Annotated in this window: 52 protein-coding genes and 2 pseudogenes (1 of these 54 cut by a window edge); 22 read left to right on the top strand and 32 right to left on the bottom strand. The window is 70.4% G+C overall.

Features of this window, described 5'->3' with window-relative positions; all coding sequences use genetic code 11:
• The 12 genes and pseudogenes from ACWD68_RS29470 to ACWD68_RS29525 all read right to left on the bottom strand — a co-directional run.
• Nucleotides 1-317, bottom strand: a pseudogene (locus ACWD68_RS29470) (glucose-6-phosphate isomerase); the annotation flags it as partial.
• Nucleotides 318-1,133: 816 nt separating this feature from the next.
• Nucleotides 1,134-1,469: an RNA polymerase-binding protein RbpA gene (locus ACWD68_RS29475; protein WP_003957010.1), complete on the bottom strand. Its 336-nt coding sequence runs from the start codon at nt 1,467-1,469 to the stop codon at nt 1,134-1,136.
• A 237-nt stretch (nt 1,470-1,706) separates the two neighbouring features.
• Entirely contained in the window at nt 1,707-1,943 is a 237-nt protein-coding gene (secG, locus tag ACWD68_RS29480) for a preprotein translocase subunit SecG (RefSeq protein ID WP_261703385.1), read from the bottom strand.
• A gap of 98 nt (nt 1,944-2,041) precedes the next feature.
• Entirely contained in the window at nt 2,042-2,818 is a 777-nt protein-coding gene (gene tpiA / locus ACWD68_RS29485; RefSeq protein WP_451809497.1) for a triose-phosphate isomerase, read from the bottom strand.
• A 5-nt stretch (nt 2,819-2,823) separates the two neighbouring features.
• Nucleotides 2,824-4,035 (bottom strand): phosphoglycerate kinase, encoded by a 1,212-nt coding sequence (locus ACWD68_RS29490; RefSeq protein WP_451809498.1) that lies wholly within the window; start codon nt 4,033-4,035, stop codon nt 2,824-2,826.
• Between the two features lie 128 nt (nt 4,036-4,163).
• Complete coding sequence (gap, locus tag ACWD68_RS29495) at nt 4,164-5,174, bottom strand: type I glyceraldehyde-3-phosphate dehydrogenase (protein ID WP_451809499.1); 1,011 nt, start codon at nt 5,172-5,174, stop codon at nt 4,164-4,166.
• A gap of 191 nt (nt 5,175-5,365) precedes the next feature.
• A complete protein-coding gene (locus ACWD68_RS29500) occupies nt 5,366-8,323 on the bottom strand; it encodes a M14 family zinc carboxypeptidase (protein ID WP_451809500.1) in 2,958 nt (985 codons plus the stop codon).
• 191 nt (nt 8,324-8,514) lie between these two features.
• Nucleotides 8,515-9,504, bottom strand: a complete 990-nt coding sequence (gene whiA, locus ACWD68_RS29505) for a DNA-binding protein WhiA (protein WP_451809501.1) — start codon at nt 9,502-9,504, stop codon at nt 8,515-8,517.
• Entirely contained in the window at nt 9,495-10,565 is a 1,071-nt protein-coding gene (locus ACWD68_RS29510) for a gluconeogenesis factor YvcK family protein (RefSeq protein WP_451809502.1), read from the bottom strand. Before ACWD68_RS29510 ends, whiA begins: the two co-directional genes overlap by 10 nt.
• Nucleotides 10,562-11,581, bottom strand: coding sequence for an RNase adapter RapZ (rapZ, locus tag ACWD68_RS29515; protein ID WP_451809503.1), 1,020 nt, complete (start codon nt 11,579-11,581; stop codon nt 10,562-10,564). Before rapZ ends, ACWD68_RS29510 begins: the two co-directional genes overlap by 4 nt.
• Nucleotides 11,578-13,737 carry an excinuclease ABC subunit UvrC gene (gene uvrC / locus ACWD68_RS29520; protein ID WP_451809504.1) on the bottom strand — a complete coding sequence of 720 codons (2,160 nt, stop codon included), beginning with the start codon at nt 13,735-13,737 and terminating at the stop codon, nt 11,578-11,580. The genes rapZ and uvrC overlap by 4 nt, the downstream gene beginning before the upstream one ends.
• Before the next feature lie 80 nt (nt 13,738-13,817).
• The gene (locus ACWD68_RS29525) at nt 13,818-14,189 is read right to left on the bottom strand and encodes a hypothetical protein (RefSeq protein WP_451809505.1); all 372 of its coding nucleotides are present in this window, start codon (nt 14,187-14,189) and stop codon (nt 13,818-13,820) included.
• Between the two features lie 235 nt (nt 14,190-14,424).
• On the opposite strand from ACWD68_RS29525, the gene ACWD68_RS29530 reads away from it, so the two are divergent.
• Nucleotides 14,425-15,372 (top strand): hypothetical protein, encoded by a 948-nt coding sequence (locus ACWD68_RS29530; protein ID WP_451809506.1) that lies wholly within the window; start codon nt 14,425-14,427, stop codon nt 15,370-15,372.
• A 40-nt stretch (nt 15,373-15,412) separates the two neighbouring features.
• Here ACWD68_RS29530 and ACWD68_RS29535 read toward each other — a convergent pair whose 3' ends face one another.
• Nucleotides 15,413-15,838, bottom strand: a complete 426-nt coding sequence (locus ACWD68_RS29535; RefSeq protein ID WP_451809507.1) for a Rieske (2Fe-2S) protein — start codon at nt 15,836-15,838, stop codon at nt 15,413-15,415.
• Nucleotides 15,839-16,105: 267 nt separating this feature from the next.
• Between ACWD68_RS29535 and ACWD68_RS29540 the strand changes: the two genes are divergently transcribed.
• A complete protein-coding gene (locus tag ACWD68_RS29540) occupies nt 16,106-17,173 on the top strand; it encodes a LacI family DNA-binding transcriptional regulator (protein ID WP_451809508.1) in 1,068 nt (355 codons plus the stop codon).
• Complete coding sequence (locus ACWD68_RS29545; protein ID WP_451809509.1) at nt 17,170-18,081, top strand: carbohydrate kinase family protein; 912 nt, start codon at nt 17,170-17,172, stop codon at nt 18,079-18,081. Before ACWD68_RS29540 ends, ACWD68_RS29545 begins: the two co-directional genes overlap by 4 nt.
• Nucleotides 18,082-18,291: 210 nt before the next feature.
• Here ACWD68_RS29545 and uvrA read toward each other — a convergent pair whose 3' ends face one another.
• On the bottom strand, nt 18,292-21,345 hold the full coding sequence (gene uvrA, locus ACWD68_RS29550; RefSeq protein ID WP_451809510.1) for an excinuclease ABC subunit UvrA: 3,054 nt from the start codon (nt 21,343-21,345) through the stop codon (nt 18,292-18,294).
• 224 nt (nt 21,346-21,569) lie between these two features.
• Between uvrA and ACWD68_RS29555 the strand changes: the two genes are divergently transcribed.
• The 5 genes from ACWD68_RS29555 to ACWD68_RS29575 all read left to right on the top strand — a co-directional run bounded on the left by ACWD68_RS29555 (nt 21,570) and on the right by ACWD68_RS29575 (nt 25,850).
• Nucleotides 21,570-22,259: a maleylpyruvate isomerase family mycothiol-dependent enzyme gene (locus tag ACWD68_RS29555; protein ID WP_451809511.1), complete on the top strand. Its 690-nt coding sequence runs from the start codon at nt 21,570-21,572 to the stop codon at nt 22,257-22,259.
• A gap of 9 nt (nt 22,260-22,268) precedes the next feature.
• On the top strand, nt 22,269-22,925 hold the full coding sequence (locus ACWD68_RS29560; RefSeq protein ID WP_451809512.1) for an MBL fold metallo-hydrolase: 657 nt from the start codon (nt 22,269-22,271) through the stop codon (nt 22,923-22,925).
• A gap of 353 nt (nt 22,926-23,278) precedes the next feature.
• Nucleotides 23,279-24,163, top strand: a complete 885-nt coding sequence (locus ACWD68_RS29565; RefSeq protein ID WP_451809513.1) for an ABC transporter substrate-binding protein — start codon at nt 23,279-23,281, stop codon at nt 24,161-24,163.
• Nucleotides 24,160-25,086: an amino acid ABC transporter permease gene (locus tag ACWD68_RS29570; protein WP_451809514.1), complete on the top strand. Its 927-nt coding sequence runs from the start codon at nt 24,160-24,162 to the stop codon at nt 25,084-25,086. Before ACWD68_RS29565 ends, ACWD68_RS29570 begins: the two co-directional genes overlap by 4 nt.
• Nucleotides 25,083-25,850, top strand: a complete 768-nt coding sequence (locus ACWD68_RS29575) for an amino acid ABC transporter ATP-binding protein (RefSeq protein ID WP_451809515.1) — start codon at nt 25,083-25,085, stop codon at nt 25,848-25,850. Before ACWD68_RS29570 ends, ACWD68_RS29575 begins: the two co-directional genes overlap by 4 nt.
• 69 nt (nt 25,851-25,919) lie before the next feature.
• Here the strand turns inward: ACWD68_RS29575 and aroQ are convergent, their stop codons facing one another.
• The gene (aroQ, locus tag ACWD68_RS29580; RefSeq protein ID WP_451809516.1) at nt 25,920-26,393 is read right to left on the bottom strand and encodes a type II 3-dehydroquinate dehydratase; all 474 of its coding nucleotides are present in this window, start codon (nt 26,391-26,393) and stop codon (nt 25,920-25,922) included.
• 101 nt (nt 26,394-26,494) lie between these two features.
• Here aroQ and ACWD68_RS29585 point away from each other — a divergent pair, with 101 nt between their 5' ends.
• Together ACWD68_RS29585 and ACWD68_RS29590 are read left to right on the top strand one after the other, a co-directional pair.
• Entirely contained in the window at nt 26,495-27,541 is a 1,047-nt protein-coding gene (locus tag ACWD68_RS29585) for a S66 family peptidase (protein ID WP_451809517.1), read from the top strand.
• 60 nt (nt 27,542-27,601) lie between these two features.
• Entirely contained in the window at nt 27,602-28,903 is a 1,302-nt protein-coding gene (locus tag ACWD68_RS29590; RefSeq protein WP_451809518.1) for an MFS transporter, read from the top strand.
• 7 nt (nt 28,904-28,910) lie between these two features.
• Here the strand turns inward: ACWD68_RS29590 and ACWD68_RS29595 are convergent, their stop codons facing one another.
• The 6 genes from ACWD68_RS29595 to ACWD68_RS29620 form a co-directional block, all read right to left on the bottom strand.
• On the bottom strand, nt 28,911-30,011 hold the full coding sequence (locus ACWD68_RS29595) for a calcium:proton antiporter (RefSeq protein WP_451809519.1): 1,101 nt from the start codon (nt 30,009-30,011) through the stop codon (nt 28,911-28,913).
• Nucleotides 30,012-30,293: 282 nt separating this feature from the next.
• On the bottom strand, nt 30,294-31,283 hold the full coding sequence (locus tag ACWD68_RS29600; protein WP_451809520.1) for a TerC/Alx family metal homeostasis membrane protein: 990 nt from the start codon (nt 31,281-31,283) through the stop codon (nt 30,294-30,296).
• Nucleotides 31,284-31,609: 326 nt separating this feature from the next.
• Nucleotides 31,610-33,640, bottom strand: a complete 2,031-nt coding sequence (locus ACWD68_RS29605) for a TerD family protein (RefSeq protein WP_451809521.1) — start codon at nt 33,638-33,640, stop codon at nt 31,610-31,612.
• A gap of 43 nt (nt 33,641-33,683) precedes the next feature.
• Nucleotides 33,684-34,262: a TerD family protein gene (locus ACWD68_RS29610; RefSeq protein ID WP_451809522.1), complete on the bottom strand. Its 579-nt coding sequence runs from the start codon at nt 34,260-34,262 to the stop codon at nt 33,684-33,686.
• Nucleotides 34,263-34,422: 160 nt separating this feature from the next.
• Nucleotides 34,423-36,555, bottom strand: coding sequence for an excinuclease ABC subunit UvrB (gene uvrB / locus ACWD68_RS29615; RefSeq protein ID WP_451809523.1), 2,133 nt, complete (start codon nt 36,553-36,555; stop codon nt 34,423-34,425).
• Nucleotides 36,556-36,595: 40 nt separating this feature from the next.
• A complete protein-coding gene (locus ACWD68_RS29620; protein ID WP_451809524.1) occupies nt 36,596-37,471 on the bottom strand; it encodes an MHYT domain-containing protein in 876 nt (291 codons plus the stop codon).
• Between the two features lie 279 nt (nt 37,472-37,750).
• Here ACWD68_RS29620 and ACWD68_RS29625 point away from each other — a divergent pair, with 279 nt between their 5' ends.
• Both ACWD68_RS29625 and ACWD68_RS29630 read left to right on the top strand, forming a co-directional pair.
• Nucleotides 37,751-38,620, top strand: a complete 870-nt coding sequence (locus tag ACWD68_RS29625; RefSeq protein ID WP_451809525.1) for a glycerophosphodiester phosphodiesterase — start codon at nt 37,751-37,753, stop codon at nt 38,618-38,620.
• Nucleotides 38,621-38,698: 78 nt separating this feature from the next.
• Entirely contained in the window at nt 38,699-39,253 is a 555-nt protein-coding gene (locus ACWD68_RS29630; RefSeq protein WP_451809526.1) for a methylated-DNA--[protein]-cysteine S-methyltransferase, read from the top strand.
• A gap of 28 nt (nt 39,254-39,281) precedes the next feature.
• Here ACWD68_RS29630 and ACWD68_RS29635 read toward each other — a convergent pair whose 3' ends face one another.
• Entirely contained in the window at nt 39,282-39,644 is a 363-nt protein-coding gene (locus tag ACWD68_RS29635; protein ID WP_266757515.1) for a cupin domain-containing protein, read from the bottom strand.
• A gap of 409 nt (nt 39,645-40,053) precedes the next feature.
• Here ACWD68_RS29635 and ACWD68_RS29640 point away from each other — a divergent pair, with 409 nt between their 5' ends.
• Nucleotides 40,054-40,299 carry a hypothetical protein gene (locus ACWD68_RS29640; RefSeq protein WP_451809527.1) on the top strand — a complete coding sequence of 82 codons (246 nt, stop codon included), beginning with the start codon at nt 40,054-40,056 and terminating at the stop codon, nt 40,297-40,299.
• A gap of 77 nt (nt 40,300-40,376) precedes the next feature.
• Here ACWD68_RS29640 and ACWD68_RS29645 read toward each other — a convergent pair.
• Nucleotides 40,377-40,522, bottom strand: a pseudogene (locus ACWD68_RS29645) (VOC family protein); the annotation flags it as partial.
• Between the two features lie 108 nt (nt 40,523-40,630).
• Here ACWD68_RS29645 and ACWD68_RS29650 point away from each other — a divergent pair.
• Both ACWD68_RS29650 and ACWD68_RS29655 read left to right on the top strand, forming a co-directional pair.
• Nucleotides 40,631-41,536 (top strand): pseudouridine-5'-phosphate glycosidase, encoded by a 906-nt coding sequence (locus ACWD68_RS29650; RefSeq protein ID WP_451809528.1) that lies wholly within the window; start codon nt 40,631-40,633, stop codon nt 41,534-41,536.
• 32 nt (nt 41,537-41,568) lie between these two features.
• A complete protein-coding gene (locus ACWD68_RS29655) occupies nt 41,569-42,546 on the top strand; it encodes a carbohydrate kinase family protein (RefSeq protein WP_451809555.1) in 978 nt (325 codons plus the stop codon).
• A 58-nt stretch (nt 42,547-42,604) separates the two neighbouring features.
• On the opposite strand, the gene ACWD68_RS29660 is transcribed toward ACWD68_RS29655, so the two are convergent.
• A complete protein-coding gene (locus ACWD68_RS29660; protein WP_451809529.1) occupies nt 42,605-43,399 on the bottom strand; it encodes a methyltransferase domain-containing protein in 795 nt (264 codons plus the stop codon).
• A gap of 259 nt (nt 43,400-43,658) precedes the next feature.
• On the opposite strand from ACWD68_RS29660, the gene corA reads away from it, so the two are divergent.
• Nucleotides 43,659-44,786, top strand: a complete 1,128-nt coding sequence (corA, locus tag ACWD68_RS29665; protein ID WP_451809530.1) for a magnesium/cobalt transporter CorA — start codon at nt 43,659-43,661, stop codon at nt 44,784-44,786.
• 207 nt (nt 44,787-44,993) lie between these two features.
• Here the strand turns inward: corA and ACWD68_RS29670 are convergent, their stop codons facing one another.
• Both ACWD68_RS29670 and ACWD68_RS29675 read right to left on the bottom strand, forming a co-directional pair.
• Nucleotides 44,994-45,431: a CBS domain-containing protein gene (locus ACWD68_RS29670; protein ID WP_451809531.1), complete on the bottom strand. Its 438-nt coding sequence runs from the start codon at nt 45,429-45,431 to the stop codon at nt 44,994-44,996.
• Nucleotides 45,432-45,563: 132 nt separating this feature from the next.
• Nucleotides 45,564-46,205 (bottom strand): uridine kinase, encoded by a 642-nt coding sequence (locus tag ACWD68_RS29675; protein WP_451809532.1) that lies wholly within the window; start codon nt 46,203-46,205, stop codon nt 45,564-45,566.
• Between the two features lie 141 nt (nt 46,206-46,346).
• On the opposite strand from ACWD68_RS29675, the gene ACWD68_RS29680 reads away from it, so the two are divergent.
• The 3 genes from ACWD68_RS29680 (at nt 46,347) to ACWD68_RS29690 (ending at nt 49,630) form a co-directional block, all read left to right on the top strand.
• The gene (locus ACWD68_RS29680) at nt 46,347-47,042 is read left to right on the top strand and encodes a DUF2293 domain-containing protein (protein ID WP_451809533.1); all 696 of its coding nucleotides are present in this window, start codon (nt 46,347-46,349) and stop codon (nt 47,040-47,042) included.
• 411 nt (nt 47,043-47,453) lie between these two features.
• The gene (locus tag ACWD68_RS29685) at nt 47,454-47,933 is read left to right on the top strand and encodes an anthrone oxygenase family protein (protein ID WP_451809534.1); all 480 of its coding nucleotides are present in this window, start codon (nt 47,454-47,456) and stop codon (nt 47,931-47,933) included.
• 203 nt (nt 47,934-48,136) lie between these two features.
• Nucleotides 48,137-49,630: a glutamate synthase subunit beta gene (locus ACWD68_RS29690; protein ID WP_451809535.1), complete on the top strand. Its 1,494-nt coding sequence runs from the start codon at nt 48,137-48,139 to the stop codon at nt 49,628-49,630.
• Between the two features lie 97 nt (nt 49,631-49,727).
• Here ACWD68_RS29690 and ACWD68_RS29695 read toward each other — a convergent pair whose 3' ends face one another.
• Nucleotides 49,728-50,294 carry a carboxymuconolactone decarboxylase family protein gene (locus ACWD68_RS29695; RefSeq protein ID WP_451809536.1) on the bottom strand — a complete coding sequence of 189 codons (567 nt, stop codon included), beginning with the start codon at nt 50,292-50,294 and terminating at the stop codon, nt 49,728-49,730.
• Nucleotides 50,295-50,341: 47 nt separating this feature from the next.
• Between ACWD68_RS29695 and pdxR the strand changes: the two genes are divergently transcribed.
• A complete protein-coding gene (gene pdxR / locus ACWD68_RS29700; protein WP_451809537.1) occupies nt 50,342-51,811 on the top strand; it encodes a MocR-like pyridoxine biosynthesis transcription factor PdxR in 1,470 nt (489 codons plus the stop codon).
• A 176-nt stretch (nt 51,812-51,987) separates the two neighbouring features.
• Here the strand turns inward: pdxR and ACWD68_RS29705 are convergent, their stop codons facing one another.
• The 3 genes from ACWD68_RS29705 to ACWD68_RS29715 all read right to left on the bottom strand — a co-directional run bounded on the left by ACWD68_RS29705 (nt 51,988) and on the right by ACWD68_RS29715 (nt 54,016).
• Nucleotides 51,988-52,791: an SAM-dependent methyltransferase gene (locus ACWD68_RS29705; RefSeq protein ID WP_451809538.1), complete on the bottom strand. Its 804-nt coding sequence runs from the start codon at nt 52,789-52,791 to the stop codon at nt 51,988-51,990.
• 85 nt (nt 52,792-52,876) lie between these two features.
• A complete protein-coding gene (locus ACWD68_RS29710) occupies nt 52,877-53,155 on the bottom strand; it encodes a DUF397 domain-containing protein (RefSeq protein WP_351131837.1) in 279 nt (92 codons plus the stop codon).
• Nucleotides 53,156-54,016, bottom strand: coding sequence for a helix-turn-helix domain-containing protein (locus ACWD68_RS29715; RefSeq protein WP_451809539.1), 861 nt, complete (start codon nt 54,014-54,016; stop codon nt 53,156-53,158).
• Nucleotides 54,017-54,204: 188 nt separating this feature from the next.
• Here ACWD68_RS29715 and ACWD68_RS29720 point away from each other — a divergent pair, with 188 nt between their 5' ends.
• Together ACWD68_RS29720 and ACWD68_RS29725 are read left to right on the top strand one after the other, a co-directional pair.
• The gene (locus tag ACWD68_RS29720; RefSeq protein ID WP_451809540.1) at nt 54,205-55,014 is read left to right on the top strand and encodes an ATP-binding protein; all 810 of its coding nucleotides are present in this window, start codon (nt 54,205-54,207) and stop codon (nt 55,012-55,014) included.
• A 59-nt stretch (nt 55,015-55,073) separates the two neighbouring features.
• Nucleotides 55,074-55,457, top strand: a complete 384-nt coding sequence (locus ACWD68_RS29725; protein ID WP_451809556.1) for a hypothetical protein — start codon at nt 55,074-55,076, stop codon at nt 55,455-55,457.
• A gap of 206 nt (nt 55,458-55,663) precedes the next feature.
• Here the strand turns inward: ACWD68_RS29725 and ACWD68_RS29730 are convergent, their stop codons facing one another.
• Nucleotides 55,664-55,837, bottom strand: coding sequence for a hypothetical protein (locus tag ACWD68_RS29730; RefSeq protein WP_261703432.1), 174 nt, complete (start codon nt 55,835-55,837; stop codon nt 55,664-55,666).
• 173 nt (nt 55,838-56,010) lie between these two features.
• Nucleotides 56,011-56,530 carry the 3' portion of a DUF899 domain-containing protein gene (locus tag ACWD68_RS29735; protein ID WP_451809541.1) on the bottom strand. Its footprint extends 167 nt past the window's final position, so only the last 520 of its 687 coding nucleotides appear in the window; its start codon lies off the right edge, out of view; the stop codon is at nt 56,011-56,013.

Below are 56,530 nucleotides of genomic sequence, written 5' to 3' on the forward strand. Positions count from 1 at the left end.
GGCGCCCGCAGCGCCGTGTGCAGCACCGCACGGTCCTCGGTCACGTTGATCTTCTCGCCCCGGAACATCGCGTCCCGCAACCCGAACACATCGGTCGCCGCGGCCAGCTCGCGCAGCAGCCGCAGCGTCTCGTCGGTGACCAGGTGCTTGGAGTAGTCGACGTGCAGATCGCCGACCTGGAGCGTGTACCCGGAGCCGCGCCCGGGATCGGCCGCGAACAGGTCGCGCAGATGGGTGTCCGCGAGCTCCTCGCGGTGCTCGGCCAGAGCGGTCCACTCGGGCGTGTGGTTGAGCCGGGTACGGCTTTCTGCGTTCATCTCGGACTTCCGCCTTCTTTCCTGCCTGTGCTGCTGCGTACCTTGCCCCGCTGCCGGTCCCAACCTAATTGATCAGGGCTGGACGTGAGCTGTCGTAGCGCCGTCCCCCGGCTCAACAACAGATACGTCCCGCTGGACCGCAGGTATCAGCACGAAGACGGCGAGGGCGAAGGGCAGGGCCGCGAACGGTGCCGGTCCGTGCAGCCCGCAGGCCGCCGGACCGTGCCGCCCAGCAGGGCACCGAGCGGGGCGCCCCCGGTCGAGGCCGTACGGAACGCCGGGCTGACGCGCCCCACCATGGATTCCGGGCTGCGCTGCTGCATCAGCGTGACCCGGTCGAGGTTCCTCACCCTGTTCATCGGGCCGAGCAGCAGCACGGCCGCGGCCGGCGCACCGAGGTGGCGGACGGTTCCCCCGACGATCAACGAGGACGTGGCGCGTCACCTGCGGGACCAGGGTGGCGATGGGCGCGCCCATGCCGATGCCGCACAGCAGCGTGGCCGTGCACCTCGCCCGCGGCTCCCGGTCGCTCCACAGGGCGCGCAGCCCTCCCCCACTTCCGTGCGGAGGGGTGCTCCCGCCCGGACGCGGCACACGCTCCGGCCCCGGCGCGCAGGAAGGACCACCAGCGCGGCGGCCGGCAGACAGGAGCCCGGGTCGGCCGCGAACGGCGCGGCGCAAAGCCCGGGCGCGGCGCTGGCATCCGGGCGCGGCGGCTCCGGCGACGCGGCGTTGCCCCGTTCGCGAAGCGGCCGCTCAAGCGCCGTGAAACTGCTCCGGCCAGGCACCTGTGGATGCCCGGCCGGTTCTCAACTTCTAGATTTCGCCCCGCAGTTTGGCGAGCGCCTCGGCGAGGATCGCCTCACCGTCCGCGTCGCTGCGCCGCTCCCGCACGTACGCGAGGTGCGTCTTGTAGGGCTCGGTGCGCGGCGGGTCCGGCGGGTTGTCCCGGTCCTGTCCGGCGGGGAAGCCGCAGCGCGGGCAGTCCCAGGTGTCGGGGACCTGCGCGTCGCTGGCGAAGCTGGGCTGCGTCTCGTGCCCGTTGGAGCACCAGAAGGAGATGCGCAGCCGCGGCGCGGACTCGCCGCGCTCGGCCTCACCCATCGGCCCCGCCCCGACCCGGCTTCCTCGGATCGCGTTGCCACTTGCCACGGTCGTAACTCCCTGCGTGATGGTGCCGCGAAGCGAGTCGGCGTGACGCTTCGCTGCGAGCCGCCTCAGTCTACGTAAGGCCCAACGCGCGTCCAGTGATTGGAGTTACATCCCCACCCCTAGACGCAAGCCCCATGATAGGCCGCGCCTGAGGGCGCGTACCGGACATGGGGCCTTACGTGCGGAATGTGCTTGCGTAATGTGCAGTTGTGCTGCCGTACCGATGCAGGGCGGTGATCAGTTGTTGATCTTCATCAAAACGCCGAGCACGACGATGCACGCGAACCAGAGCAGACCGATCATCAGGGTGATGCGGTCGAGGTTGCGCTCGGCGACCGAGGAGCCGCCGACGGAGGACTGCATGCCGCCACCGAACATGTCGGACAGGCCGCCGCCCTTTCCCTTGTGCATCAGCACCAGCAGCATCAGCAGCAGGCTGAAGACGATCAGGGCGATCGAGAACCCCAAAACCACGGCTGGACCAACTTCCTCGGAACTTGATGGACGACGGGGGCCCGGCGCAACGGCACCAGACCCCCGCAAGGGTACGACGAATCGCCGCTACCGCATACTTACTGGTCGCGGAACCGGACGATCTTGACGAACTCGTCGGCGTCGAGCGACGCGCCACCGACCAGAGCGCCGTCGATGTCGGGCTTCGCCATGATCTCGGCGACGTTTCCGGACTTCACCGAGCCGCCGTACTGGATGCGGACCTGGTCGGCCAGCTCCTGGGAGTACAGCTCGGCCAGCTTGGCGCGGATCGCGGCGCAGACCTCCTGCGCGTCGTCGGAGCCGCAGACCTTGCCGGTGCCGATGGCCCAGACGGGCTCGTACGCGATCACGACGGTCTCGGCCTGCTCGGCCGGGATGTCCTTGAGACCACCCTCGACCTGCGTGAGCGTGTGCGCGACGTGGTTGCCCACCTCGCGGACGTCCAGTTCCTCGCCGACGCACAGGATCGGGGTCAGACCGTGCTTGTAGGCGGCCTTGACCTTGGCATTCACGATCTCGTCGGTCTCGTTGTGGTACTGGCGGCGCTCGGAGTGGCCGACGGCCACGAACGTGCACTTCAGCTTGGCCAGCATCGAGCCGGAGATCTCGCCGGTGTAGGCACCGGAGTCCTGCGCCGAGAGGTCCTGGGCACCGTACTTGATCTTGAGCTTGTCGCCGTCGACCAGGGTCTGCACGGAGCGCAGGTCGGTGAAGGGCGGCAGGACGGCGACCTCGCAGGCCTCGTAATCCTTGTCCGCCAGGGCGAAGGCGAGTTTCTGGACGTGCGCGATGGCCTCGAGGTGGTTGAGGTTCATCTTCCAGTTGCCCGCCATCAGCGGCGTGCGCGTGCTCATCTAGGTCAGTCCTCCAGTGCGGCGAGGCCGGGGAGCGTCTTGCCCTCGAGGTATTCGAGGGAGGCGCCACCACCGGTCGAGATGTGGCCGAATGCCGTCTCGTCGAAGCCCAGGATGCGCACGGCGGCGGCGGAGTCGCCACCACCGACGACCGTGAAGGCCTCGGAGTCGAGAAGGGCCTGGGCGACCGCCTTGGTGCCCTCGGCATAGTCGGGGTGTTCGAAGACGCCCATCGGACCGTTCCAGAAAACGGTGGCGGCGTCGGCGAGCTTCGAGGCATACAGCTTGCGGGTCTCGGGACCGATGTCCAGACCCATCCGGTCGGCCGGGATCGCGTCCGCGGCGACAGTCGTGGAGTTTCCCGGGGCCTTGGTCTTCAGGTCCGGGAACTCGGCGGCGACCACCAGATCGACGGGGAGGAGCAGCTCGACGCCGTCCTTCTCCGCGCGCTCGATGTACTCCTTGACCGCCGGGAGCTGGTCCTCCTGCAGCAGGGAGGCGCCGACCTCGTAGCCCTTGGCCTTGAGGAAGGTGAACACCATGCCGCCGCCGATGAGCAGCTTGTCGGCCTTGCCGAGCAGCTGGTCGATGACGGCGAGCTTGTCGGAGACCTTGGAGCCGCCGAGCGCGACGGCGTAGGGCCGCCGGACGTCCTCGGTGAGCTTCTTCAGGACGCCGACCTCGGTGGCGATGAGGTAGCCGGCGTAGTGCGGCAGACGGGCCGGGAGGTCGTACACCGAGGCGTGCTTGCGGTGCACGGCTCCGAAGCCGTCGCCCACGTAGACATCGGCCAGGGCCGCGAGGCGGTCGGCGAACTCGCCGCGCTCGGCGTCGTCCTTGGACGTCTCGCCGGCGTTGAAGCGGAGGTTCTCGATGACCGCGACCTGACCGGGCTCCAGGCCGTTCACCGCGTCGTGGGCGGCGGGGCCGACCGTGTCCTGCGCGAACGCGACCGGCGCGCCGAGCAGTTCACCGAGACGCTCGGCGGGCTGGAGCAGGGAGAAGGCCGGGTCCGGGGCGCCCTTGGGGCGGCCCAGGTGCGAGGCGACGATCACCTTGGCGCCCGCCTCGGCCAGGGCCTTGACGGTGGGCAGGACGGCGCGGATGCGGCCGTCGTCGGTGATGAGGCCGTCGGCCAGCGGGACGTTGAGGTCGGCGCGGACGAAGACCCGCTTGCCGTCCACGCCTTCGGCGAGAAGCTCGTCGATCGTCTTCATAAAGGGACTCCTAGGGAAGGCTCTTCAGATCCGAGAGGGCTGATCGATCACTACGTAGCACAGGGCCCGGACAGCGCGGCGTCGCGCTGCCCGAGCCCTGGCTCACATCGAGGTGCCTGCTCTGGGAATTAGAGCTGGCCGCCGACGAAGACCGTGAGGTCGACGAGGCGGTTGGAGTAGCCCCACTCGTTGTCGTACCAGCCGAGGATCTTCACCGTGTTGCCCTCCTGGACCATGGTCAGGGAGGAGTCGAAGGTGCAGGAGGCCGGGTCGCCGACGATGTCCGAGGAGACGATCGGGTCCTCGGTGTACGTCAGGAAGCCCTTGAGGTCGCCGTCCTCGGAGGCCTTCTTGAACGCGGCGTTGACCTCGTCCTTGGTGACCTCGCGCTGCAGCGTCACGACCAGGTCGGTGGCCGAACCGGTCGGGACCGGGACGCGCATAGCGATGCCGTCCAGCTTGCCCTTGAGCTGCGGGAGGACCAGGGCGGTGGCCTTCGCGGCACCGGTCGTGGTCGGGATGATGTTCTCGGCGGCGGCACGGGCGCGGCGCAGGTCCGAGTGCGGGAAGTCCAGGATGCGCTGGTCGTTCGTGTACGCGTGAACCGTCGTCATCAGGCCCTTGACGATGCCGAAGTTCTCGTCGAGAACCTTGGCCATCGGCGCCACACAGTTGGTGGTGCAGGAGGCGTTGGAGATGATGTTGTGGTTCGCCGGGTCGTACTTGTCCTGGTTGACGCCCATCACGATCGTGATGTCCTCGTCCTTGGCCGGAGCCGAGATGAGGACCTTCTTGGCGCCGCCGGCGATGTGCTTCTCGGCGTCGGCCTTCTTCGTGAAGATGCCGGTCGACTCGATGACGATGTCGACGCCCAGCTCGCCCCACGGGATGTCCGCGGGGTTGCGCTCGGACAGGACCTTGATGGTGTGACCGTCGACGGTGATCGTGTCGGCGGTGTGCGTCACCTCGGCCTTGAGGCGGCCCAGGATGGTGTCGTACTTCAGCAGGTGGGCGGTGGTCGCGGTGTCACCCAGGTCGTTGACAGCCACGATCTCGATGTCAGCACCCTGCTCCAGCAGCGCGCGGAAGTAGTTACGACCGATGCGGCCAAAGCCGTTGATGCCTACGCGGATCGTCACGAACCGATCTCCTCGTTAGGTACGCCGACTCAGATGTCGGCGAGTTGTATGGGATGTCCCCGACCGCCTCCGACCCTACCTCCCTGGAGGCCCCGGAGTGACATCGAGTAGGGCCATACACGGCAGGGCGATCCGTACCCGCCAGTAGGGGTACGGATCACCCGTGCTGTTCATGCGATTGTCACTGCCAGTCAGCTGTCCAGCGCCGAGAGCGCCTTCCCGATGAGGGCCGCGCGGTCGGCTGCCGCGGTGACGTGTTCCAGGCCGAAGCCCAGCAGTACGGAGTCGTCGGTGGTGACCGCTCCGTACGTCTTGAAGAGCTCTCCCGTGCGTGCCCAGTTCCGCAGAACGGCCGGGCTGCCCGCGGGAGGAGCGGCGACGCTCCAGGCCCCGAGCGACGACTCGAAGCCCTCCGTCTCGGTTGCGGTGCCGCCGACGACGAGGGAGGCGTTGTCGACGAGGAGGCCGTGGCCGCCCGCGCTCGGGTCACTGATGTAGCTGAACGAGAGCTCGATCGACTTGCCGGCGTACGCGCTCAGGTCGAACTCGACCTGCTGCCACCCGCTGGAGGCCCCGGTGAGGCTGTTCCACGAGCCGCTGGTGCCGGTGCCGGTGCAACCGGCCGCGCCCACGGTCAGGTAGTGCTTGATCCACGGGTGCTCCCGGGCGAGGAACCCGGCCTCGCACTCGGTGGGAACGGTGGCCGAGGTGGCACCGCCCGCCTCGGGAAGCGTGGTCCAGTCGTCGGCGCCGGTCGTGTGGACCTCGACGACCGCGTGGTCGTAGCCGGGCTCGGTGTCCCACAGGATCTGGGACCGGAGCGTCGGCTTGTCGGCCGCGCCGACCCCGGTGAGGTCGACGGTGCGGGTGAGTCGCTTGTAGGCGTCGTCGGTGTGCACCGCGGCGGCCATGTACGAGCCCGCGTACGGCCCGTACGGGTTGACGGTCCCGGTGAACTGGCCCCCTCCCGCACTGGAGGCGAACTGCGGGTACTGCGCGGTGGCCAGCGAGTCCGAGGTGACGCCGTAGGTGCCTGCCGCGTTCAGCGGGTTGCCGGGCGCGGCGCCGAGCGCTCCCGTGGCGCCGCCGAGCTTCCCCGAGCCGGTGAAGCCGCTGGCGCCGGGCGTGGACGTACGGGAGTAGGCGCCCAGGTAGTACTGACTGAAGTCGTTCGAGAGGGTGCCGCCCCCGAGGTCGACGCTGCCGCCGGCCAGCTCGCCCGCCTCGACCAGCTTGCCGCCCTCGTTGAGGAAGGCCCGCAGCTGGAGCTGGGTGGCGTTGCCCGGCCGCAGGGCGCCCGTGTAGTGGACGACGGTCCCGAAGTGGCCGAGGACGGCGAGCGCGTCCGGGGCGCCCTGGGTGGCGACGTCCCAGACGAGGGCCTTCTTGCCATTGGCCTTCAGCGCGTCGACGTACGTCTGCGCCTGTGTGGCGGCCGCGCCCTCCTCGGCGACCACGAGCACGCCGGCCCGCGGCCGTTCGGCCACGGTGTAGGTGAAGTGCGGTCCGCTGGTGGGCTTTCCGCTCCTGGTCTCGCCGGTGAACCAGACCTCGACCTTGTCGCCGGGGTCGCCGTCCTTGACCTTGGCGCGGTACTCGTCGAAGTAGAGGTTGTCCGCGCCGCCGTAGGTCTCGCCGCCCCGCCAGGGCCTGAGCGCCCTGTCGCGCGTACGGCCGCCGTTGACGCGGTACTTGAGCTCCTTGTCGCGTACGGACCTGCGGACGACGACGGAGACCTCCTGGTCGGCTCCGCGGGAGTACGAGGTGGAGAAGGTGGCGGGGGTGAAGTCGGGGGCGTCGATGCCGACCGAGGAGGACGGCTGGTCGGGGTGGGCCGCGGTCTCCGCGACGGAGAGCGCGAACGGGACGTTCTTCTCGAACTCCTGCTTGATCAGCTTCTCGTCGTCCGGGAAGGTGAAGACGGAGGCGCAGTCCGCCGCGTTCCAGGCGTCGTTCGGGTCGAGATCCGACACGGTCTGGCAGGTCGACATCTCAGGGGTGAACATCGCCGTGCCATTGACGTTGCCCGCGTGGCCGTCCGCCTCGCCGTTGGTGGTGTAGAGCTCCGAGGAGACCTGGGGGTGGTAGCCCGGGACCGCCGAGTTCTCGGGGGTTCCGGCGAGCGCCTTGTAGAGCACGTCGTCCGGGGTCGGCGTCGCCACCTGCCAGCCCACTCCGTAGAGCAGCAGTTCCGCGGCGGAGTGGTAGTTGATGCCGTACGTGAAGCCGACGCGCTTCTCGAAGGCGTCCAGGGCCTTGGTCTCCGGCTCGGAGGCCGGACCCGTGCCGCGGTAGGTCTCACTCGTGGGGTTCGGTGACGAACCCTCGTCGTCGTAGCCCCACTTGTAGGCGAAGTTCCGGTTGAGGTCGACGCCGTCACCGGTGGAGATGACGCCGTCGCCGTTGACGTCCCGCAGGTTCTTGCGCCACTGACGGGTGTCCTCGCCCTGGAACGTGTAGTCGTAGCCGTCGGGGTTGGCGGACAGGACGAACCACAGCTCGGTGGAGTCGACGATCTTCTTGACGCGCTTGTCGGTCGCGTAGTTGTCCAGGTAGTAGTGCATCAGCCGCCGCGTCATCTCGGGCGTGATCCACTCGCGCGCGTGCTGGTTGGACATGTACAGCACCGACGGCTTGGAGCCGTCCTTGGTCTTCTTCGCGCCCTTGGTCAGTTTGAGCGCGAGGATGTCCTGGCCGTTCACGGTCTTGCCGATGGAGACGACCTTGGTCAGGCCGGGGTTGGCCTGACCCGTCCTGATGATCTCCTCCTGGAGGTTGCCCTTCCCGCTGTACGGGCGGAACACCCCCTGGGCGGCGTCCGCGACCCGGTTCTCCGCCCTGGCGGAGAGCGTGTGCTCGGTGAGGTCGACGCCCTGCTTCTCCAGCTTCCGGGCCTGCTTGTCCGTGACGTAGACCTCGACGGTGCTCCTGCCGTTCTTCCAGGTCGCGTCGCCGAGTTCGTGACCGTCCTGGCCGGCCGCGAGCAGCAGGGGTACCTGCTGCTTCGTGACCTCTGCGCGGAACACCTTCACGGCGTTCGCGTCGGGCTTGGGTGAACTGTCGTTCTGCGCCTGGGCGATCGGCGCCATGGCCGCACCGCCCAGCAGGAGCGCGCCGGTAGCGAGGATCGCGCTCGCTCTTCGTCTCATGAGCCCCCCTTGCACTGGTCCGCCACAGCAGCGAACAGATGCCAGGCTCATGACACTTCATGGTCAAGTCAAGGGTGCCTCACCGATGGACCGACGCCGGTGCCGACCACCCAAGTGGGCGTCGGCACCGGCATATTGAGCTTCCGTCAGGTCGCCCCGCACGTCACGCACGTCGTACCGCGGGGTCCGGGTCAGCCCGCGAGGTTGTCCGCCATCTCGTCGGACAGGTTCGACTCCGTCCCGGGGATGCCGAGGTCCTGCGCCCGCTTGTCGGCCATCGCCAGCAGCCGGCGGATACGGCCCGCGACGGCGTCCTTGGTCAGCGGCGGGTCGGCGAGGGCGCCGAGCTCCTCCAGGGAGGCCTGCTTGTGCTCCATGCGCAGCCGTCCGGCGGCGGCCAGATGCTCCGGCACCTCGTCGGCGAGGATCTCCAGGGCGCGCTGGACACGGGCCCCGGCGGCGACGGCGGCGCGCGCCGAGCGGCGCAGGTTGGCGTCGTCGAAGTTGGCGAGCCGGTTCGCCGTGGCGCGGACCTCGCGGCGCATCCGCCGCTCCTCCCAGGCCAGCACCGACTCGTGCGCGCCGAGACGGGTCAGCAGGGCGCCGATCGCGTCCCCGTCGCGCACGACCACGCGGTCCACCCCGCGCACCTCGCGGGCCTTCGCCGCGATCGACAGCCGGCGGGCGGCGCCGACCAGCGCGAGCGCGGCCTCCGGTCCCGGGCAGGTCACCTCCAGGGACGAGGAGCGGCCGGGCTCGGTGAGCGAGCCGTGGGCCAGGAACGCCCCGCGCCAGGCCGCCTCGGCGTCGCAGGTGGCCCCCGAGACCACCTGCGGCGGCAGCCCGCGGATCGGGCGGCCCCGGCCGTCCACGAGCCCGGTCTGGCGGGCCAGCTGGTCACCGCCCGCGACGACCCGCACGACGTAGCGCGAACCCCGGCGCAGTCCGCCGGGCGCCATCACGATCAGTTCGGAGCTGTGGCCGAAGATCTCCAGAATGTCCCGCTTGAGTCGGCGCGCCGCCATCGCGGTGTCCAGCTCCGCCTCGATCACGATGCGGCCGCTCACCAGGTGAAGGCCGCCCGCGAACCGCAGAATGGCGGAGACCTCCGCCTTCCTGCAGCACGTCCGGGTGACGGGGAGCCGGGAAATCTCATCCTTCACCGCTGCCGTCATCGCCATGGGCCGATCCTTCCATGCATCCGAAAAATACGGTCGTACGCGGCGGCCAACAGCTCCGGGTCGTGCCGCGGAGATCCGTCGGTCCGGGCCACCGGCGCCAGCTCGACCGCGGCGCCGAACCGTTTGGCGGCGTCGACGAGAGAGTCGCGGTCGGGCACGGCGGCCACGTCGGCCAGCACCACGTCCAGGGCGAGTTTAGGGGCGTGTCGTCCCAAAACCTCCAAATGACGCTGCGGGGAGAAGCCTTCGGTTTCTCCGGGCTGCGGGGCGAGGTTAAGGGAGAGTACCCGGCGCGCCTTCGTCTGGATGAGGGCGTCCAGGAGTTCGGGCACCAGGAGATGCGGGATCACCGAGGAGAACCAGGAGCCGGGGCCGAGGACCACCCAGTCCGCGTCGAGGACCGCGGCCACGGCCTCGGGCACGGCCGGCGGATCGCGCGGTACGACGTGCACGGACTGCACCTCGCCGGTGGTGAGCGCCACGTTCGCCTGGCCCCGGATCGTGTCGACCTCGTCGGGCCGGTCCGGGTCGTGCCCCTTGACCAGGGCCTGGAGCTCCAGGGGCACGGCGGACATGGGCAGCACCCGGCCGTGCGCGCCCAGCAGCTTGCCGACCAGGTCCAGGGCCTGGACGTGGTCGCCGAGCTGCTCCCACAGAGCCACGATCAGCAGATTGCCGACCGCGTGTTCGTGCAGGTCGCCCTTGGACTGGAAGCGGTGCTGGATGACACGGGCCCAGGTCTGGCCCCAGTCGTCGTCGCCGCACAGCGCCGCCAGCGCCTTGCGCAGATCACCGGGCGGGAGAACGCCCAGCTCGTCGCGCAGGCGCCCGCTGGAGCCGCCGTCGTCGGCCACGGTGACGACGGCGGTGAGGTCACCGGTGATCCGGCGCAGCGCGGCGAGCGAGGCGGACAGCCCCATGCCGCCGCCGAGGGCGACGACCTTGGGCTGGGCGCCACGGCGGCGCGGCTTGGCACCGCGCGCCGCGACCGGCCGGCCGGCGCGTTCCCCGGGGGTCTCCCGGCGCAGCCTGTTCAGCCGCAGGGTGGTACGTCCGGTCACTCGCGCCCCATGTCCCGATGCACCTTCACGGTCTCCACGCCCTGGGAGGCGAGACGGGCGGCGAGCTTCTCGGCGGTCGCCACCGAGCGGTGCTTGCCGCCGGTGCAGCCGACCGCGATGGTCACATAGCGCTTGCCCTCGCGCCGGTATCCGGCGGCGATGAGCTGGAGCAGCTCGGCGTAGCGGTCGAGGAACTCCTTGGCGCCGGGCTGGTTGAAGACGTAGGCCGAGACCTCCTCGTTCAGGCCGGTGAAGGGGCGCAGCTCGGGGACCCAGTGCGGGTTGGGCAGGAAGCGCATGTCCACGACCAGGTCGGCGTCGACCGGGAGGCCGTACTTGAAGCCGAAGGACATGACGGTGGCCCGCAGCTCGGGCTCCTCCTCGCCCGCGAACTGGGCGTCCATCTTGGCACGCAGCTCGTGCACGTTCAGGCTGGAGGTGTCGATGACCAGGTCCGCGTCACCGCGCAGCTCGCGCAGCAGCTCGCGCTCGGCGGCGATGCCGTCCACGATGCGGCCGTCGCCCTGGAGGGGGTGCGGCCGGCGCACGGACTCGAAGCGGCGCACCAGGGCGTCGTCGGAGGACTCCAGGAAGACGATCCGCCGGGTGACGTGCTTGGCCTCCAGATCGGCGAGGGACTCGCGGAGGTTGTCGAAGAACCGGCGGCCGCGTACGTCGACGACGACCGCGATCCGTGCCACATTGCCCTGCGAGCGGGCGCCCAGCTCCACCATGGTGGGGATCAGGGCGGGTGGCAGGTTGTCGACGACGAACCAGCCGAGGTCCTCCAGACACTTGGCGGCCGTGGACCGGCCGGCTCCGGACATACCGGAGATGATCACCAGCTCGGGAATGACCGCGTCCGGGACTCCGGTTCCCGCGGTCTCGACGCCCGTTCCCACTTGTGCTCCGTCTTCCCGTGGTGCTTCCTGCTCCGCGTGATCTTCGCTTGCTCCGTTGTGTTCTTCCTGGCCCTGCGCTGGGTGTTCCGCTTCACGCGCGTCGTTCTCGGTCATGTCTCCTGCCCCCGTCGCTCGTCCGAGGCGCCCGCGGTCACGGGCTCCTCCGCGGGGCCCGCCGTCGTTTCGGGCGCCACGTCTTCGTCGTCTTCCATGATCTCTCCAGTCGCCGTGTTCACGGCGGGTGCGGCCGGAGCCGCCTGGGCGAGGGCCACGGCGATGGTCTCCGCCGTCTTTCGGCCTATGCCGGGAACCTCGCAGATCTGGTCGATCGTCGCGGACCGCAGCCTCTTCACCGAACCGAAGTGTTTGATCAGTGCCTGTTTGCGCGACTCGCCGAGGCCCGGCACATCGTCCAGGGGGCCCGACCTGAAGCGCTTGGCCCGCTTGGCGCGCTGGTAGGTGATCGCGAAGCGGTGGGCCTCGTCCCGGACCCGCTGGAGCAGGTACAGGCCCTCGCTGGTGCGCGGCAGGACCACCGGGTCGTCCTCGCCCGGCAGCCACACCTCCTCCAGGCGCTTGGCGAGCCCGCACACGGCGATGTCGTCGATGCCGAGTTCGTCGAGAGCCTTCTGGGCGGCGGCGACCTGCGGCCGGCCGCCGTCGACGACGACGAGCTGAGGGGGGTAGGCGAAGCGCTTGGGGCGGCCGTCGTCCTCGGGGAAGGCACTCACGGAGAGGGGGTCCTCGGAGAGCGTGGTCCCGGAGACCGGCGTCGGGGAGACAGGGGTCCCGGAGACCGGGGCTCCCGGGGCCCCGGGAGCGAGGGTCTCCCGAGAGGCGTCCTCGCCGTCCGTCCACTCCCCCGTCTTCTCCTTCTCGACGAGGTAGCGCTTGAAGCGGCGGGTGATCACCTCGTGCATGGAGCGGACGTCGTCCTGGCCCGCGAAGCCCTTGATCTGGAAGCGCCGGTACTCGCTCTTGCGCTGGAGCCCGTCCTCGAAGACGACCATCGACGCCACGACGTCGTCGCCCTGGAGGTGCGAGATGTCGTAGCACTCGATCCGCAGCGGCGCGCTGTCCAGGTCGAGCGCCTCGGCGATCTCCTCCAGGGCACGCGAGCGGGTGGTCAGGTCGGAGGCGCGCCTGGTCTTGTGCAGTGCGAGCGACTGGAGCGCGTTGCGCTGCACGGTCTCCATGAGCGCCTTCTTGTCGCCGCGCTGCGGGATGCGGAGCGACACGTTCGATCCGCGGCGCGTGGTCAGCCACTCCTGAACGGGCTCCACCGGCTCGGGCAGCGCCGGGACGAGTACTTCCTTGGGGACGGAGTCGCCCGTCTCCTCGCCGTAGAGCTGCTGGAGCGCGTGTTCGACGAGGTCGCCGGTGGTGACCGCCTCGACCTTGTCCGTGACCCAGCCCCGCTGACCCCGCACCCGTCCGCCGCGTACGTGGAAGATCTGCACCGCGGCTTCCAGCTCGTCCTCGGCGACGGCGATGAGGTCGGCGTCGGTCGCGTCGGCGAGCACGACCGCACTCTTCTCCATGGCCTTCTTCAGTGCCTCGATGTCGTCGCGCAGCCGGGCCGCGCGCTCGTACTCCATCTCCTCGGCGGCGTCCGTCATCTGCTGTTCCTGACGGCGGATGTACGTCCCCGTACGGCCCGCCATGAAGTCGCAGAACTCCTCGGCCAGCTCGCGGTGCTCCTCGGGCGTGACCCGTCCGACGCAGGGCGCGGAGCACTTGCCGATGTAACCGAGGAGGCAGGGCCGGCCGGTGCGGGAGGCGTTCTTGAAGACGCCCGCGGAGCAGGTGCGGACCGGGAAGACGCGCAGCAGCAGGTCGACGGTGTCGCGGATGGCCCACGCGTGCCCGTAGGGACCGAAGTAGCGCACGCCCTTCTTCTTGTGGCCGCGCATCACCTGCACCCGCGGGAACTCCTCGTTCATCGTCACCGCGAGGTAGGGATAGCTCTTGTCGTCGCGGTACTTGACGTTGAACCGGGGGTCGTACTCCTTGATCCAGGAGTACTCCAGCTGAAGGGCCTCGACCTCGGTGGACACGACCGTCCACTCCACCGACGCGGCCGTGGTGACCATGGTGCGGGTGCGCGGGTGGAGATTCGCCAGGTCCTGGAAGTAGCTCGCCAGGCGCTGGCGCAGGCTCTTCGCCTTTCCGACGTAGATCACCCGGCGGTGCTCGTCGCGGAATTTGTACACCCCGGGAGAGTCCGGGATCTGTCCCGGCTTGGGGCGGTAGCTGGAGGGGTCGGCCATGTCACACACCCTACTGGCGCAGGCCGACAGCGCGGTCGGCTGCCGGCCCGCCTGTGGACGGAGGCAGAGCCCTCGCGGTGTCAGCCGCGGCGTCGGCGCAGAGCCCGCGAGACGCTCAGGACGAGCGCGACGAGGGCTCCCGCGCCGGCCAGCGCGGACGCGGCCACGACGAAGGGGTCGGTACGGTCGGCACCGTCGGTACGGGTCCCTTTCCGCCCGGCTCCCTTGTCCTCGCCCGGGCCCCGGCCGTCCCCGTGGGCTCCGCGCCCGTTCCGCGGTGCGCCGTGTCCGGCCGCCACGCCGAGCCGCGGGGACACGGTGCCCTGGAGCCCGTCCGCGCGCACCGGCGCACTGGGGTGGCCGTCCGCGCGCCCGGCGGCCGCGTCCGCCGGGGCGGCGCCCAGGGCGGCCAGAACCGCGGCGAGAGCGACAAGTCGTCGTCCATGGCGCATCGAGTTGCTCCCGGGTGGGGTGGAGGAGGGACGGAGCACGTCCGGGGCTGCGGTGAGGCATGTTGAGCATCAGGTGTTGTCGGGACTTGGTCAACACGCTTCAATGCGGGGGAACTCGGGGCGTGAACGGTGAAACCCGCGGGTGAACAGCCCCCGCGCGCTCACCGGGCGGCCCCGACGACCCGCACGAACGGCCTGACCAGCCGTAGTGAACATCCACAGAAAGGCCCCCTGCATGCGGCACGGCACACAGCACGCGGACGTCGCCACGGCAGAACTGGAGACGGCTCTGCGGGGCGGCCCCTTCCATGTCGCGCTGCGCGCCGCGATCGCCGCCCGCGGACTGCCGCTGCAACGCGTCCAGCACCATCTGTCGCGGTACGGCGTCAAGGTCGGGGTGACGAGCCTGAGTTACTGGCAGCAGGGCGCCCGGCGCCCCCAGCGGCCCGAGTCGCTGCGGGCCGTGCGCGCCCTGGAGGAGATTCTCCAGCTGCCCGACGAGTCCCTGATCAGGCTGCTGGCCAAGGCCGAGGAACGCCCGGACCCCGAGCGTCCGACGGGGCGTTCGTACCGCTCCCTGGTGGAGGCCTCCGGTGTCCTCGAACGGCTCCTGACCGAGCTGGAGTCACCGCTCGACAGCGGTCTGCACACCATCGGCCATCACGAGCGGGTCCGCATAGGCGCCCATCGCGAACTGCTGGGCCGCGAGTCGCATCACATAGTGCGCGCCCACAAGGACGGTGTGGACCGCTATATGGCCATCCACCACGGCGACCCCGGATGCGCACCGGAGCGTACGGCGGTCCGGGCCCTGGAGAACTGCCGTACGGGGCGGGTGCGCTGGCACCGCGACACCGGTGTACTCGTCGCCGAACTGCTCTTCGACACCCGGCTAAGGGCAGGCGATACGTTCCTCTTCCGCTACGGCTTCGAGGACGGTACGGCGGGGGCGTCCAGCGAGTACGTCCGCGGATTCGGCTTCGCGGGCGGACAGTACGCGCTCCAGGTGCACTTCACCGAGAACGCGCTGCCCGTGCGCTGCCACCGCTTCACCCAGCATTCGGCGGCCGCGCCGCGCAGCGGCCGGCAGGAACTGTCGCTGAGCGGCCACCACCGCTCGGTGCACCTGGTCGAGCCGCGCGTGCGGTCGGGGATCGTGGGGATCGGGTGGGACTGGGGCTGACCGCCTCGGGTACGGTCGCCGGGCCGGCCCGCGCCTCGACTCAGGCGCCCGGTCCGGCGACGATCTTCCCGTCCTTCGCCCCGACGGACAGCTCGTCGAGCGGCGCGGTGGCCGGTGCCCGCAGCACCTTGCCCGTCGTGGCGTCGAACTCGCTGCCGTGGCACGGGCACACGAGCGTCGTGCCCTCCAGCTTGTTGATGGCGCACCCCGCATGGGTGCAGATCGAACTGAAGGCCGTGAGCGAACCGTTCTCGGCGCGGCTGACCACGACGTTCTGGTCCTGGTACAGCTGAGCACCCCCCAGGGCGACCTCGCTCTCCGCGCCCAGGACGACGGGGGCGGTCGGCGTCACGGGGCCTCCGCCGCCGCTGCCGCCGGAGCACGCGGCGAGGCCGAGCCCGGCGACCGGGGTGAGCGCCGCTCCCCGCAGGACGGTACGGCGGCTCGCGGTCGGACGGCCGGACATGGCATCTCCACTGGTCGAGGCGTTGCACGGTGACTCCGCCTAGCGCGGCAGCGGACATTCCGCAGGCGGGACAAGGAGAGTCGCGCATCGACGATACCGGTACAGATCATTCCGCTCCAGGCGGGGTGGACCTGGCTCGACCGCGGACGTAAACGCTTACGCGAAGATGTGCGTAAGCGTTTACGTCGGCCGTCGGATGGGATAGCTTCGCGGACGGACCACCGGGTTCCGTCCGGGTGTGAGCGCCGGGTCCAGGGAGGGAGCGCCATGGCGACGATGGTCGATGTGGCCCGGCGGGCGGGCGTGTCCATCGCGACCGTCTCGCACGTCCTCAACGACACACGGCCGGTCCTGCCACAGACACGTCAGGCCGTTCTCGACGCGATCGACGAGCTGGGCTACACACCCAACACCCTCGCCCGTTCGCTCGTCACCTCCCGTACGCGGTCAATCGGGCTCGCGGTGTCGGCGATCAGCAATCCGTACTTCACGGAGATCCTCCAGGGCGTCGAGGCAGGCGCCCTGGAACACGGCTACGGCCTGCTGATCGCCGATCCGCACGACGACCCGGAGCACGAGCGCAAGGTCGCCCAGCTGCTGCACGAACGGCGCGTGGACGGAATGATCATCGCGCCGTCGGCGACCCCGGACGCGCTCCTGCGCTACCTGGCGCAGCACGACGTGCCCACCGTCTTCCTGGACCGGCTCGTGGACTCTCCCGCCGGGAGCGGCTTTCGCCATGACCAGGTCGGCGCCGAGAACACCGGCCCCATGGCGGGCCTGGTCGGTCATCTCGCCGAACGAGGGCACCGGCGGATCGGACTGGTCGCGGGTCTGCCCGGCCTCAGCACCACGACCGAGCGGATCACCGGCTACCGGCACGGCCTCGCGCAGGCCGGACTCCCCTACGACGAACGGCTCGTGGCGCACGGCGACTCCCGGGCGGAGACGGCCGAGGAGGCCACCCACCGGCTGCTGTCCCTCGGGGCACCGCCCAGCGCGCTCGTCACCGCCAACAACGCCATGACCATCGGCGCGCTGCGCACCCTGCGTGAACGGGGCCTGTCCGTGCCCGACGACCTGGCGCTGTGCTGCTTCGACGACTTCTCCTGGGCGGATCTGTTCACCCCCCGGCTCACCGTGATCGCCCAGCCCAGCAAGGAGATCGGCGCCAGGGCCGTGCAACTGCTCCTGGAGCGCCTGGCGTCGCCGCGGCGCGAGAGCCGAACCCTCCGGCTGCCCTCCGCCTTCGTCCACCGCACCTCGTGCGGCTGCCCCGAGAACCCCGTACGCCCCGAAAGCACCGAGGCACCGAGGAAAGGACCCGAGTCGTGATCGTCGTCGCCGGTGAGGCCCTGATCGATCTGGTGCCGCAGGGCGCGGGTGCCCTGGCGGGCCTGCTGCCCCGTCTCGGCGGCGGCCCCTACAACACGGCGGTGGCCCTCGGCCGCCTCGGTTCCCCCACCGCCTTCTGCTCCCGTGTCTCGCGCGACGCTTTCGGCGAGGCACTTCTGAGCGGGCTGGGCGACGCGGGCGTCGACGTGTCGTCGGTGCAGCGCGGCGGCGAACCGACGACCCTGGCCGTCGCCACGATCGGCGCGGACGGCTCCGCCGCGTACTCCTTCTACGTCGAGGGCACGGCGGACCGTCTGTTCTCGGCCCCGGACCGGCTCCCCGACGCCGCGCGGGCGGTGTCCTTCGGCACCTGTTCCCTCGTGCTGGAACCGGGCGCGAGCGCGTACGAGGAGCTGATGCGGACCGCCTCCGCGCAGGGCGTCTTCACCGCGCTCGACCCGAACATCCGCGCCGGTCTGATCCCCGACCCGGACGCCTACCGCGCCCGGTTCAAGAGCTGGCTGCCGTCGGTGTCCCTGCTCAAGCTGTCGGAGGAGGACGCCCGGTGGCTCGGCGGCACCCCGCGCGAGTGGCTGGCCTCCGGCCCCTCGGCCGTGGTGATCACCCAGGGCGGCGACGGTCTCACCGCGTTCACCCGGGACGGCTCGGTCCACTCCGTGCCCGGCGAAACGGTCGACGTCGTGGACACCATCGGCGCGGGCGACACCGTGAACGCGGCCCTGCTGCACGGCCTGGCCGCCAGGGACGCCCTGTCGCCGGCCGCACTGGCGGAACTGGGCCCCCAGGGCTGGACCGGGCTTCTGCGGTTCGCGGCCCGCGCGGCTGCCGTCACCTGCTCCCGCGCCGGAGCCGAACCGCCGTACGCCACGGAAGTCGGCGCCCTGTAGAGGCCCGCGGGAACGCCGGCCGTCACCCCTGCCCTTCCTCGAACCCTGGTCGCGGGGCGGCCGGCCTCGCGACGGACGGCGCCCCGCGGGGATTACCCGCGGGGCGCCGTGTCGTGCTGAGCCGTCGGCGGCTTGTCGGGCCGGACCGTTCTGCCGGTCCGGCCCGTACAAGCCGCCTGTTCGGTCAACCGGTGCGTCGGACCGGTCGGTTCAGGCCTTGCGAGCCCGCGTGGTCTTCTTCGCGGGGGTCGCCTTCTTGGCGGCCGTCGACTTCGCGGCGGTCTTCTTCGCCGTGACCGCCTTCTTGGTGGCCGTGCTGTTGACGGTCTTCGTGGCCGTCTTCTTCGCCGTCGTCCCGGCCGCGACCGTCTTCCTGGCCGCGGTCTTGCGAGGGGCCCTCACGGGAGCGGCGTCGCTGATCCGGTCGGCGCCGAGGATCTCCCGCAGGAACTTGCCGGTGTGGCTGGCCGGGACGCCTGCGACCTCTTCGGGCGTACCTTCGGCGATCACGAGACCGCCGCCGTTGCCACCCTCGGGGCCCATGTCGATGACCCAGTCCGCGGTCTTGATGACATCGAGGTTGTGCTCGATGACGATGACCGTGTTGCCCTTGTCGACCAGACCGGACAGCACCGTGATGAGCTTGCTGATGTCCTCGAAGTGCAGACCGGTGGTCGGCTCGTCGAGCACGTACACGGTGCGGCCGGTGGAGCGCTTCTGGAGCTCGCTGGCGAGCTTGACGCGCTGCGCCTCACCGCCGGACAGCGTCGGCGCGGACTGGCCGAGCCGGACGTATCCGAGGCCGACGTCGTTGAGCGTCCTGAGGTGACGGGCGATCGCCGGCACCGCCTCGAAGAAGCCGAGCGCCTCCTCGATCGGCATGTCCAGGACCTCGGAGATGGACTTCCCCTTGTAGTGGACCTCCAGGGTCTCCCGGTTGTAGCGCGCCCCGTGGCAGACCTCGCAGGGGACGTACACGTCCGGCAGGAAGTTCATCTCGATCTTGATGGTGCCGTCGCCGGAGCAGTTCTCGCAGCGGCCGCCCTTGACGTTGAAGGAGAAGCGGCCGGGCAGATAGCCCCGCACCTTCGCCTCGGTGGTCTCGGCGAACAGCCTGCGGACGTGGTCGAAGACTCCGGTGTACGTCGCCGGGTTGGAGCGGGGCGTACGGCCGATGGGCGACTGGTCGACGTGCACGACCTTGTCGACGAGGTCGTCGCCGTCCACGCGCGTGTGCCGCCCCGGTACGTTCCTCGCGCCGTTCAGCTCGCGGGCCAGGTGCGTGTACAGGATGTCGTTGACCAGCGTCGACTTGCCGGAGCCCGAGACGCCGGTGACGGCCGTGAGGACGCCCAGCGGGAAGGGCACGTCGATGTCCTGGAGGTTGTTCTCCCGGGCGCCGTGGACCGTGAGCCTGCGGCTCGGGTCGGTGGGGCGGCGGACGTCCGGGGTCGGGATCTCCCTCTTCCGCGACAGGTACTGGCCGGTCACCGACTCGGGGTTGGCGAGCAGCTCCTTCAACGGTCCGCTGTGCACGACCTTGCCGCCGTGCTCGCCCGCGCCGGGACCGATGTCGACGACCCAGTCGGCCACCTTGATCGTGTCCTCGTCGTGCTCGACGACGATGAGCGTGTTGCCCATGTCACGGAGGCGGACCAGGGTCTCGATCAGCCGGTGGTTGTCCCGCTGGTGCAGACCGATGGAGGGCTCGTCGAGGACGTACAGGACGCCGACGAGTCCGGAGCCGATCTGGGTGGCCAGGCGGATGCGCTGGGCCTCGCCGCCGGAGAGGGTGCCGGCCGCGCGGTTCAGCGACAGGTAGTCGAGGCCGACGTCGACCAGGAAGCGCAGCCGTTCGTTGACCTCCTTCAGGACGCGCTCGGCGATCTTCTTGTCGCGCGCGTTGAGCTTCAGCTTCCCGAGGAAGTCCGCGCAGTCGCTGATGGACATGGCGGCGACCTCGGCGATCGACCTCTCCATGACGGTGACGGCGAGAACCAGCGGCTTCAGACGCGTGCCCTGGCAGGTGGGGCAGGGCACCTCGCGCATGTAGCCCTCGAAGCGCTCACGGCTGGCGTCGCTCTCGGACTCGCTGTGCCTCCGCTTGACGAAGGGGACGGCCCCTTCGAAGGGCGTGGTGTACACGCGCTCCCGCCCGTACCGGTTGCGGTAGCGGACCTCGATCTGCGTCTTGTGCCCGTAGAGCAGGGCCTTCTTGGCACGCTGGGGCAGACCCGCGAAGGGAATGTCGGTCCGGAAGCCCAGCGCGTCCGCGAGGGCGCCGATCAGACGGCCGAAGTAGTCCTTGGTGTGCCCGTGCGACCAGGCGTGGATGGCGCCCTCGTCGAGGGACTTCTCCTCGTCCGGGACGATCAGCTCGGGGTCGACCTCCATGCGCGTACCGATACCGGTGCACTCGGGGCAGGCGCCGAAGGGCGAGTTGAAGGAGAAGGAGCGGGGCTCCAGCTCCTCGAAGGACAGGTCGTCGTACGGGCAGTACAGGTGCTCCGAGTACATGCGCTCGCGCTCGGGGTCGTCCTCGGGGAGGTCGACGAAGTCGAGCACGACCATGCCGCCGGCGAGGCCGAGCGCGGTCTCCACGGAGTCGGTGAGACGGCGCTTGGCGGAGTCCTTCACCGTGAGGCGGTCGATGACCACCTCGATGGTGTGCTTCTCCTGCTTCTTCAGCGTCGGCGGCTCGCTGAGCTGGATCGTCTCTCCGTCGACCCGGGCACGGCTGTACCCCTTGGTCTGGAGGTCGGCGAAGAGGTCGACGAACTCTCCCTTGCGCTCGCGCACCAGCGGCGACAGGACCTGGAAGCGGCTCCCCTCCGGAAGCTCCAGGACCTTGTCGACGATGGCCTGCGGCGACTGCCGGGAGATGGGACGGTGGCACTCGGGACAGTGCGGCTTGCCGATCCGCGCGAAGAGCAGCCGCAGGTAGTCGTAGACCTCGGTGATGGTGCCGACCGTCGAGCGCGGGTTGCGCGAGGTCGACTTCTGGTCGATGGAGACGGCCGGGGAGAGACCTTCGATGAAGTCCACGTCCGGCTTGTCCATCTGGCCGAGGAACTGCCGGGCGTACGAGGACAGGGACTCCACGTAGCGCCGCTGGCCCTCGGCGAAGATCGTGTCGAAGGCGAGGGAGGACTTGCCCGACCCCGACAAGCCCGTGAAGACGATGAGCGAGTCGCGCGGGAGGTCGAGCGAGACATTCTTCAGGTTGTGCTCGCGCGCTCCACGGACGATGAGACGGTCGGCCACGCCGGGTCCGCACCTTTCTTGAGAGAAGTGACAGGGGCCGCAGGCCCCCGTCTTTCCCAGACTAGGGGGAGCCACTGACAGCGCCGGTCGGTTTCCCTGGTTGCAACAATCCCGGGCCATCCAGCATGCCCGACGCCACCACCGAGCGTATAGCACGTACATTCGATTTGCGGCGAAGGTCGACCACCTTCACCCGAACGTGTGGCGGGACTAGGGTCGGCCGCATGATTGATCATGTGCGCGACCTGGCATCTGTACGCGACGCGACGGAACGGCTGCTCACCGCAGCCGCCAAGTTGGACAACGCTTCCGTGGCCGAGCCGTCACGGCTTCCCGGCTGGAGCCGGGGGCATGTGCTCGCCCACCTCGCCCGTAACGCGGACGCCCTGGTGAACGTCCTGGAGGGGCGCCCCATGTACGCCTCGGCGAGCACCCGGGACGCCGACATCGAGCGGGACGCGCCGCGCCCCCTGGACGCGCAGCTGGCGGACCTGCGCGAGAGCGCGGCCCGCTTCGGGGGGACCGGAGCCGCTCCCGCGGACTGGTCCCGGACGGTGGAGCTGCGCAACGGTGTCACGGACTCCGCGGCCCGGGTGCCGTTCCGGCGATGGGTCGAGGTCGATCTGCACCATGTGGATCTGGGCATCGGATACGAGCTCGAAGATCTGCCGGAGGAGTTCGTGACCCGGGAGATCGACTTCCTCGCGGAGCGGTTCGGCGGCCACAAGGACGTGCCCTCCACGGCACTGGACGCCGGCGACGGCCGGGTGTGGACCACGGGCGGGGGCGCCGGGGGCGGACCGGTCACGGTCCGGGGCTCGGCGGCCGACCTGCTCGGCTGGCTCTGCGGCCGCCGCGACGGCACCGGTCTGACGGTCCACGGTGGTCCGCTTCCGGCCCTTCCTCCGCTATAGGCTGGCGTCATGACGTACAGCGGAGCGGTGAAGGTCGGCGGCCCTGCCGATGTGCACGAGCTGCAGGACCTGATGATCTCCAAGGTCGCGGTCGGTCCGATGGACAACAACGCCTATCTGCTGCGCTGCCGGGCCACCGACGAGCAGCTCCTGATCGACGCGGCGAACGACGCCTCGACGCTGCTCACCCTGATCGGTGACGACGGCATCGCGTCCGTCGTGACCACCCATCAGCACGGCGACCACTGGCAGGCGCTCGCCGAGGTCGTGGCCGCCACGGGGGCGCGCACCTACGCGGGCCGGGACGACACAGACGGCATCCCGGTGCCGACCGCCGTTCCCCTCGAGGACGGCGACACGGTCAGGGTGGGGAACGTGGAACTCACCGCGCGCCATCTGGTCGGGCACACGCCGGGCTCGATCACCCTCGTCTACGACGACCCCCACGGCCATCCTCACGTGTTCACGGGCGACTGCCTCTTCCCCGGCGGGGTGGGCAACACACGCAAGGACCCGGAGGCCTTCGCCCGTCTCATCCACGACGTCGAGACCCGGATCTTCGACGTACTGCCGGACGAGACGTGGGTCTACCCCGGCCACGGCAACGACACGACCCTGGGTGCCGAGCGACCCCACCTGCCGGAGTGGCACGCACGAGGGTGGTGAACGCGAGCGCGGGCCGGCACGCGGGGCGCGGCACCTCACGCACGCGCCCCGTGTGAACCGAGCGCACGCGCCGGTGTCACGCGCGCGCTCCCCCGATCCGGCACAGGTGCAGTCCACTGGAGGCGGCCCCGCGCAGGATGACGGCTCCTGTGCGGCAGGGCCGCCGGCCCGTCGATCCCCGCCCTCGGCCGGCGGCCCCGGCTCAACTCTCGCCCCCGCGGCAGATGGCCGGATCGCGCGCGTGGGGCGGCTGTGGCGGAAGTGTTCACGGGACTGCAACACACGTTCCCACCATGCGGACAATTGCCGCTGTGACCTGGACAGACGGCCGGGTTCGCTGCCACTCTCCCGCCATGTATCGACCCCAACGCGCCCTGCGCCGTGCCGCGTCCGCCGGAACCGTCGCCCTGCTCGCCCTCGCCGTGGGCTGTGCCCCGCAGCCGGAGGAGAAGGCGTCCGGCAAGGCTTCCGGCAGCGCCGCCGAGACCTGCGCCAAGGGCTCGTTGAGCACGCGGACCGCCGGCAAGCTCACGGTCGCCACCGACGAACCCGCGTACGAGCCGTGGTTCAAGGACGACAAGCCCGCCAACAAGAAGGGCTTCGAGTCGGCGGTGGCGTACGCCGTGGCACGGCAACTCGGCTACGCCGACGGTGATGTCGTCTGGCAGAGCGTGCCCTTCAACAAGGCCTTCGCCCCCGGTGCGAAGACCTTCGACTTCGACATCAACCAGGTGTCGATCAGCACCGAGCGCAAGAAGGCCGTGGACTTCTCGTCCGGCTACTACGACGTGCGCCAGGCCGTCATCGCGCTGAAGAACTCCAAGGCCGCGAAGGCGACGAGCCTCGCGGATCTCAAGGGCCTGAAGCTGGGCGCCCAGGTCGGCACCACCAGCCTGAACTACATCGACGACGTGGTGAAGCCGACCCGGGAACCGGCCGCGTACGCGAAGAACGACCAGGCCAAGTCGGCGCTGAAGAACGGTCAGGTGGACGCCATCGTCACCGATCTGCCGACCGCCTTCTACATCACGGCCGCCGAGGTGACCGACGCGAGGATCGTCGGGCAGTTCGAGAACCGGGGTGGTACGCCCGAGCAGTTCGGGCTCGTCCTGGACAAGGGCAGCGCCTTGACCTCCTGCGTGACGAAGGCCGTGGACGCCCTGCGCTCGGACGGCACGCTCGCGAAGATCGAGAAGCAGTGGCTGTCCGAGGCCGTCGACGCCCCGGTACTCAAGTGACGGCGATGAAGGAGGAGTCGGGAGAGGACGCCGCCGAAGGAGAGATGCCTGCAGGGGACAGGCCCGGTGGGCGCGACGCGTACATCCCGTCGCAGCGCAGGATCGAGCGCGAGCGCCACCGACGCGGACGGGCCCGCCGTTCCGCGGCCGTCGCCGCGCTCTCCACGCTCGTCACGGCCGTGGTGCTGTACCTCGTCGTCGTCGACGCGCCGGGCTGGCCACGCACGAAGGAGACGTTCTTCGACCCCTCGTTCGCGCGTGAGGCCTTCCCGAAGATCCTCGAAGGCCTGTGGCTGAACCTCCGTCTGTTCGTGGTGTGCGGTGCCGTGGTGCTGGTGCTCGGCACGCTGATAGCCGTGGCGCGCACGCTGCGAGGGCCGATGTACTGGCCGGTGCGCGCCCTCGCCACGGCGTACACCGACTTCTTCCGCGGTCTGCCGCTGATCATCTGTCTGTCGATCGTCGTGTTCGGCGTACCGGCCCTCCAGTTGCAGGGCGTCACCAACGACCCCGTCCTGCTCGGCGGCACGGGCCTGGTGCTGACGTACTCGGCGTACGTCGCCGAAGTCGTCCGCGCCGGCATCGAGTCCGTACATCCCTCGCAACGGGCGGCGGCCCGCTCGCTGGGCCTCACGACTCGGCAGACCCTGCGCCATGTGGTGCTGCCGCAGGCCGTACGCCGTCAGGTCCCGCCGCTCCTCAACGACATGGTGTCCCTGCAGAAGGACACCAGCCTCGTCTCGATCGGCGGCGCGGTGGAGGCGATGCGCTCCGCGGACATCATCGTGGGCCGCAGCCTCAACTACACGGCGTACATCGTCGCGGCGCTGCTCTTCGTGGCCCTGACCATCCCCATGACGCGCTTCACCGACTGGGTCACCGCCCGTATGGACCGGCGCCGCAGCCAGGGAGGCATCGTATGAGCAAGGCCCCCGTCCCCGACGGTCCGATGCTGCGGATGGAGTCCGTCCGCAAGACCTTCGGCGATTCGCTCGTGCTGCGCGACGTCGACCTGGAGGTCGCCCCGCACACGGTCACCGCGCTGATCGGCGCCTCCGGCTCCGGCAAGTCCACCCTGCTGCGCTGCGCCAACCTCCTGGAGGAGATCGACGACGGCGCGATCTGGCTGGACGGCGAGGAGATCACCGACCCGCGGACCGACCAGGACGCGGTGCGCCGGCGGATCGGCGTCGTCTTCCAGGCCTACAACCTCTTCCCGCACATGACCGTCCTGGAGAACATCACCCTCGCCCCGCGCCGAGTGCATGGCGTGAGCCGCGCGGACGCCGAGGCTCACGCGCGCGAGCTGCTGGAACGGCTCGGGCTCGGTGCCAAGGCGGACGAGTACCCGGACCGGTTGAGCGGTGGCCAGCAGCAACGGACCGCGATCGTCCGCGCCTTGGCCGTGCGCCCCAAGCTGCTTCTCCTGGACGAGATCACCGCAGCCCTGGACCCCGAACTCGTGGGCGAGGTCCTCGATGTCGTCCGCGATGTGAAGGAGGACGGCATGACCATGGTCCTGGCCACGCACGAGATGGGCTTCGCCCGCGAGGTCGCGGACCAGGTCTGCTTCCTGGACGGCGGCGTGGTCCTGGAACGCGGCACGGCCGAGCAGGTCTTCGGGGACCCTCGGCAGGAGCGCACCCGACGCTTCCTCAAGCGAATCGTGGAGGCGGGGCGTCTGTGACGCCAGGGCGTCCGCGGCCTCGGGCGGACGTCAGCCCCGCGGCGCGGGCGGACGCTTCTCCTGGAGCGGTCAGGTGTCCGCCCGCCCCGTGCCCGCGAGCACCGCGACCCGCTCCACCGCGAACGCGTATCCCTGCACGCCACAGCCGGCGATGACCCCGTCGGCACGCAGCGAGACATACGAGTGGTGCCGGAACTCCTCGCGCTGGTGGATGTTGGAGATATGGACCTCCACCACAGGAAGTCCGTCACAGGTGTTGAGCGCATCCAGGATGGCGACGGAAGTATGCGAATAGGCGGCCGGGTTGATGACGATCCCGGCGTGGTTCTGACGGGCCTCGTGGATCCAGTCCACCAGCTCGCCCTCGTGGTTGGACTGCCGGAAGTCCACCGTGCCCCCGTGCGCGGCCGCCGCCTTGGCGCACAGCGCCTCCACGTCCGCGAGCGTGTCGGAGCCGTAGATCTCCGGCTGCCGCTGCCCGAGGAGGTTCAGGTTGGGGCCGTTGAGAATCATGATCGGGGCGTTGGCGAGGGTGCGGGGCACGTTTCCTCCGGTCCTTCAGGTCTGCCGGCCCGTCCAGGACCGCTGTTCGGACCCGGTTTATCACGATGCACCGAAGGGGTGACGGCTCGTACCCTCTCGCCATGACAACACCCACCTACCCTCCCAAGCCCGTGCCCGGCGACCGGGTGGCCGTGATCTCACCGTCCAGCGGGCTGCCCGGCCTTCTCCCGCTGCCGTACGAGCTTGGGTTGGAGCGGCTCCGTGAGGAGTTCGGCCTGGAACCGGTCGAGTACCCGGCGAGCCGGAAGATGGGGTCGACTCCGCGGGAGCGGGCCGACGACCTCCACGCGGCGTTCGCCGATCCGACGGTCAAGGCGGTCATCGCGTCCATCGGGGGCGACGACCAGATCACCGTGCTGCCGCTGCTGGACAGCGAGTTGATCCGGGCGAACCCGAAGCCCTTCTTCGGATACAGCGACAACACCAACCTCCTCGTCCACCTGTGGAACGCCGGAATCGTCGGCTATCACGGCGGAACGGTGATGTGCGAGTTCGGCCGCCCTGGTGCCATGGACCCGCTGACCGCGGAGTCGCTGCGGGCCGCCCTGTTCACCTCCGGGCCGTACGAACTGCGCCCCGCCGACCGCTTCCGCGAGGTCGACGTGCGCTGGGAGGAGCCGGAGAGCTTCGTCTCCGAGCCGCCGACCGTGCCGGGCGCCGGCTGGACCTGGCTCCGCCCCGAACGGGTGGTCGAGGGGCGCTCCTGGGGCGGCAACATCGAGATCCTGTCGTGGCTGCTGATGGCCGACCGCGAGATCGCCCGCGATCCTTCCGTGTACGACGGTCACGTGCTGTTCCTGGAGACCTCGGAGGACATGCCCAGGGCGGACGACGTCTTCTGGATCCTGCGCAGCATGGGCGAACGCGGACTGCTGGGACGCTTTCCGGCCCTCCTCATGGGCCGCCCGAAGGCGTGGTCGTTCGACCGGCCCCTCGAGCCGGAGGCCAGGACCCGTTACGCGCGCGACCAGCGCGAAGCGGTGCTCCGGGCCATCGACAGGTACGCCCCGGACATGATGGTCGTCTTCGATGTGGACCTCGGCCACACCGATCCGAACATCGTCATTCCCTATGGAGGGCTCATCCGCGTCGACGGCCCGGCCCGGCGCATCACCGTCACCTACTGACGCACAGCGCACTCCCGCGCGCCCCCGTAACTGATGGTCACTGTGGGTAGTTGACCCGGCATGCACGACGTACGCACCGTAAGGGCACCCTCCATGCTGCGGCTCGCGACCGCCTCACTCGCAGGGACCGCCATCGAGTTCTACGACTTCTTCGTCTACGGGACCGCTGCCGCGCTGGTTCTCGGACCGCTGTTCTTCCCGACGTTCTCGCCGCTGGCGGGGACGCTGGCGGCCTTCGGGACGTTCGGCGTCGGTTTCGTCGCCCGTCCGCTGGGCTCGGTGCTGTTCGGGCACATCGGGGACCGGCGCGGGCGGCGGCCGGTTCTGGTGGCCTCGCTGCTGCTGACCGGCGCGGCGACCGTCGCCGTCGGCTGTGTTCCGACGTACGACCGCATCGGTGTCGCCGCTCCCGTGCTGCTTCTGGTGCTGCGCTTTCTGCAGGGGCTCGGTCTCGGCGGCGAATGGGGAGGGGCCGTGCTGCTGACGGTCGAGCACGCGCCCGCCGAGCGGCGCGGACTGTGGTCGAGCTTCCCCCAGATCGGACCGTCCCTCGGGTTCTTGCTGGCCAACGGCGTGATGCTGGCGCTGTCGGCGACCCTGTCCGACGCGCAGTTCGCGGCGTGGGGGTGGCGGGTGCCGTTCTGGGCGGCGGGAGTGCTCGCGGCCGCGGGCTTGTGGCTGCGCAGTTCGCTCGCGGAGAGCCCGCGCTTCCTGGACATGGGGGACCGCGCGCGCGTGCCGCTCGCCGAGGTGGTGCGCGACCACTGGCGGCTCGTGCTGCTGACGGCCGGCGGACTCGCCGTCGGCTACGCCGTGTTCTACGCCGTGACGACCTGGGCCCTCGCCTACGGCGTCGAACGGCTCGAGGTGAGCCGCACCGTCATGCTGACCTGCATCATGGCCGCCGTGGTGGTGAAGGGATGTCTGACGCCCCTGGTGGCCCTGCTGGGGGATCGCTACGGACGGCGGCCACTGTGCATGGCGGGCTGTGCGGGGGCCGCACTGTGGATGTTCCCGATGATCGGACTGCTGTCGACCGGCGAACCCCTGCTGATGTTCCTCGGATTCCTGGTGGCGCTCATCGCCTTCATCACCATGTTCGCGGTGATCGCCGCGTATCTGCCGGAGCTGTACGAGCCGCGGGTGCGCTGCACGGGCGCGGCCGTCGGATACAACCTGGGCGGGGTCCTCGGGGGCGCGCTCACCCCGATCGTGGCGACGGCGGTGGCGAGCGGTGAAGGCGTGCCCTGGGGTGTGGCCGCCTATCTGACGGGGATCGCCCTGCTGAGCCTCGGGTGCTTCGCGCTGCTCCCGGAGACCCGGCCGGTACCTCACCTCGTGGTCGTACGAGCCACGGAGTGACGGTTGCTCAGGGGTTGATGGCCAGCTCCAGATAGGCGGCGAACACGACCAGATGGACGCCTCCCTGGAGCGGAGTGGCCCGCCCGGGAACGACGGTCAGGGCGCTCACCACCACGGTCAGGGCGAGTAGAACCATCTCGGTCGGTTCGAGACCGAGAACGAGTGGTCCCGACAGCCAGAGCGACGCCAGGGCGACGGCGGGGATGGTCAGTCCGATGCTGGCCATCGCCGAGCCGAGGGCGAGGTTCAGGCTGGTCTGCACCCGGTCGCGGCGGGCGGACCGCAGGGCCGCGATGGTCTCGGGGAGCAGCACGAGCAGGGCGATGATCACACCTACCACGGAGTGCGGCATACCGGCCGCCTCGACCCCGGACTCGATGGTGGGCGACACGCCCTTGGCGAGGCCGACCACACCGATCAGGGCCAGACCGAGCAGTCCCATGCTGATTTTGGCCATACGGGCGGTCGGGGCGTCCGCGTGGTCGTCCGCGTCGATGACCTGGCCCTGCCGGGTGATCGGCAGGAAGTAGTCACGGTGCCGGACGGTCTGGGTCGTCACGAACAGGCCGTAGAGGACCAGGGAGGCGAGCGCGGCGAAGGTGAGCTGCGTCGTGGAGAACTCCGGGCCCGGCTTGCTGGTGGTGAAGGTCGGGAAGACGAGGCTGAGTGTTGCCAGTGTCGCGACGGTCGCCAGGGCGGCTCCGGTGCCCTCCGCGTTGAAGACGGCGAGCCCGTGGCGCAGCGAGGCGACGAGCAGACACACCCCGACGATGCCGTTGCAGGTGATCATCACGGCCGCGAACACCGTGTCGCGGGCCAGCGTCGAGCTCTTGTCGCCGCCGTCCGCCATCAGTGTGACGATGAGGGCGACTTCGATGATCGTGACCGCGACGGCGAGGACGAGGGAACCGAAGGGTTCGCCCACCCGGTGGGCGACGACCTCGGCGTGATGCACCGCGGCGAGCACGGAGCCCGCGAGGACCAGCGTCACCAGGGCGACCATCGCGGCGGGCAGGTCGCGCCCCCACGTGAAGGCCAGCAGCACCACCGCGATCACGGGCACCACGGTGGTCCACTGCCTCGCGAGTGGCCGGAGCCGAACGATCATGTCGCGATCGTCGCAGTCGAGAGCGTGCCCCGCACTCCGGCGGCGCGGGCCTCGCTCCGGCCCGTCCCGCGCTGCGCACTTCCGCCTGCTCGACGAGCTGACGCATCCCGCCCGTCCGCTCGGATTCCATGTCGATGATCTGTACGAACTTCATGGATTCCCCCACCCGGCCCGGGCGCTCCCGAGCGGGAGACGCCCGAACTCCGAGCGAGCACCGGAAGCGGTGGCCGGCAATTCGTCACGCACCGCTCCCGGGGGTGGTTGTTCCTACGGTCGACGTGGTCAGACGTCAATGCTTTCCTTCGGCGCGCTCTCGGCCTGCTCGCGCGCCGCCTGCTTCCTCGTGGCGACCAGGCTCGTGATCGTGGTGACCACGAGGACCGCGCAGATCACGCCGAGGGAGACCGGGATGGAGATCTCGGGAACATGGACGCCGGACTCGTGGAGCGCGTGCAGGACGAGTTTGATGCCGATGAAGCCCAGGATGACCGAGAGGCCGTAGCTGAGGTGGACCAGCTTCCTGAGCAGGCCGCCGATGAGGAAGTACAGCTGTCGCAGACCCATCAGCGCGAACGCGTTGGCCGTGAAGACGATGTACGGGTCCTGGGTCAGGCCGAAGATCGCGGGGATCGAGTCGAGGGCGAAGAGCACGTCGGTGGTGCCGATCGCCAGCATCACGACCAGCATCGGCGTCATGACGCGCTTGCCGTTCTGCCGGATCCACAGCTTGGTGCCGTGATAGCGGTCGGCCACGCCGAACCGCCGCTCGGCGGCCTTGAGCAGCCTGTTCTCCTCGAACTCCTCGTCGTCCTCGTCGGCGCGGGCCTCCTGGATCAGCTTCCAGGCGGTGTAGATGAGGAAGGCGCCGAAGATGTAGAAGACCCACGCGAAGTTCGCGATGATCGCGGCGCCCGCGGCGATGAATATCGCGCGCAGGACGAGGGCTATGAGGACACCCACGAGGAGCACGCGCTGCTGGTACTTCGAGGGCACGGCGAACTTCGCCATGATCAGGACGAAGACGAAGAGGTTGTCGACGCTCAGGGATTTCTCGGTGATGAAGCCGGCGAAGAACTCTCCGGCCGGCTCACCGCCGGAGAAGAGGAGCAGTCCGAGTCCGAACAGCCCGGCCAGCGCGATCCAGACGACGGTCCAGATTCCGGCTTCCTTGATCGATACGTCGTGCGGCTTGCGGCCGATGAAGAAGTCGACCGCGATCAGTGCGGCCAGCCCCACGATGGTCAGGACCCACAGGGTCAGGGAAACATCCACTGCGCCTCCGGCAGTTCGTAACGGCATATGTCAGCGTCGTCGCTACCGGAGGTCTCTTCCACCCGCGGCTCCCGGGGCGCTGGGTGCGCCCGGAGCCCGCGGGTCGACGCCCCGGGATCAAGCCTGATCCGTATTGACGGGTACGTCGCAGCAGGTAGGGAGTACTCCCCTCCGTATGGAAAAAGAGTACCCGAACCACCAAGAGAAGGTAAAGGGATTAGTAAAAGAAAGACCAAGTTGCCTGGTCGGAGCGCTTTACCGATGCTTGGTAAAGCGGCACGCACCCCCGCATCCAGGGATGCGGGGGTGCGTGAAGGAGACCGTAGTCAGCGGTTCCAGGACCGGCGGGCCGCCGCCACCTGCGCGAGGACCTGCTGGAGCACCTGGCTGTTCGCGGGAACGAGCGAGGGTTCGTACGTCCACGCATGTCCGACCCACGGGTCGGCGAGATGGTCGTCGGGCACCGGCGTGATCCGCAGCAGCGACCGCCAGAGAGGGTCGAGCAGCGGTCCGTACGCTGCGGCCTCCTCGCGGTCGGCCACCATCATCAGATGGACGCCGACAGCCGGCCCCTCGTCCGCCAGGTAGCGAAGCTGGGTCACGGCGCGGTCGTCGAAGCCGTGCGGGAAGTCGTTGACGATCAGCAGCTGCTCGGCGGTGTCGAGGCCCGGCGGCAGCGAGTCGGCCGCTCCCCCGCGCAACGCCATCTGCACCAGGTCGACGCGCTGGGTGAGCCGGGCCAGTACGTCCGCCACACCCGCCGCACCCACGGCCGGCGGGCTGTGGAGCACCCCGGACTGCACCAGAGGCGCCAGGGAGGAGGCTCCGGCACCGGCCGCGTCGATGACGTGCACGGTGAACTCACCCGCGGGATACACGGCGAGCAGCCGGGCGGCGTGCGCCACCGCGGTGTCCATGGCGAGCCGGCGCAGTTGGTCGGAGTCGGCGAGCGTGCCGTCCAGGGAGGCTCGACCGCTGTCGATCCACAGGCCGCGCTCCAGCGGCAGGCGCATCAGCATCGGGATGCTCAGGTTCTCGCTCTCGGGCAGACGCAGGTCGCCGAGCCGCAGCGCCATGGGGATTTCCATGGGAGCGCGGTAGCCGTGCCAGACCGGGTTGTCCCAGCTCGCGTACGCCATCGGCAGCGCGGGCTCCACGACCTCGGCCTCGGCGGCCAGCTGGGCGAGGTCCCGGTCGAGAGCGGCCCGGGCCTGGTCCACGAGGAGCGTGTGCTTGGCGCGGGCGGCGTCGCGCGCGGCGTCGCCCTGCCCGCCGATCCGGCTGCGCGGGTCGGAGAGGACGTGGTCGAGCTCCTTCTCCATCCGCGAGTCGGCGAAGTCGACGGCACTGCGGTACGCGGCGACGGTCCTGGCCAGGTCCTCGAACATCCCCCACACCTGGTTGTACAGCCGCTCCTCCATGGACCAGCCGGTCGCGTCTCCCGCGACGGGCTGAGCGGGCTGCCCGGGCTGGGCCGGCGGCGCGGTCGGCGGGGGCGGCGGCGGGGCAGCGGTCTGCCGGCCGGGGTGGCTGTAGTTGACGGGACCGCCGGCGGTGGGTGACGCCGGCTGGGTGACGGTGGAGGGGTCGGGCTGCGCGGAGCCCACCGGACCGCCGGTCTGCGGCGCCACGGTTCCCTGCGGACCGGGCGTGTCGTACGGGGACTGCTGCGGTGTCACGGTCCCGGGCGCGCCCTGCGGTCCAGGTCCGGCGTACGGCTGATCCGGTCCCGGCGCCGAGGTGGCCGTCTGCCGTGTCCGGTCCCCCTCCGATGTGCGCGGCGGGGGCGCCGCCACGGACCGGGCCAGGCCCTGGGCCACCGCTTCGTTGATGGTTCCGGCGAGCTGCCGGGCTTCGGGGAGTCCCTGGTCGGTGAGGAGTTCGGCGAGGCCGCCCGCGTAGCCCTGGCCGACCGCGCGGACCTTCCAGGCACCCTGCCTGCGGTAGAGCTCCAGGGCCACGACGGCGGACTCGGCGTCCAGACCGGTGAGGGTGTAGCTGGCGACCTCGGAACCGTCGAGGCCGGTGACCGCGACGAAGGGGGCGGCGACGGCGCCGAACCGGACCGGGCCGCCCACCCCGGTGGGCAGCGCGAGGAGCACGCTGACCCGGTGCACGGTCGGCGGCAGGGCGTCCAGGTCGAAGGCCAGACGATGATCGGCCGCCGCCTGCTTGGAGACCTCGAGCCCGGGCAGCGTGGGCGCGCCGGGATGGGCCACCCACTCGACGCCTCGGACCCTGCCCTGCTCGTCGCTGAGCGTGGCCCCGGCCACGATCGGCTTCCCGGCCGAGACACGGACCTCGAGACGGACCTGGGAGAGCGGGTGGTTCTGCCCCCTGACCAGCTCGGCCGTCATCGTCTTGTCCCCCTATGTCGCTTCGTGCGTGTACGCCGGCTGCCTACAGGTGCGGCAGGATCGCGGGCATCAGGTCCTGGAACGTGCGGCCGTTGGCCGGCGAGCCGAGGGCCGTCATCTGCCAGCCGGTTCCGGCGCGGTGCACCTTCGCCATGATCTGGGCCGTGTACTGGCCGCCGCCCGCCAGCGTGTAGCGGGCGAGTTCCTGGCCGTTGGTCTCGTCGACCAGGCGGCAGAACGCGTTCTGCACTTCCTGGAAGGTCTGGCCCGTGAAGGAGTTCACGGTGAAGATGATCTGGTCGATGTGGACCGGGATGCGCTGCAGGTCGACGAGGATGGCCTCGTCGTCACCGCCCTGGCCCACGCCGCCGACCAGGTTGTCCCCGGTGTGCCGCACCGAGCCGTCGTCGCTGACGAGGTGGCGGAAGAACACCACGTCGACGGGCTGCTTGTCCGCGAACAGCACGGCGGAGGCGTCGAGGTCGATCTCTCGGGTGCGCGAGCCGAACAGACCGCGCCGGGGGGCGGCCTGCCATCCGAGTCCCATACGGACCGCGGTCAGCGTGCCCCCGTCGTTCTTCTGCAGACTGATGGCCTGACCCTTGGTCATGTTGACCGTCACGCGCTGTTCCCCTTTCGAACTGTCCCCTGTTGCCGCGGAGTCCGCGGATGAGCAGAACCCTACGCAGCGGCACTGACAGTGCCGAACCCTGGGGCGCACTTTGTGTCGGTCTTGCAACACAGCGCGCATCGGCCGAGGTCCGGCGCCGCCTGCGGGGCGGTCAGGCGATCCCCGCTTCCTTCATCTGCCGCAGCTCCTTCTTCATCTCGGAGACCTCGTCACGCAGCCGGGCCGCGATCTCGAACTGGAGATCGGCCGCGGCGGCGCGCATCCGTTCCGTCAGCTCCTCGATCTGACCGGCGAGTTCGGCCGCGGGGCGGTCGGTCGGCACGGTCTCCTTGCTCTTGGCGGACCTGGCGGCCCGGGCCGCCTTGCCGCCGAGCGCGGGGACGGGGGCCTTGGCACCCTTGCCGTCCTTCGTCTTGCGGTAGCCGGAGCCGAGCAGCTGCTCGGTGTCGACGTCCTCGCGGGCGATCTGCGCCACGATGTCGTTGATCTTCTTGCGGAGGGGCTGCGGGTCGATGCCCCTCTCCTTGTTGTAGGCGATCTGCTTCTCCCGGCGGCGGTTGGTCTCCTCGATGGCCTTCTCCATCGCCGGGGTGATCTTGTCGGCGTACATGTGAACCTGGCCGGAGACATTGCGCGCCGCGCGGCCGATGGTCTGGATCAGGGAGGTTCCCGAGCGCAGGAAGCCCTCCTTGTCCGCGTCGAGGATCGCCACCAGGGAGACTTCGGGAAGGTCGAGACCCTCGCGCAGGAGGTTGATGCCGACCAGGACGTCGAACTCGCCGGCACGCAGCTCGCGCAGCAGCTCGACGCGGCGCAGGGTGTCGACGTCGCTGTGCAGGTAGCGGACCTGGATGCCCAGTTCCAGGAAGTAGTCGGTCAGGTCCTCGGCCATCTTCTTGGTGAGCGTGGTGACCAGGACGCGCTCGTCCTTCTCGGTGCGCTGCCGGATCTCGTGCACCAGGTCGTCGATCTGGCCCTCGGTGGACTTGACGACGACCTGGGGGTCGATGAGGCCGGTGGGGCGGATGATCTGCTCGACAAACCCGTCCCCGCGGGAGAGCTCATACTTCCCCGGCGTCGCCGAGAGATAGACGGTCTGGCCGATGCGCTTCTGGAACTCCTCCCACTTCAGGGGGCGGTTGTCCAGGGCGGAGGGCAGCCGGAAGCCGTGGTCGACAAGCGTGCGCTTGCGAGAGGCGTCACCCTCGTACATCGCGCCGATCTGCGGAACGGTGACATGCGACTCGTCGATGACGAGCAGGAAGTCGTCCGGGAAGTAGTCGATCAGCGTGTTCGGCGGGGAGCCGGGTTCACGGCCGTCGAAGTGCATCGAGTAGTTCTCCACACCGGAGCAGGAGCCGATCTGGCGGAGCATCTCGATGTCGTACGTCGTCCGCATGCGCAGGCGCTGGGCCTCCAGGAGCTTGCTCTGCTTCTCCAGCTCGGCGAGCCGCTCCCCCAGTTCCTTCTCGATGTCGTTGACGGCGCGCTCCATGCGCTCGGGACCCGCCACGTAGTGGGACGCCGGGAAGACGTAGACCTGGTTGTCGTCGCTGATGACCTCACCGGTGAGCGGGTGAAGCGTGGACAGTGCCTCGATCTCGTCGCCGAACATCTCGATGCGGACGGCGAGCTCCTCGTAGACCGGGAAGATCTCGATGGTGTCGCCGCGGACCCGGAAGGTGCCGCGCGCGAAGGCCACGTCGTTGCGCGTGTACTGGATGTCGACGAAGCGGCGCAGCAGGTCGTCGCGGTCGATCTCGTCGCCGACCTTGAGGTTGACCATCCGGTCCACGTACTCCTGCGGCGTACCGAGGCCGTAGATGCAGGACACCGAGGCGACCACGATGACGTCGCGGCGGGTGAGCAGGGAGTTGGTCGCGGAGTGGCGCAGGCGCTCCACCTCCTCGTTGATCGAGGAGTCCTTCTCGATGTAGGTGTCCGACTGCGGGACGTAGGCCTCGGGCTGGTAGTAGTCGTAGTACGAGACGAAGTACTCGACGGCGTTGTTCGGCAGCAGCTCGCGGAACTCGTTGGCCAGCTGGGCGGCCAGTGTCTTGTTCGGTGCCATGACGAGCGTGGGGCGCTGGAGCTTCTCGATCATCCAGGCCGTGGTGGCGGACTTTCCGGTGCCGGTCGCGCCCAGCAGCACGACATCCTTCTCACCTGCGCGGATGCGCTTCTCCAGGTCGGCGATGGCCGTGGGCTGGTCACCGCCCGGCTGGAAGGGGCTGACGACCTCGAAGGGCGCCACCGAACGTTCGATCTTGGATACGGGCCGCATGGAATCCACCGTACGACCCCGCACTGACAACCGGGCCGGATCAGCGGCTCTGCGGGGTCCGGGAGCGGCGGTGCCCACGCTCCCGCACGGGGCGCACGGCCGGTCGACGGCCGACGACGTGCGGGGCGACGGGATGGGCCGGGACACCCGGCCGCTTGATCTCCGCGGGGCTCCAGTCGGGCTTGCCCATGACCATCAGCGGGTCGAACATCACGACGACGCCCGCCAGGCAGAGGAAGACGAAGGGGCCGATCATCATGGGCGCGAGCAGCGCGGCCGCCGAGTCCCCGGCCGGGGCGCCGCCGGTCGAGCCGTGCAGATGGACGCTGAGGGCGGCCATGCCCATGTAGTGCATTCCGCTGACGGCGAGCCCCATGACGAGGCTCGCGCCCACGCTCCAGAGGAATCCACGCACTTGTCCCGCCGCCCAGAGGGCGGCGGTCGCGGCCACGACGGCGATGACGACCGAGGCGGAGACGGTGAGGGTGTTGTATTCGAGCTTCCCGTTGAGCCGCATCCCGGCCATGCCCAGATAGTGCATCGAGGCGACACCCAGGCCCGTGACGGTCCCTCCGGTGAAGAGCGCCGTCCCGGTGGCACCCCGGTAGCCGACGATGAAGATCCCGGCGCCGACCATCAGGACGGCGACGCCCAGACTCGCGAACGTGGTCGGCTTGTCGTAGTGGACCGGGGTCTCCTCGACCGTGAAGCCCATCATCGCGATGAAGTGCATCGTCCAGATGCCGGAGGCGATCGCGACCGAACCGAGCGCGAGCCAGCCGGCCCGCCAGGAACCGGCGACGAGCATGGATCTGGTGGTGCAGCGAAGCCCGAGCGCTCCGCCCAGGCACGCCATGAAATACGCCACCAGCGGTGTGACGAGTCCGTAGGTGAAGCCGTCGACCGTGCCCTGCATGCGCGGCTGCCCTTCCCGCCCCGTTACTCCTGGAAATACCCGAACTACCCCCGCCTTCCGGACCGCCGGAGCGGACCGGGTCGAGGCAGAGAGTATGTCCCCCACCGGAATGGTCGAACGATAATCCTGCAAAGAATCACGACCTCTCCTCACTTGTGCGGCGCCAGTGAGCGGACTTGGACAACTCCATTCAATCCGCGGCCATCTCGCTTCCACCCTTCGGCGACTCTCTGCTGTCAATCTTGTACTGACTGTGATCGCCCGATGCGAGGAGAAGGCATGCACGCGCGCGTAGCCGCCGCCGCCACGACCGCCGCGCTTCTTGGGGGAACCGCTTTCATACTGCCGAGCCCGCACGCCAAGGCCGACGGCCGGAGCACGGCTCCGCTGATCGTCTCCCACCGCGGTGCCTCGGCCTACACGCCGGAGAACACCCTGGCCGCCGTCGACCGCGCGGCCGAGCTGGGGTTCAAGTGGGTCGAGAACGACGTCCAGCGCACCCGCGACGGTCAGCTGGTCGTCCTCCACGACGCCTCGCTGGCTCGCACGACCGACGTCGAGGAGGTCTATCCCGGCCGAAGCCCCTGGAAGGTCAAGGACTTCACCGCGGCCGAGATCGCCCGCCTGGACGCCGGGAGCTGGTTCGACCCGCAGTTCGCGGGCGAGGGGGTGCCGACACTTCGGGAGTACATGGAACGCCTCTCGCGCAACCATCAGAAACTCGTCCTGGAGATCAAGAATCCCGAGCTATACCCCGGCATCGAGCGACAGACCCTCAAGCTCCTGAGCAACGAGGGCTGGCTCGACCCGGTGCACCTCAGGGACAGGCTGATCGTCCAGAGCTTCAGCGCCCGCAGCGTCCGGACGGTCCACGATCTGCGGCCGGGCATCACGACGGCCTTCCTGGGGACGCCTCCGCTCGCGCGGCTGCCCCGGTACGCGGAGTTCGCCGACCAGATCAATCCGGACCATACGTCGCTGTCGTCCGACTATGTCTCCGCGGTCCACGCCCTCCGCGGTCCGCACGGCCCGATGAGGGTCTTCGCCTGGACCGTGGACGACGCGGCCACCGCGCGGCGCATGGCGAGGTTCGGCGCGGACGGCATCATCACGAACGCGCCCGACGTGGTCCGCGAGGCCCTGGACTAGCGCCCTCGCCCGTGGCGCGGACGTGTGCCGGTGTCCGCGCCACGGGCGCTGTCAGTGGCGGGCCGTACGGTGGATCGCGTGAACAGCCACGGGCAGTACGAGCAGCAGGTCGTGTGGACCGTCCTCGGCACGGACATCGGTCCGCTGCTCCTCGCCGCGACATCGCACGGCCTGGTCAACGTCGTCTTTCACGCCTCGGACGCGGTGCGCGACAGGGCGCTCGAACGGCTCGCGTCCCGGCTGGGCAGCCAGCCCGTCGAGGCACCCGGATCACCTCTGCTGGCCGAGGCGATACACCAGGTCGAGGCGTACTTCGCGGGCGGGCGGCACGACTTCGACCTGCCGCTCGACTGGTCGCTGATCTCGGGGTTCAACCGCCAGGTGCTGCGCGAGCTGAACTCGGGTGTCCCGTTCGGTTCCGTGGTGGGCTACGGCGACCTGGCCGGGCGGGTCGGCCGGCCCGGGGCGGCGCAGGCCGTGGGGGTGGCCATGGGCTCGAATCCACTGCCGGTCGTGGTGCCGTGCCATCGTGTGGTCGAGAGTGACGGCGGCATCGGTGGTTTCGGGGGCGGCCTGGAGACCAAGCGGAAGCTGCTGGCGCTGGAAGGGGTGCTCCCGGAGCCACTGTTCTGAGGTGGCGGCGGGAGCCTTCCCCCGATCCTCAGAGGCTGATGTGGTACGCCTTGCGAAGCGTCTCGTGGACGGTCCACGTCGTACGGTCGCCCTCGCGCAGGAACGCCGCGTCGCCGGGGCCCACTTCGATGACGTCGCCGCCCTCCACCTCGATGGTGGCGCGGCCGCTGACGACGACGAAGAGCTCGTTCGCCTCGGTGTCGGTCACCACGCCGGGCGTGATCTGCCAGATGCCGCGCAACTGCTTGCCGTCGGCGGACTCCCAGAGCACCTTGCCCGTCACGGCGGGGTCGCCGGAGACGATCTGGGCCGGATCCAGCGGCTCGGGTTCGAGTTCGGCGTCGGGAATGTGCACGGCGAAGGACGGTGTGGCCTGGGAGTTCATGGTCATGAGCGGACACCCTAAGGGCTTGTCCGCCGCCCGGAGCGCCGAGGGGCTCCCCGCCGTGAGGAGAACTGCTCCGCGGTTCGGGAAAGTCCTGACGCGGAGGGTGGCCGGGACACCCGACCGATAGCAGACTCCGCCCTGCGCACAGCCGCTGGCATCCGAAGTCACGGAGCCGAAGGCACCGTCGAGGACCAGATCGCGCAGATCCTCGGCGAACCCGAGGTCGACGCGGCCGTCGACGCGGTGGGCTTCGAGGCCCGGGCGCACGGCCGGGACGCGCAGGAGGCACCCGCGACCGTCCTCAACTCGCTGATGGGGCTCACGCGCGGGCGGCGCCCTCGGCATCCCCGGCTTCTACGTCACGGACGACCCCGGAGGGATCGACCAGGACGCGAGGACCGGCACGCTGAAGGTGCGTCTGGGCCTGGGCTGGGCCAAGAGCCACCGGTTCACCACGGGCCAGTGCCCGGTGATGCGGTACCACCGGGGGCTGATGAAGGCGATCCTGCACGAGCGGGTGCACATCGCCAAGGCGGTCAACGCGACCGTGATCGGCCTGGACGACGCACCGCGCGGTTACACCGAGTTCGACCAGGGCGCCGGCCGCAAGTACGTCCTCGATCCGCACGGGGCGCTGGCCGGCGTACGGCCTGTCTGACCCGGCTCGCAGAAGGGGTGCTCCCGCGCGCGTGGAGCACCCTTTTCCCCTGCCGGAGCTCTCCCGCCGGAGGACGGGATCCCGGCGAAGGGAACCGTTCCGGCGGCGAGTTCGGCGATCTCAGGGATTCCGGGCCGACCGCCTTCTCGTAGAAGTCGGCCGGGGCGACCGGGTCGCGTACCCAGAGGACGACATGGTCGAGACGTGGCGAGTTGTCCGTCATGCGCCCAGGCTGGTGTCGTACGCCGCAGGTCGCGGGGGTTTGGCCGGGCGCGCCGCTCGCCAGAGATCCAGGGACGGGGAACGTCGACCGACGACAGGAGGCAGGCGCGTGATCGTGGTGTCCGAAGAGGTGCGGGAGGCGCTCGACGCGCGCCGGCCGGTGGTGGCCCTGGAGTCGACGATCATCGCGCACGGGCTGCCCCGCCCGCGCAATCTGCAGGTCGCGCTCGAACTGGAGGATGTGGTCCGGGAGGAGGGCGCGGTACCCGCGACGATCGCCGTGCTCGACGGCCGGCCACATGTCGGCCTGGACAAGGAACAGCTGGAACGGGTCGCGAACGAGGACGGGATCCGCAAGCTGGGGCACCGCGATCTGCCGCTCGCGGTCGCCACGGGGGCGAGCGGGGCGACGACCGTGTCCGCGACAGCCCTGCTGGCGGCCCGCGCCGGGGTCCGGGTGTTCGCGACGGGAGGGCTCGGCGGAGTGCACCGCGAGTGGACGGTGACCCAGGACGAGTCCGCCGATCTGGGCCTGTTGGCACGCACCCGGATCACGGTGGTGTGCGCGGGCGTCAAGTCGATCCTGGACGTGCCGGCGACGCTGCAGCGCCTGGAGACGCTGGGCGTGGCGGTGGCCGGGTACGGCACGGACCGGTTCCCCGGCTTCTATCTGTCCGACTCGGGGCACCCCGTGGACTGGACCCTGGACTCCCCCGAACAGGTGGCCGAGGTGATGCGCGCCCAGGACGCGCTGCACGCCCCCGAGTCGTCGCTCGTCGTCGCGAACCCCGTCCCCGAGGCTGAACAGCTCGATCCCGGGCTCCACGCGCGCGTGCTCGCCGACGCGTTGCGAGCGTGCGAGGCGGAGGGTGTGACCGGACAGGCGGTGACGCCCTTCCTGCTCGGCTATCTGGTCCGGCACACGGACGGCGCCTCGCTCGGTGCCAATCTGGCGGCGGTACGCGGCAACGTACGTCTCGCGGGGCGGATCGCGGCGGCCTGGGCGGGGGCGTGAGCGACGCGGATCGGGGCGACCCGAGGCACGGCGTGAGCGGGGTGGACCGCTCGGGGGCCGGACGGGACGCGCGGGATGCCGAGGGCGCTCTGCTCGTCGTCGGGGACGTGGTCACGGACGTCGTGGCCCGGCATCGCGGGCTGCTGGCGGCCGGCACCGACACGGCCGCCGTCATCCGGACCGTGCCGGGCGGCGCGGGCGCCAATGTCGCGTGCTGGGCCGCGTACGAGGGCTGTGCCGACGTGCGGCTGCTCGGCCGGGTGGGCGGCGACGCCGCGGCGTGGCACGGGCGTGAACTCGCGGCGAGCGGCGTACGGCCCCTCCTGGTGACCGATGCGGAGGCACCGACCGGGACGGTGATCTGCCTGGTGGACACCGGTGCGTCGGCGGAGCGCACGTTCCTCACGGACAGCGGGGCGTCCCTTCGGCTCGCACCGGACGACTGGTCGCCGGCGCTGCTCGACGGGGTCGCGCGGCTGCATCTGTCGGGCTACCTGTTCTTCTCCGAGCCGAGCCGGGCGCTGGTGTCGACGGCGCTGGAGTCGGCGCGAGCTCGGGGCGTGCCGGTGAGCCTCGACCCCGCGTCGGCGGGGTTCCTCACCGAGCTGGGCGTGGACCGCTTCCTCGAGCTTTCCGAGGGCGTGGACGTCCTGCTGCCCAGCCGTGACGAGGCATGCCTGCTGACGGGGCTGCCCGATCCGGCCGACGCGGCGGCCAAGCTCAGCCGCCATTTCCCCTTGGTCGTCGTCAAACAGGGAGGTGCCGGGGCCCTGGTGGCCCGTTCCGGGACCGTCCGGGCCCATGTCCCGGCGCTGCCCGCGACGCCGCGTGACACGACGGGCGCCGGTGACGCGTTCACCGGCGCGTTCCTCGCCGCACTGCTCGCGGGCGCCGGCCCCGAGGAGGCGGCGACGGCGGGGTGCGCTGCGGGGGCGAAGGCGGTGGAGCGGGTCGGCGGAAGACCGCCGTCGGGAAGTCGACGGCGAGGAGGGGAGACGCGGGTTCGCTGAACGCCCGACCCGCATGAGGACGTGCACGGGTACCCCCTGCCCAACTCCCGCATCGCGTTCAGTTCTTGCGCCCCCAGGCCGAGATCAGCGGCGCGGTCGCCAGATCCATGGACCCGGCCGCGACATTCGCCAGGTGCCGGTTGATCTCCTCCTGGGTGGCCAGGCCCGCCGTGACGAGCTGGTCGCGGATCTGCCGGATCGTCGCGGATTCCAGGATGGCGCAGTCGGGGGAGGTGACGGGGAAGTACGCGTCGGCCTCCACGCCCCGCAGTCCCGCCTCCCGGAGAAGCCGCGGGAGCTTGCGGCCGTAGGCGAGGTCGGCACCGCGCTCGGCGAGCAGCTTGCGGAAGCCCTGGCGCAGCCGGTTCGCCAGTTGCTGCTCGGGGCCGTACTCGTCGGGGCAGAGCAGCGGCTGCAGGGCGGGATCGGCGTCCTCGACCAGGATCCGGCCACCGGGCCGCAGGGATTTGATCATCGACCGCAGCGCCCGCTCCCGCTCCGGCACATGAACCAGTACGAGCCGGGCGTGCACGAGGTCGAAGCCCTCCCCCGGCGGTTCTTCGGCGCCCACGTCGTGGACGCGGACCTCGACGGGCGAGCGGGCGACGGATGCCGCCCACGAGGTGTCGATGTCGGTCGCGACGACCTTCCCCGTCGGACCGACCTTCTTGGCGAGCCAGGACACGACGGATGTGCCGCCCGCCCCGACCTCCCAGCAGCGCCAGCCGGACCCGACGCCGAGGCGCTCCAGGTGCCTGAACGTCGTGGGGTCGAAGAGGGTGGCGAAGGCGTCGAAACGCTGCCCCGCCTCGGTCTGCTGGTTGTCGAGGAGATACCCGTCGGCTCGCGTCATGGGGAGATCATCCCAGTTGACCTGCTTGTCTGGAATCGCCGACGCTCCCGTTGTCGGTACCCGCGTCACCCGACGGGCACCGCCCGGCGGCACCACGCCCCGCCGCCTGCCGCCACCTGCCACCCAGCCGTCCGAGTGCCCCGCATCACTGAACGGAATGTTCCGTTCCCACAGCCTTTTCCGGTGGCCGATCAGGCCTGGCAGACTGGCCCGCCAGGCGCAAAGTGCGGCCCGAGGAGATCCACGCGAGGAGATCCAGATGTCCATGGCAGGGAATTTGCGGAAGGTGACGGCTCTCGGTGCGGTCGACGGCCTCCGCAAGGTGGCGCGGCTGACGCGGCGGCGCGCCCGTGTCGACCTGAGCCACCCCGCCCGGTCGCCGCTGGGCTCCGCGGTGGTGAACTGCGTGGCATACCAGAACGGCTCCAGGATCCCCGAGGGCCGCGATCTGGTCGACACCGTGGAGCGGATCCGCAAGCGCGACGAGGGTTTCGTCTGGCTCGGACTGCACGAGCCGACCGCCCTGGAGTTCGCGGGCGTCGCCGAGCTCTTCGACCTCCATCCCCTCGCCGTCGAGGACGCGGTGGAGGCCCATCAGCGCCCGAAGCTGGAGCGGTACGGCGACACACTGTTCGCGGTGTTCAAAACGGTCTGCTACGTGGAGCACACGGAGTTGACGGCGACCAGTGAAGTGGTGAACACCGGCGAGATCATGCTGTTCGTCGGGCCGGACTTCGTCATCACCGTGCGACACGGACGGCACGGGTCGCTGGGCCCGCTGCGCGAAGAGCTGGAGTCCGATCCGCAGCAGCTGTCCAAGGGGCCGGCCGCGGTCCTGCACGCGATCGCGGACCACGTGGTCGACGAGTATGTGAACGTCACGGACTCGGTCCAGGCGGACATCGACCAGGTCGAGGCCGATGTGTTCGCCGAGAACGGCGCACGCGCGGACGCGGGCCGCATCTACCAGCTCAAGCGCGAACTCCTCGAACTGAAGCGGGCCGTGGTCCCGCTCGCCCGGCCGGTCCAGGAGCTGGCGACCCGGCCGATCCGTGTGGTCGACCCGGAGATACAGGCGTACTTCCGGGACGTCTCCGACCATCTGCTGCGGGTCACCGAGCAGATAGCCGCCTTCGACGAACTGCTCAACTCGATCCTGCAGGCGCATCTCGCGCAGGTGACGGTGGCGCAGAACGAGGACATGCGGAAGATCACGGCGTGGGCGGCGGTCATCGCCGTTCCGACCATGGTCTGCGGCGTGTACGGCATGAACTTCGACAACATGCCCGAACTGCACTGGAGGTTCGGCTATCCCATCGTCATCGGCGTCATATCCGTCGCCTGTCTCGTCCTCTACCGGGGGTTCCGGCGCAACGGCTGGCTCTGACACGTCTCTCGCCCGGCACGGCCGGCCGGACGAGAGTGCGCGTCACGGATCCGCAGGGACCGGAGACGTGGGCGGGTGACTCGCTTCGATTGCCTTCGGCCCGAATCGCTCGGGCCGGGTCGGCCGAATCCTCGGGCCGATTCGCTCGGGCCCATTCGCTCGGGCGGGTCAGTCGGTCGGGTCGGTCGGGTCGGGAGGATCGACGGGTCAGCCCATCGCGCTGCTCGCGCCCCTCGCGTAGACGCTCTCGACCCAGGCGGCGAGTTGTTCGTCGCTGACGTGCTGGGCGAGGTCGGCTTCGCTGATCATGCCGACCAGTCGTTTGTTCTCGATCACCGGAAGCCGGCGGATCTGGTGCCCCTTCATCTCCTGGAGCACTTCGCCGACATCGGCGTCGGCCTCGATCCAGCGCGGTGTGCCTTGGGCCATCTCGCCCGCGGTGACCCGGGCGGGGTCGTGGCCCATGGCCACACAGCCGACGACGATGTCGCGGTCCGTGAGGATGCCGCAGAGTCGTTCGTTCTCGTCGCTGATGGGCAGGGCGCCCACGTTGAGCTCGCGCATCAGCTGGGCGGCGCGGTCCAGGGTCTCGTGGGCGGGGATCCACTGGGCACCACGATGCATGATGTCTCCGGCGGTGGTCATGTAGTACCTCCCGGTGCCGGACGGCCGGCGCGGCGCGGAACACACCGCTAGTCCCGGCGCCCTACATTCTCGCCGCGCCCCAGGAGCTACGCACCTGGACGCACACCGAGGGGACGGGGACGGCCCTCGTGATCAGCCGTTCCACGCGGGGTGCCGGGGGTCGTCGGCACGCACCAGGACGTCGGCCGTGCCGGCCGGGTCCACCTCGCCCTCGTAGCGGGCGAAAGCGGGGAGGGTCCAGTGCTCCGCCTCCGGGGTACGGCGGCGCAGGGCGCCCGGAGAGAGGAGTACGTGAACGCTGAGGTCGAACGGGAACCAGTGGCGCAGGAGGAGGGGGCCGTGGAGCAACAGGATTCCGCCGGGAGGGAGTCGGACGTAGGGGCTGCGGGTGGCCCGGTCGGTGGCGGGGTCCCAGCGGTCAGGCAGGAGCCTGCCGTCGCCACCGGGTTCGAGGGGACCGAAGACCTCGCGCCAGAGAGCGGCGGTGTCGAACCAGCCGTCGTAATAGGCGTCGACGTCCTGGTGACCGTATTCGAACCGGAGCGACGCGGGACGCAGGAAGCCCTCCGCGCCGACGACCAGCGAGGAACGGCCGCGTACGCGCAGCGCCTCGGAGACGCGGTGCGCGAGTTCGCCGGGGCGGGCGGCCGGGGCTCCGTCGAAGGCGATGCGTGGCCAGGGGCTGCCGTCGTCCGGTTTCAGGTCGAGCAGGCGGTCGGCGAGGAGGTCGCCGAGCCGTTCCCAGGTGATCGCTTCGAGTCGCACAGGGCCCATGATGCCGCGCTCGGGACGGGGCCCGGTGGGCGAGGCCCGCGGCGAGCGAGGGTGGCCGGCATGGCGCGGCCGGGGCGCGGATCGCGCGAAGGCGCCGCCGGCCGACGTAGATGTCGGGCCGGTGCGGGGAAGGAACCGCGTATGGCACCGATCGCTGCTCCCCCGTTCCGGAACGGGCTTCTCGTCGTCCAACCGCTCAAGAAGCGGCACTGCGTCGAGTGCCGGAGCGGGCCGATCCCGCTGCTGGTGCTGGAGGAGGGGGCACCGCGGTGTCTGGACTGCGTGGATCTCGGGCACCTGGTGTTCCTGGCGCGCGGCGACACCGCGCTGACGCGCAGATCGCGGGAGGGCAGCACGCTGTCGGCCGTGGTGGTGCGGTTCAACCGGCGGCGAGGCAGGTACGAGCGGCAGGGTGTCCTGGTCGAGGAGGCGGCGCTCGCCCGGGCCGAGGAGCGGTGTCTGGTGGACGCCGAGGCACGTCGGCGACGCCGGGCACGGGACGCGCGGCGCCGGGAGGCGGAGGACGTTCGCTTCACGGACGCGTTCGCTCTGGAGATACGCCGGCTGTTTCCGCACTGTCCGGCCGACCGGGCGCGAACGATCGCCGCCCATGCCTCGGTGCGCGGCAGCGGGCGGGTCGGGCGGAGCTCGGCGGGCCGCGCGCTGTCCGAGGCGGCGGTGACCGCGGCGGTCCGCGCGTCCGTACGGCACACGGAGACCCCGTACGACCAGCTGCTGATGAGCGGCGTGCCGCGGCACGAGGCGCGCCGCCGGATCGCGGCCACGGTGGACACGAGGCTCTGGGAATGGCGCGACGACATCACCGCGCAGGCATGAGCCCACAGGGGCCCGGAGCCGCTCAGCGCGAGCGGACTGGGGCCCGGGGCCGCTCAGCCGCCGAGACGGGTGGGCTGGGGCGGCTCGGATGCGGATACGGAGGGCTGGGTCTGCGCGGAACGGACAGGACAAGGCGGGGGGGCGGGAGCGCTGAACCGGGACGGGGCAGCGGGAGCGCTGAACCGGGACGGGGCGGGAGTACGTCGACAGGGCTGAGGTGGAGGACGTGAACTGGGCTGGGCACCCGGGGCGTGGAGCGGGGATGCGCCGTCACCGCGACGGGTGGTGGACGGTCACGCATGTGTCCGCGTCGCTCGGCCATGGCGACTGCCGTCGCGGCGGATTTCACTTGTGGTGACGGTTGGCGCTGTGCAGGATCTTGGGCTTGGCGGTTTCGACGCGGGAGTGGACATGATCGACGGACCGTATTTCGTGCTGACGCTCCTGGGGGTGCTCGGCTGCGGGCTGGTGGCGGGGGTGTTCTGCGGGTTCTCGACCTTCGTGATGAGGGCGCTGGCCCAGCTGCCGCCGGCGCAGGGGGTCGCCGCGATGAACGCGATCAACGTCGCGGCGGTCCGCCCCCCGTTCATGCTGGTGTTCATGGGGTCGGCGGTGCTGTGCGCGGTGCTGGCGGTGGTGACGTTCGTGGTGTTGCCGGACGAGGGGACGGTGGAGCTGCTGCTCGGCAGCGCGCTGTATCTGTTCGGGTCGTTCGGGGTGACGATCGCGGCGAACGTCCCGCGCAATGACGCCCTGATGAAGCTGGAGTCGGGGACACCGGAGGCCGCCGTCTACTGGCCCACGTATGTGCGCGAGTGGACGATGTGGAATCACGTCCGCACGGTCGCCTCGGCCGCCGCGGCGGTGTCGTACACGCTCGCCCTCACCTGAGCCGTCCGCCCGCCCCCGTCCGAGCCCAGGCCCAGGCCCGAGCCCTGGTCACAGCCTCCGCGTACGCCGGCGTCCGGGGCGGCGCCGCATGCGGAGGCGACGTATCGTGGCGGGAAGGGAGTGCTGTCCGGATTCCGCGGCCGATCTCGGCTGCCGACGGCCGTGCGGCCCCGCACCGGTACGCGTACATGAGGGAGACGGCCATGGCCGATCCCAAGGGTTTCATGACCACACCGCGCCAGGAGTACCCGCGCCGGCCCGTCCAGGAGCGGGTGCGGGACTGGAACGAGGTGTACGTTCCCGGAGCCCTGCTGCCGATCATCGAGAAACAGGCCGACCGCTGCATGGACTGCGGCATCCCCTTCTGTCATGAGGCCTGCCCCCTGGGGAACCTGATCCCCGAGTGGAACGACCTCGTCTCGCGTGACGACTGGCGGGCGGCGAGCGACCGGCTGCACGCCACGAACAACTTCCCCGAGTTCACCGGGCGGTTGTGCCCCGCGCCGTGCGAGGCGGGCTGTGTGCTGGCGATCAACCAGCCCGCGGTCACCATCAAGAACGTCGAGGTCGCCATCGCCGACCGCGCCTGGGAGGACGGGTTCACGCCGCCGCGTCCGCCGGACCGGCTCTCGGGGCGGACCGTCGCGATCGTCGGATCGGGGCCCACCGGGCTGGCCGCGGCACAGCAGTTGACGCGGGCCGGGCACACGGTGGCCGTGTACGAACGGGCCGACCGGATCGGTGGCCTGATGCGGTACGGGATCCCCGCTTTCAAGATGGAGAAGCGGCACCTGAACCGGCGGCTGGCCCAAATGCGCGCGGAGGGAACCAAGTTCCGTACGTCGACGGCGATCGGCACCGACATCGGGGCGACCGCGCTCAAGGCCCGCTACGACGCCGTGATTCTCGCGCTGGGGGCCACGGCCTGGCGTGAACTGGAGGTGCCCGGGCGGCAGTTGTCCGGCATTCATCAGGCGATGGAATATCTTCCGCTGGCCGACCGGGTGTGTGAGGGAGATCTGGAGGTCTCCCCGTTGTCCGCGGCGGGCAGGCATGTGGTGATCGTCGGCGGCGGTGACACGGGAGCCGACTGCCTGGGGACGGCCGTACGCGAGGGGGCCGCGTCCGTGACCCAGCTCGACATCTATGCGCAGCCGGAGGCCGAGCGCGACGAGGACGTCGAGCCGTGGCCGACGTATCCGAAGATCTACCGGCTCTCCGCCGCGCACGAGGAGGCCGGCGCGCTGGGGACGGCACCCGCCGCGGACGCGGACGCGCGGCTGTTCGCCGCGTCCACGCTCCGCTTCGACGGGGGCGCCGACGGACGGGTGCGCTCGCTGCATCTCGTCGAGGTCGACGAGCGGCGCCGCCCGGTCCCCGGTTCGGGGCGCACCCTGCCCGCCGACCTCGTGCTGCTCGCCCTCGGCTTCTCCGGACCGGACCGGCACGACGGCCTGATCGACCAGCTGGGACTGGCACTCGAGCCGCGCGGCACGATCACCCGGGACGCCGACTTCGCCACGAACGTCCCGGGGGTGTACGCCGCCGGGGACGCGGCACGCGGCCAGTCGCTCATCGTGTGGGCGATCGCCGAGGGCCGGTCGGTCGCCGCGGCCGTGGACCAGGCCCTGAGCGGGTCGGCACGCCCGCGGCTGCCGGCCCCGATCGGACCGTACGACCGCCCCATGACCGCGTAGCGCCGAGAACCCACGGCGAGCCGCGGGCCCGACCACGCCGCAGAACCCACCGCGAGGCGCGGGCTCGACCACGGCCCGACCACGGCCGGACGGTGCCTCAGCGGCGTTCGTCCGTGCCGGCCACCTTCGCCGTCGACAGGGCGACCCTGTTCCAGGTGTTGATCGCGAAGATCAGGGCGAGGACGTGACCCAGTTCCTGGTCGTCGAAGTGGGCCGCCGCCTCGGCGTAGACGTCGTCGGGCACACCCGCGTCGGCGACCAGGGTCACCGCCTCGGTCAGCGCGAGGGCGGCCCGCTCCTTCGGCGTGAAGAAATGGCGGGCCTCGCGCCAGACCGCGACCATGTGCAGCCGGTCCTCGCTCTCCCCGGCCCTGCGGGCGTCGTTGGTGTGCATGTGGAGGCAGTACGCGCAGTGGTTGAGGTGCGAGGCGCGGATCTGGATCAGTTCGACGAGGGCCGGGTCGAGTCCCTCGCGGGCCGCCGCGTCGAAGCCGATGAGGGCGCGGAAGACCTTCGGGGCGGACTTCGCGAGGTCGAGCCGGGCGGCTCCGGTCACGGCCGTCCCACCGGTACCGACGGCGCCGGCAGCACCCGCGGCAGCCGTCGCGTCGCTCGTGCTCGTCGTGGTGGTCGCGTCCGTCGTGGTGTTCGTGTTCGTCGTCATGACTATGAATCTACGGTCCGGATAGACCGGCTGTAGGGTGCATTTCCATGGCGGAATCATGGGTCAATTCTGCGGAGCGGATCGGTGTCGATCTGCACTTGGAGCTGTCGGGTCCCGGCGGGCGGCGGGCCGCGCTGACCCGTGCGCTGCGCGAGGCCGTACGCGGCGGGAGGCTCGTGCCGGGCACCCGGCTGCCGCCGTACCGCTCGCTCGCCGCGGACCTCGGCGTCGCGCGCAACACGGTCGCCGACGCGTACGCCGAGCTCCTCGCCGAGGGCTGGCTGACCGCCCGGCAGGGCTCGGGCACCCGGGTCGCCGCGGGGGTGGCTCCCCCGCCCGGGAGGCAACGGGCGGGCGCCGCCGCGCCGGGCGCTCCCGCACGCAGGCCGAAGGAGCCGGGCGCTCCCGCGCGCGTGCCCAAGAAGGTGCCCCGCGCGCGTGGTCCCCGGCACGATCTGCGGCAGGGCACTCCGGACGCGTCGTCGTTCCCGCGTGCCGCCTGGCTGGCGTCCGCTCGCCGGGCTCTCCAGCAGGCACCCAACGAGGCCTTCGGGCCCGGTGATCCGGCCGGGCGGGCAGAACTGCGGGAGGCACTCGCGGAGTACCTGGCACGGGCGCGAGGGGTGCGCACGGAGCCCGGACGGATCGTGATCTGTTCGGGCTTCGCCCACGCCCTGCGCCTGCTCTTCCCGCAGGTCCTTCGAGGTCCGCTGGCGGTCGAGTCGTACGGTCTCGGCTTCCACCGGCAGCTCCTGGCCGACGCCTCCGTACGGACCGTCCCCCTGCCACTGGACGAAGACGGTGCGCTGGTGGGCGAGTTGGGGAGGGAGCGGGCCGTACTGCTCACGCCCGCGCACCAGTTCCCGACCGGCGGCCCGCTGCACGCCGGGCGGCGTGCGGCGGTGGTCGACTGGGCACGCGCGCGGGGCGGGGTGATCCTGGAGGACGACTACGACGGGGAGTTCCGCTACGACCGCAAACCCGTGGGCGCCCTGCAGGGGCTGGACCCGGAGCGGGTCATCCATATCGGCTCGGTCAGCAAGAGCCTGTCACCGGCGCTGCGGCTCGGCTGGATGGTCCTCCCTCAGCGGTTCGTCGGCCCCGTACTGGAGACCAAGGGCGAACGGGAGGCGTGGGCGAGCGCGTTGGACCAGCTGACGCTCGCGGACTTCATCGACTCCGGTTCGTACGACCGTCATGTGCGGCGCATGCGGCAGCGGTACCGGGGGCGGCGCGACCGGCTCGTGGCCACGCTCGCCGCGCGGGCGCCGCACGTCGAGGTCACCGGGATCGCGGCCGGGCTGCACGCGGTACTGCGGCTGCCGCCAGGCACTGAGCGGTCGGCCGTCAAAGCGGCCGTCTGGCAGGGTGTCGCGCTCGACGGGCTCGCCGAGTTCCGGCACCCGGGGGCGGGGATGGCCGCGCCGGACGGGCTGGTGGTCGGGTATGCGACGCCCCCGGAACACGCCTACGGGGCGGCGCTGGACGCGCTGTGCGACGTACTGCCGCCGGGCTGAACGCGCTCGACCCGCGTCGCGCGACGGCCGACCGATGCCACGGCCGTCCTCGGAGCCGTCCCGTCGCATCGCGCCGTGGAAGGGTGGAAGACCCGTACCCCGAAAGCCCGCACCCCGCCGCCGCGTCCCGGTGTCCGGGACACGCCTCGACGGGGTGCGCGAATGCCCCTGAAAACCTACGGTTTGCGTGCCACCGCCCCGTACCCGGGGATGACCCCGTCGTCCTGGCCCGGCACCGGTTCGCCCAGTTCCGGGTGCCACTGGTGGACCACCGCGACGCCCGGCTCGACCAGGTCGAGGCCGTCGAAGAAGCGGGCGAACTCCTCGCGGGAGCGCAGTGCCAGGGTGACGCCCGCCGCCTTGAGCTTCTCGATCGCCGCCGCCGACTCCTCGGGGGTGAAGTCGGCGGTGGCGTGGGTGACCATCAGGTAGCTGCCGGAGGGCAGTTCGGACAGCAGGCGGCCGACCAGGGCGTGCGCGCCGTCCCCGTCGGAGACGAAGTGGAGCAGCGCCACGAGGGAGAGCGCCACGGGACGGTCGAAGTCCAGGATCTTCCTGGCCCCGTCGAGAATGGCGTCCGGGTCCCGCACGTCCGCCTGCAGATACTCGGTCACTCCCGTGTCCGAGCTGCGCAGCAGGGCCGCCGCGTGGGCCAGCACGATCGGGTCGTTGTCGCAGTACACGACCCGTGCGTCGGGTGCGACGGCCTGGGCGATCTGGTGAAGGTTCGGCTCGGTCGGGATCCCGGTGCCGATGTCGAGGAACTGCCGCACACCGTTCTGGGCCAGCCGGCGTGTGGCGCGGTGCATGAAGGCGCGGTTGACCCGGGCCATCACCGGCACCCTCGGGTCGAGGGCGAGCATCTGCCGGCCCATTTCCTCGTCGACGGGGTAGTTGTCCTTGCCGCCGAGATACCAGTCGTACATCCGCGCGGGATGCGGCTTGCTCGTGTCGATCTCGATGGGGGTCTGCCCGGTCATGACGGTCTCCGTAAGTCCGCGCTGTAGTAAGTGATCAACTCAGAACCAAATTCAGGAAAGTCGGTGAAAAGAGAACTCAAGTCGTTCAGGAGAGAAGGAAGTCCGCCTCTCCCGCTTTCGCGCCCTGGATGAACGCCGTCATCTCGCCGGGCGTATAGATGAGGGCGGGACCGTCCGGGTCCGCCGACTGACGCACGGCGATACGGCCGTCGGCGAGTTTCATCGCTTCCAGGCAGTTGCCGCCGTTTCCGCCGCTCCACGGCTTGTGCCAGCCCTCGCTGCCCAGTTCACGGGCGGGCATTCCGTTGTAGATGCGCACGTTGCCTATCCGCGGGTTGATGCGTTCCGGCTTGATGCGTTCCATTCACAGCTCCTTGCGGAGATCCCGGAGGATCTCCTTCGTGCGATGTGCCGTGGCGGCTTGAGCCGCCATGCGGTCCATGACCTCCAGGTGGGTCGCCACCTCGGAACGCGCGTCCAGGTAGACGGCGCCGGTCAGGTACTCGCTGTAGACCATGTCCGGGAGTTCCGGCATGGCAAATCGGAACAGCACGAAGGGCCCGTACGTGCCGGGGTGCGGACCCGAGGAGAACGGGATCACCTGCAACGTCACGTTGGGCAGCTTCGTGGCCTGGAGCAGCCTGTCGATCTGCGCGCGCATCACCTCGGGGCCGCCGATGGTGCGGCGCAGGGCCGTCTCGTCCATCACGGCCCAGATCCGGGGCGCGTCCTCCCGCGTGAGCAGATCCTGACGCTGCATGCGCAGCGCCACATGGCGCTCGATGTCCTCGGGCCGGGTCTGCCCGATGGCGCCCGCCCGCAGGACGCCGCGGGCGTAGTCCTCGGTCTGCAGCAGGCCGGGGACGAAGTGGGGTTCGTACGAGCGCAGGAGGGCGGCCGCGCCTTCCAGGCTGACGTGCATGGAGAACCAGTCGGGCAGGATGTCGTGGAACCGCTGCCACCAACCGGGTTTGTTGGCGTCCTCGGCCAGTTGGACGAAGGCCTCGGCCTCCTCGTCGCTGACGCCGTACGACTTCAGCAGTAGCTGGAGGTACGGAATTTTGAGGGAGACCTCCGCCATCTCCATGCGGCGGACCGTGGCAGGGGCGACGCGCAGGATCCGCGCGGCCTCCTCACGCTTGAGACCCGCGCGCTCCCGCAGGTCCAGCAGCCGTCGGCCGAGGACGACCTGACCGACCGTCGGCGCGGAGCGCGGTTCGCTCACGTCCCACCTCCACTGAGTCCGGACAGCCCGGGCGGCGCCGTCCGGGTTCTTCCTCGTCTTCCTCGACGATCCCAACTGGCGCCGCTCGGCTTGCTGTTGCGAGCAGTGTGCCACGCGCCCCCACGGCGTCACACGGCACTCTGCATTTTTCAGAGTGACACTTGCCAAGTGTTCACGGCGGGGCGATAGTGGCAACCGTGATTCCGTCCGCGCCGTTAGGAACAGACGCCGCCGAAGACCGGTTCGGCCTCCGTGCCGCCACGGGGCACCACCCGGGCACGGCCGCCGAGCGCCGCTTCCGCTTCGAGCTTGCCGCGCACCCGGGCTCCGTGGCTCAGGCGAGACGCCTGACCCGGTCCCGCCTGTCCGGCTGGGCGGTGTGCGAGGACACCTGCGACACGGCGACCCTCGTGGTCTCGGAGCTGGTCACCAACGCGATCGTGCACGCCGCCGGGCAACGTGTCGTCTGCGAGCTGCAGGACACGGACGACCTGGTGCGCATAGCCGTATGTGACGAGGGATGCGCTCCGGGCGAGCCGCACCCCTCCCCGCAACGGCCCGACGAGGAGCACGGGAGGGGATTGCTTCTCGTCGCGGCAGTGTCCAGGGCCTGGGGGGCCCAGGACACCGGGCCCGGCCTGCTGGTGTGGGCGGAGCTCGCGCGCTCGGCAGGCCGGGCCGATGACACCGTCGGCGCGTGGACGGAACCGGGTGACCTGGACGGCCTGGACCGGCTCGACGCCGAGTTCGAGGCCGGGCCGGACGCCCCGGTGCTGCCCGGCCGGCCCCGCGAAGCCCGGTCGGAACCGGGCTTCGCGGACGCGGACACCGGCCCGCGGGCGGATCTGGGCTGGAGCGCGAAGAAACCCCCGAACGACGGTCGGGGCACGGGAGCGGAGGGATTCTGGGGGGCGGGAACCGTGGGGGTCCCCCAGGTTCCCTCCGCCCGGAGTCTGGATCGGGACGGGAACCGGGACCTGGATCGGGGGAGCCTGTGAGGCGTACGTCGGCGGCGGGGTCCGCGGGGCGGATCCTGAGCCTGGACACGCTGGTCCGTATGGAGCGCGGACGGCCTGCGCCCGGGCCGCTGAGGCGCCTCCCCGTTCCCGAGGGCATGAAGGTGCCGCTGGGCTGTGACGCGGTGTCGGTGCCCGCCCGGTTCGGGCCGCTGCTGCTGCCGAGGCTGCCTCGCGTGGGCTGCGTCTACGCGGACCCGGCGCACTGGTGGTGGATCGTTCCTTCCGACTCCGACGTCGCTCTGGAGTGGCCGGCGCCGGCCCACTACGTCACGGGGGCCGTCGTACCGGACTCGCCCCGGATTCCCGGGCTCATCCACAAACCGGATGGCACGCTTCCGTATACCCCGCCGATACCTCTGTATCTGGCCCTGTGCAGGGTCACCGGGACGACACCCGTCTGGTCGCGTCCGATCAGCGCGTGAGCCGGGCCGGGGCCCGCCGGAGGGGGCTCACCGGGCACCCGGCGGTCTCACGGCCGGGTCCGCGGGGACCCGCGCGGGCTCTGCCCGTTGCGGGCGACCGGCTCACGGTGAACGAGCGGCTCACGCCGGACAAGCGGCTCACGTTGAAGGTGCCCACGGGTGCCCATGGGTGCCCGCGCCCGGGCACGGCCGGCCCCGCACGGCCCTCACTCGACGCCGTCGGCACCGCCCACGACGACCAGGAACGCGTCGGAGGCGAGATCCATGACGACCTCCGCGGCCTGGCCCTCCTGACGGCGCGCCTGTGCGAACTCCTCGGCGGGCCACGACCCGCGCGGTCCGCCGGCCGGAAAGCGCTCCAGCACCATTCGCCCGTTCACCCTGTACCTCCATGTCGCGCTGCTCTGGAGAGTTAAACGCCTGCCATGGGGTGAACGGCTCGGGTAGTGACGGTACTGAGACGAAGTCGACACTCCGTCCCAGGCCCCCGGTGAGGGACGCGACGCGTCCCGCGTGACGGAAGCGACGGGCCCGCGGGCTCGTACGCGTCGCGTCAGTCCTCGTACTCGTCGTGGAACCGGACGCGTTCGCCGCCCGCGGGCGCCCCCGGTGCGGACGCCCTCCCCTTGGGTTCCTCCCACTCCTCCTGGCGCCCCAGCGCGGTGAGATCCAGGAGGGAGGTCGTGGAGCCGAGCCCGTCGAGCCCGCGTTCGTACGTGGAGTACGTGTGGAAGACCCGGTCGCGGTCCCGCAGGAAGCAGCTCACGCCGGGCCGCTCGTAGGGCTCGTCTCCGCCGAACGACACCTGGAAGTCGTAGTTGAAGTCGCTGTCGTACGACGAGTACCAGGGCACCGTCCAGCCCATCCGGGCCTTGAACGGCAGGATCTTCGTGTACGGCGCCCGGGACACCGCGGCGAACTCGGTTCCCCGGGCCCGCAGATGGGCGAGGTGCCCGATCTGGTCGAGGAAGCCCGAACAGCTGCGGCAGCCCGCGTCCCACTCGGGAGCGAACATGAAGTGGTGGACGACGAGTTGGTCCCGTCCCCGGAAGAGGTCGAGCAGCGTCGCCTTC

It is taken from the genome of Streptomyces sp. NPDC005141 (assembly GCF_053599975.1).

What these genes read in the sequence shown, in the direction of transcription:
- ACWD68_RS29685 (WP_451809534.1), top strand. Translation starts at nt 47,454, where the DNA reads ATGATCGACGGACCGTATTTCGTGCTGACGCTCCTGGGGGTGCTCGGC.
- ACWD68_RS29530 (WP_451809506.1), top strand. Translation starts at nt 14,425, where the DNA reads ATGCGGCACGGCACACAGCACGCGGACGTCGCCACGGCAGAACTGGAG.
- ACWD68_RS29680 (WP_451809533.1), top strand. Translation starts at nt 46,347, where the DNA reads ATGGCACCGATCGCTGCTCCCCCGTTCCGGAACGGGCTTCTCGTCGTC.
- ACWD68_RS29625 (WP_451809525.1), top strand. Translation starts at nt 37,751, where the DNA reads ATGCACGCGCGCGTAGCCGCCGCCGCCACGACCGCCGCGCTTCTTGGG.
- ACWD68_RS29590 (WP_451809518.1), top strand. Translation starts at nt 27,602, where the DNA reads ATGCACGACGTACGCACCGTAAGGGCACCCTCCATGCTGCGGCTCGCG.
- ACWD68_RS29620 (WP_451809524.1), bottom strand. Translation starts at nt 37,471, where the DNA reads ATGCAGGGCACGGTCGACGGCTTCACCTACGGACTCGTCACACCGCTG.
- ACWD68_RS29635 (WP_266757515.1), bottom strand. Translation starts at nt 39,644, where the DNA reads ATGACCATGAACTCCCAGGCCACACCGTCCTTCGCCGTGCACATTCCC.
- whiA (WP_451809501.1), bottom strand. Translation starts at nt 9,504, where the DNA reads ATGGCGATGACGGCAGCGGTGAAGGATGAGATTTCCCGGCTCCCCGTC.
- ACWD68_RS29560 (WP_451809512.1), top strand. Translation starts at nt 22,269, where the DNA reads ATGACGTACAGCGGAGCGGTGAAGGTCGGCGGCCCTGCCGATGTGCAC.
- ACWD68_RS29555 (WP_451809511.1), top strand. Translation starts at nt 21,570, where the DNA reads ATGATTGATCATGTGCGCGACCTGGCATCTGTACGCGACGCGACGGAA.
- pdxR (WP_451809537.1), top strand. Translation starts at nt 50,342, where the DNA reads ATGGCGGAATCATGGGTCAATTCTGCGGAGCGGATCGGTGTCGATCTG.
- corA (WP_451809530.1), top strand. Translation starts at nt 43,659, where the DNA reads ATGTCCATGGCAGGGAATTTGCGGAAGGTGACGGCTCTCGGTGCGGTC.
- ACWD68_RS29710 (WP_351131837.1), bottom strand. Translation starts at nt 53,155, where the DNA reads ATGGAACGCATCAAGCCGGAACGCATCAACCCGCGGATAGGCAACGTG.
- ACWD68_RS29535 (WP_451809507.1), bottom strand. Translation starts at nt 15,838, where the DNA reads ATGTCCGGCCGTCCGACCGCGAGCCGCCGTACCGTCCTGCGGGGAGCG.
- ACWD68_RS29705 (WP_451809538.1), bottom strand. Translation starts at nt 52,791, where the DNA reads ATGACCGGGCAGACCCCCATCGAGATCGACACGAGCAAGCCGCATCCC.
- ACWD68_RS29565 (WP_451809513.1), top strand. Translation starts at nt 23,279, where the DNA reads ATGTATCGACCCCAACGCGCCCTGCGCCGTGCCGCGTCCGCCGGAACC.
- tpiA (WP_451809497.1), bottom strand. Translation starts at nt 2,818, where the DNA reads ATGAGCACGCGCACGCCGCTGATGGCGGGCAACTGGAAGATGAACCTC.
- ACWD68_RS29660 (WP_451809529.1), bottom strand. Translation starts at nt 43,399, where the DNA reads ATGACGCGAGCCGACGGGTATCTCCTCGACAACCAGCAGACCGAGGCG.
- ACWD68_RS29540 (WP_451809508.1), top strand. Translation starts at nt 16,106, where the DNA reads ATGGCGACGATGGTCGATGTGGCCCGGCGGGCGGGCGTGTCCATCGCG.
- ACWD68_RS29670 (WP_451809531.1), bottom strand. Translation starts at nt 45,431, where the DNA reads ATGACCACCGCCGGAGACATCATGCATCGTGGTGCCCAGTGGATCCCC.
- rapZ (WP_451809503.1), bottom strand. Translation starts at nt 11,581, where the DNA reads ATGACCGAGAACGACGCGCGTGAAGCGGAACACCCAGCGCAGGGCCAG.
- ACWD68_RS29525 (WP_451809505.1), bottom strand. Translation starts at nt 14,189, where the DNA reads ATGCGCCATGGACGACGACTTGTCGCTCTCGCCGCGGTTCTGGCCGCC.
- ACWD68_RS29690 (WP_451809535.1), top strand. Translation starts at nt 48,137, where the DNA reads ATGGCCGATCCCAAGGGTTTCATGACCACACCGCGCCAGGAGTACCCG.
- ACWD68_RS29605 (WP_451809521.1), bottom strand. Translation starts at nt 33,640, where the DNA reads ATGACGGCCGAGCTGGTCAGGGGGCAGAACCACCCGCTCTCCCAGGTC.
- ACWD68_RS29675 (WP_451809532.1), bottom strand. Translation starts at nt 46,205, where the DNA reads ATGGGCCCTGTGCGACTCGAAGCGATCACCTGGGAACGGCTCGGCGAC.
- uvrB (WP_451809523.1), bottom strand. Translation starts at nt 36,555, where the DNA reads ATGCGGCCCGTATCCAAGATCGAACGTTCGGTGGCGCCCTTCGAGGTC.
- ACWD68_RS29725 (WP_451809556.1), top strand. Translation starts at nt 55,074, where the DNA reads ATGGAGCGCGGACGGCCTGCGCCCGGGCCGCTGAGGCGCCTCCCCGTT.
- ACWD68_RS29575 (WP_451809515.1), top strand. Translation starts at nt 25,083, where the DNA reads ATGAGCAAGGCCCCCGTCCCCGACGGTCCGATGCTGCGGATGGAGTCC.
- ACWD68_RS29695 (WP_451809536.1), bottom strand. Translation starts at nt 50,294, where the DNA reads ATGACGACGAACACGAACACCACGACGGACGCGACCACCACGACGAGC.
- uvrC (WP_451809504.1), bottom strand. Translation starts at nt 13,737, where the DNA reads ATGGCCGACCCCTCCAGCTACCGCCCCAAGCCGGGACAGATCCCGGAC.
- ACWD68_RS29490 (WP_451809498.1), bottom strand. Translation starts at nt 4,035, where the DNA reads ATGAAGACGATCGACGAGCTTCTCGCCGAAGGCGTGGACGGCAAGCGG.
- ACWD68_RS29595 (WP_451809519.1), bottom strand. Translation starts at nt 30,011, where the DNA reads ATGATCGTTCGGCTCCGGCCACTCGCGAGGCAGTGGACCACCGTGGTG.
- ACWD68_RS29500 (WP_451809500.1), bottom strand. Translation starts at nt 8,323, where the DNA reads ATGAGACGAAGAGCGAGCGCGATCCTCGCTACCGGCGCGCTCCTGCTG.
- ACWD68_RS29585 (WP_451809517.1), top strand. Translation starts at nt 26,495, where the DNA reads ATGACAACACCCACCTACCCTCCCAAGCCCGTGCCCGGCGACCGGGTG.